This is a genomic window from Nocardia sp. NPDC127526, from assembly GCF_042672265.1.
Lineage (GTDB): Bacteria > Actinomycetota > Actinomycetes > Mycobacteriales > Mycobacteriaceae > Nocardia.
The window spans coordinates 1-42,814 of record NZ_JBHXVO010000044.1; the positions used below are offsets into that span (position 1 = coordinate 1).

At 68.3% G+C, this 42,814-nt stretch carries 48 protein-coding genes and 1 pseudogene; 24 read left to right on the top strand and 25 right to left on the bottom strand.

Annotated features, from left to right (window positions below; all coding sequences use genetic code 11):
• From ACFVIV_RS36740 to menE, 6 genes and pseudogenes are all read left to right on the top strand, one after another.
• A pseudogene (locus ACFVIV_RS36740) lies at positions 1–94 on the top strand (1,4-dihydroxy-2-naphthoyl-CoA synthase); the annotation flags it as partial.
• 61 nt (positions 95–155) lie between these two features.
• Positions 156–551, top strand: coding sequence for a VOC family protein (locus ACFVIV_RS36745; RefSeq protein WP_379204559.1), 396 nt, complete (start codon positions 156–158; stop codon positions 549–551).
• A 142-nt stretch (positions 552–693) separates the two neighbouring features.
• Positions 694–1,857, top strand: coding sequence for an anion permease (locus ACFVIV_RS36750; RefSeq protein ID WP_379204561.1), 1,164 nt, complete (start codon positions 694–696; stop codon positions 1,855–1,857).
• A 19-nt stretch (positions 1,858–1,876) separates the two neighbouring features.
• Complete coding sequence (locus tag ACFVIV_RS36755; RefSeq protein ID WP_379204563.1) at positions 1,877–2,146, top strand: hypothetical protein; 270 nt, start codon at positions 1,877–1,879, stop codon at positions 2,144–2,146.
• 25 nt (positions 2,147–2,171) lie between these two features.
• Positions 2,172–2,540 (top strand): DUF3349 domain-containing protein, encoded by a 369-nt coding sequence (locus ACFVIV_RS36760; protein ID WP_379204565.1) that lies wholly within the window; start codon positions 2,172–2,174, stop codon positions 2,538–2,540.
• Between the two features lie 100 nt (positions 2,541–2,640).
• Positions 2,641–3,777 carry an o-succinylbenzoate--CoA ligase gene (gene menE, locus ACFVIV_RS36765; protein WP_379204641.1) on the top strand — a complete coding sequence of 379 codons (1,137 nt, stop codon included), beginning with the start codon at positions 2,641–2,643 and terminating at the stop codon, positions 3,775–3,777.
• Between the two features lie 136 nt (positions 3,778–3,913).
• Here the strand turns inward: menE and ACFVIV_RS36770 are convergent, their stop codons facing one another.
• Entirely contained in the window at positions 3,914–5,485 is a 1,572-nt protein-coding gene (locus ACFVIV_RS36770; protein WP_379204567.1) for a hypothetical protein, read from the bottom strand.
• A 216-nt stretch (positions 5,486–5,701) separates the two neighbouring features.
• Here ACFVIV_RS36770 and ACFVIV_RS36775 point away from each other — a divergent pair, with 216 nt between their 5' ends.
• Together ACFVIV_RS36775 and ACFVIV_RS36780 are read left to right on the top strand one after the other, a co-directional pair.
• Positions 5,702–6,712, top strand: coding sequence for an ATP-binding cassette domain-containing protein (locus ACFVIV_RS36775; RefSeq protein ID WP_379204569.1), 1,011 nt, complete (start codon positions 5,702–5,704; stop codon positions 6,710–6,712).
• On the top strand, positions 6,709–7,548 hold the full coding sequence (locus tag ACFVIV_RS36780; RefSeq protein ID WP_379204571.1) for an ABC transporter permease: 840 nt from the start codon (positions 6,709–6,711) through the stop codon (positions 7,546–7,548). Before ACFVIV_RS36775 ends, ACFVIV_RS36780 begins: the two co-directional genes overlap by 4 nt.
• 78 nt (positions 7,549–7,626) lie before the next feature.
• Here ACFVIV_RS36780 and ACFVIV_RS36785 read toward each other — a convergent pair whose 3' ends face one another.
• The gene (locus tag ACFVIV_RS36785) at positions 7,627–11,211 is read right to left on the bottom strand and encodes a BTAD domain-containing putative transcriptional regulator (RefSeq protein ID WP_379204573.1); all 3,585 of its coding nucleotides are present in this window, start codon (positions 11,209–11,211) and stop codon (positions 7,627–7,629) included.
• Between ACFVIV_RS36785 and ACFVIV_RS36790 the strand changes: the two genes are divergently transcribed.
• Both ACFVIV_RS36790 and ACFVIV_RS36795 read left to right on the top strand, forming a co-directional pair.
• Positions 11,210–11,665 carry an SRPBCC family protein gene (locus ACFVIV_RS36790; RefSeq protein ID WP_379204575.1) on the top strand — a complete coding sequence of 152 codons (456 nt, stop codon included), beginning with the start codon at positions 11,210–11,212 and terminating at the stop codon, positions 11,663–11,665. The two genes, ACFVIV_RS36785 and ACFVIV_RS36790, sit on opposite strands and share 2 nt — an antisense overlap.
• A 75-nt stretch (positions 11,666–11,740) precedes the next feature.
• On the top strand, positions 11,741–12,610 hold the full coding sequence (locus ACFVIV_RS36795) for a 1,4-dihydroxy-2-naphthoate polyprenyltransferase (RefSeq protein WP_379204576.1): 870 nt from the start codon (positions 11,741–11,743) through the stop codon (positions 12,608–12,610).
• On the opposite strand, the gene ACFVIV_RS36800 is transcribed toward ACFVIV_RS36795, so the two are convergent.
• The 4 genes from ACFVIV_RS36800 to ACFVIV_RS36815 all read right to left on the bottom strand — a co-directional run bounded on the left by ACFVIV_RS36800 (position 12,607) and on the right by ACFVIV_RS36815 (position 14,231).
• Positions 12,607–12,993 carry a phage holin family protein gene (locus ACFVIV_RS36800; protein ID WP_379204578.1) on the bottom strand — a complete coding sequence of 129 codons (387 nt, stop codon included), beginning with the start codon at positions 12,991–12,993 and terminating at the stop codon, positions 12,607–12,609. The genes ACFVIV_RS36795 and ACFVIV_RS36800 overlap by 4 nt on opposite strands.
• 60 nt (positions 12,994–13,053) lie before the next feature.
• Positions 13,054–13,641 carry a Clp protease N-terminal domain-containing protein gene (locus ACFVIV_RS36805; protein ID WP_379204580.1) on the bottom strand — a complete coding sequence of 196 codons (588 nt, stop codon included), beginning with the start codon at positions 13,639–13,641 and terminating at the stop codon, positions 13,054–13,056.
• Positions 13,641–13,862 (bottom strand): helix-turn-helix domain-containing protein, encoded by a 222-nt coding sequence (locus ACFVIV_RS36810; RefSeq protein ID WP_379204582.1) that lies wholly within the window; start codon positions 13,860–13,862, stop codon positions 13,641–13,643. Before ACFVIV_RS36810 ends, ACFVIV_RS36805 begins: the two co-directional genes overlap by 1 nt.
• 81 nt (positions 13,863–13,943) lie before the next feature.
• Complete coding sequence (locus tag ACFVIV_RS36815) at positions 13,944–14,231, bottom strand: hypothetical protein (RefSeq protein ID WP_379204584.1); 288 nt, start codon at positions 14,229–14,231, stop codon at positions 13,944–13,946.
• 140 nt (positions 14,232–14,371) lie between these two features.
• Between ACFVIV_RS36815 and ACFVIV_RS36820 the strand changes: the two genes are divergently transcribed.
• On the top strand, positions 14,372–15,244 hold the full coding sequence (locus ACFVIV_RS36820; RefSeq protein WP_379204586.1) for a helix-turn-helix domain-containing protein: 873 nt from the start codon (positions 14,372–14,374) through the stop codon (positions 15,242–15,244).
• 37 nt (positions 15,245–15,281) lie between these two features.
• On the opposite strand, the gene ACFVIV_RS36825 is transcribed toward ACFVIV_RS36820, so the two are convergent.
• Both ACFVIV_RS36825 and ACFVIV_RS36830 read right to left on the bottom strand, forming a co-directional pair.
• Entirely contained in the window at positions 15,282–16,367 is a 1,086-nt protein-coding gene (locus ACFVIV_RS36825; RefSeq protein WP_379204588.1) for a PLP-dependent cysteine synthase family protein, read from the bottom strand.
• A complete protein-coding gene (locus ACFVIV_RS36830) occupies positions 16,364–16,672 on the bottom strand; it encodes a DUF4229 domain-containing protein (protein ID WP_379204590.1) in 309 nt (102 codons plus the stop codon). Before ACFVIV_RS36830 ends, ACFVIV_RS36825 begins: the two co-directional genes overlap by 4 nt.
• A gap of 225 nt (positions 16,673–16,897) precedes the next feature.
• Between ACFVIV_RS36830 and ACFVIV_RS36835 the strand changes: the two genes are divergently transcribed.
• From ACFVIV_RS36835 to ACFVIV_RS36845, 3 genes are all read left to right on the top strand, one after another.
• Positions 16,898–17,134, top strand: a complete 237-nt coding sequence (locus tag ACFVIV_RS36835; protein WP_379204592.1) for a BldC family transcriptional regulator — start codon at positions 16,898–16,900, stop codon at positions 17,132–17,134.
• A gap of 70 nt (positions 17,135–17,204) precedes the next feature.
• A complete protein-coding gene (locus ACFVIV_RS36840; RefSeq protein ID WP_379204594.1) occupies positions 17,205–17,399 on the top strand; it encodes a hypothetical protein in 195 nt (64 codons plus the stop codon).
• Positions 17,400–17,551: 152 nt separating this feature from the next.
• Positions 17,552–17,821 carry a hypothetical protein gene (locus ACFVIV_RS36845; protein ID WP_379204596.1) on the top strand — a complete coding sequence of 90 codons (270 nt, stop codon included), beginning with the start codon at positions 17,552–17,554 and terminating at the stop codon, positions 17,819–17,821.
• Positions 17,822–17,881: 60 nt separating this feature from the next.
• On the opposite strand, the gene ACFVIV_RS36850 is transcribed toward ACFVIV_RS36845, so the two are convergent.
• Both ACFVIV_RS36850 and ACFVIV_RS36855 read right to left on the bottom strand, forming a co-directional pair.
• Positions 17,882–18,292, bottom strand: coding sequence for a hypothetical protein (locus ACFVIV_RS36850; RefSeq protein ID WP_379204598.1), 411 nt, complete (start codon positions 18,290–18,292; stop codon positions 17,882–17,884).
• Between the two features lie 78 nt (positions 18,293–18,370).
• Positions 18,371–19,333 (bottom strand): RNA polymerase subunit sigma-70, encoded by a 963-nt coding sequence (locus ACFVIV_RS36855; RefSeq protein ID WP_379204600.1) that lies wholly within the window; start codon positions 19,331–19,333, stop codon positions 18,371–18,373.
• A gap of 85 nt (positions 19,334–19,418) precedes the next feature.
• Between ACFVIV_RS36855 and ACFVIV_RS36860 the strand changes: the two genes are divergently transcribed.
• The 3 genes from ACFVIV_RS36860 (at position 19,419) to thrS (ending at position 21,582) form a co-directional block, all read left to right on the top strand.
• Positions 19,419–19,520, top strand: a complete 102-nt coding sequence (locus tag ACFVIV_RS36860; RefSeq protein ID WP_379204643.1) for a hypothetical protein — start codon at positions 19,419–19,421, stop codon at positions 19,518–19,520.
• A 357-nt stretch (positions 19,521–19,877) separates the two neighbouring features.
• Positions 19,878–20,222: a hypothetical protein gene (locus tag ACFVIV_RS36865; protein ID WP_379204602.1), complete on the top strand. Its 345-nt coding sequence runs from the start codon at positions 19,878–19,880 to the stop codon at positions 20,220–20,222.
• A gap of 142 nt (positions 20,223–20,364) precedes the next feature.
• Positions 20,365–21,582: a threonine--tRNA ligase gene (thrS, locus tag ACFVIV_RS36870; protein WP_379204603.1), complete on the top strand. Its 1,218-nt coding sequence runs from the start codon at positions 20,365–20,367 to the stop codon at positions 21,580–21,582.
• A gap of 54 nt (positions 21,583–21,636) precedes the next feature.
• Here thrS and ACFVIV_RS36875 read toward each other — a convergent pair whose 3' ends face one another.
• Positions 21,637–22,092: a MarR family winged helix-turn-helix transcriptional regulator gene (locus ACFVIV_RS36875; protein ID WP_379204605.1), complete on the bottom strand. Its 456-nt coding sequence runs from the start codon at positions 22,090–22,092 to the stop codon at positions 21,637–21,639.
• A gap of 145 nt (positions 22,093–22,237) precedes the next feature.
• Between ACFVIV_RS36875 and ACFVIV_RS36880 the strand changes: the two genes are divergently transcribed.
• On the top strand, positions 22,238–23,335 hold the full coding sequence (locus ACFVIV_RS36880; protein ID WP_379204607.1) for an alkene reductase: 1,098 nt from the start codon (positions 22,238–22,240) through the stop codon (positions 23,333–23,335).
• Here ACFVIV_RS36880 and ACFVIV_RS36885 read toward each other — a convergent pair whose 3' ends face one another.
• Entirely contained in the window at positions 23,336–23,722 is a 387-nt protein-coding gene (locus ACFVIV_RS36885; RefSeq protein ID WP_379204609.1) for a RidA family protein, read from the bottom strand. It abuts the gene before it with no gap.
• A 127-nt stretch (positions 23,723–23,849) separates the two neighbouring features.
• On the bottom strand, positions 23,850–24,485 hold the full coding sequence (locus ACFVIV_RS36890) for a VOC family protein (protein WP_379204611.1): 636 nt from the start codon (positions 24,483–24,485) through the stop codon (positions 23,850–23,852).
• A 100-nt stretch (positions 24,486–24,585) separates the two neighbouring features.
• On the opposite strand from ACFVIV_RS36890, the gene ACFVIV_RS36895 reads away from it, so the two are divergent.
• The 4 genes from ACFVIV_RS36895 to ACFVIV_RS36910 all read left to right on the top strand — a co-directional run bounded on the left by ACFVIV_RS36895 (position 24,586) and on the right by ACFVIV_RS36910 (position 26,952).
• Positions 24,586–25,128 (top strand): hypothetical protein, encoded by a 543-nt coding sequence (locus tag ACFVIV_RS36895; protein ID WP_379204613.1) that lies wholly within the window; start codon positions 24,586–24,588, stop codon positions 25,126–25,128.
• A 96-nt stretch (positions 25,129–25,224) separates the two neighbouring features.
• On the top strand, positions 25,225–25,854 hold the full coding sequence (locus ACFVIV_RS36900; RefSeq protein WP_379204614.1) for a glyoxalase: 630 nt from the start codon (positions 25,225–25,227) through the stop codon (positions 25,852–25,854).
• Positions 25,855–25,887: 33 nt separating this feature from the next.
• On the top strand, positions 25,888–26,322 hold the full coding sequence (locus tag ACFVIV_RS36905) for a YdeI/OmpD-associated family protein (RefSeq protein ID WP_379204616.1): 435 nt from the start codon (positions 25,888–25,890) through the stop codon (positions 26,320–26,322).
• A gap of 192 nt (positions 26,323–26,514) precedes the next feature.
• Positions 26,515–26,952 (top strand): DoxX family protein, encoded by a 438-nt coding sequence (locus tag ACFVIV_RS36910; protein WP_379204618.1) that lies wholly within the window; start codon positions 26,515–26,517, stop codon positions 26,950–26,952.
• A 108-nt stretch (positions 26,953–27,060) separates the two neighbouring features.
• On the opposite strand, the gene ccsB is transcribed toward ACFVIV_RS36910, so the two are convergent.
• The 6 genes from ccsB to hemL all read right to left on the bottom strand — a co-directional run bounded on the left by ccsB (position 27,061) and on the right by hemL (position 33,862).
• Positions 27,061–28,029, bottom strand: coding sequence for a c-type cytochrome biogenesis protein CcsB (gene ccsB / locus ACFVIV_RS36915; RefSeq protein WP_379204620.1), 969 nt, complete (start codon positions 28,027–28,029; stop codon positions 27,061–27,063).
• A complete protein-coding gene (locus tag ACFVIV_RS36920; RefSeq protein WP_379204622.1) occupies positions 28,029–29,663 on the bottom strand; it encodes a cytochrome c biogenesis protein ResB in 1,635 nt (544 codons plus the stop codon). Before ACFVIV_RS36920 ends, ccsB begins: the two co-directional genes overlap by 1 nt.
• Positions 29,663–30,481, bottom strand: a complete 819-nt coding sequence (locus tag ACFVIV_RS36925; protein WP_379204645.1) for a cytochrome c biogenesis CcdA family protein — start codon at positions 30,479–30,481, stop codon at positions 29,663–29,665. The genes ACFVIV_RS36920 and ACFVIV_RS36925 overlap by 1 nt, the downstream gene beginning before the upstream one ends.
• Before the next feature lie 5 nt (positions 30,482–30,486).
• A complete protein-coding gene (locus tag ACFVIV_RS36930; RefSeq protein ID WP_379204624.1) occupies positions 30,487–31,140 on the bottom strand; it encodes a TlpA disulfide reductase family protein in 654 nt (217 codons plus the stop codon).
• Positions 31,137–31,742 (bottom strand): histidine phosphatase family protein, encoded by a 606-nt coding sequence (locus tag ACFVIV_RS36935; protein ID WP_379204647.1) that lies wholly within the window; start codon positions 31,740–31,742, stop codon positions 31,137–31,139. Before ACFVIV_RS36935 ends, ACFVIV_RS36930 begins: the two co-directional genes overlap by 4 nt.
• Before the next feature lie 764 nt (positions 31,743–32,506).
• Positions 32,507–33,862 (bottom strand): glutamate-1-semialdehyde 2,1-aminomutase, encoded by a 1,356-nt coding sequence (gene hemL / locus ACFVIV_RS36940; protein WP_379204626.1) that lies wholly within the window; start codon positions 33,860–33,862, stop codon positions 32,507–32,509.
• 331 nt (positions 33,863–34,193) lie between these two features.
• Between hemL and ACFVIV_RS36945 the strand changes: the two genes are divergently transcribed.
• Positions 34,194–34,580, top strand: coding sequence for a hypothetical protein (locus ACFVIV_RS36945; protein ID WP_379204628.1), 387 nt, complete (start codon positions 34,194–34,196; stop codon positions 34,578–34,580).
• 145 nt (positions 34,581–34,725) lie between these two features.
• Here the strand turns inward: ACFVIV_RS36945 and ACFVIV_RS36950 are convergent, their stop codons facing one another.
• The 5 genes from ACFVIV_RS36950 to ACFVIV_RS36970 all read right to left on the bottom strand — a co-directional run bounded on the left by ACFVIV_RS36950 (position 34,726) and on the right by ACFVIV_RS36970 (position 37,596).
• Positions 34,726–34,962, bottom strand: a complete 237-nt coding sequence (locus ACFVIV_RS36950; protein ID WP_379204629.1) for a hypothetical protein — start codon at positions 34,960–34,962, stop codon at positions 34,726–34,728.
• Complete coding sequence (locus ACFVIV_RS36955) at positions 34,962–35,483, bottom strand: hypothetical protein (RefSeq protein WP_379204631.1); 522 nt, start codon at positions 35,481–35,483, stop codon at positions 34,962–34,964. Before ACFVIV_RS36955 ends, ACFVIV_RS36950 begins: the two co-directional genes overlap by 1 nt.
• Positions 35,484–35,757: 274 nt before the next feature.
• Positions 35,758–36,261 carry a hypothetical protein gene (locus ACFVIV_RS36960; protein ID WP_379204633.1) on the bottom strand — a complete coding sequence of 168 codons (504 nt, stop codon included), beginning with the start codon at positions 36,259–36,261 and terminating at the stop codon, positions 35,758–35,760.
• 25 nt (positions 36,262–36,286) lie between these two features.
• Positions 36,287–37,264 carry a porphobilinogen synthase gene (hemB, locus tag ACFVIV_RS36965; RefSeq protein WP_379204635.1) on the bottom strand — a complete coding sequence of 326 codons (978 nt, stop codon included), beginning with the start codon at positions 37,262–37,264 and terminating at the stop codon, positions 36,287–36,289.
• A 65-nt stretch (positions 37,265–37,329) separates the two neighbouring features.
• On the bottom strand, positions 37,330–37,596 hold the full coding sequence (locus ACFVIV_RS36970) for a winged helix-turn-helix domain-containing protein (RefSeq protein WP_379204649.1): 267 nt from the start codon (positions 37,594–37,596) through the stop codon (positions 37,330–37,332).
• 227 nt (positions 37,597–37,823) lie between these two features.
• Here ACFVIV_RS36970 and ACFVIV_RS36975 point away from each other — a divergent pair, with 227 nt between their 5' ends.
• Positions 37,824–38,693 carry an RNA polymerase sigma factor gene (locus ACFVIV_RS36975; RefSeq protein ID WP_379204637.1) on the top strand — a complete coding sequence of 290 codons (870 nt, stop codon included), beginning with the start codon at positions 37,824–37,826 and terminating at the stop codon, positions 38,691–38,693.
• 4 nt (positions 38,694–38,697) lie between these two features.
• Here ACFVIV_RS36975 and ACFVIV_RS36980 read toward each other — a convergent pair whose 3' ends face one another.
• Positions 38,698–42,756 (bottom strand): trypsin-like peptidase domain-containing protein, encoded by a 4,059-nt coding sequence (locus ACFVIV_RS36980; protein ID WP_379204639.1) that lies wholly within the window; start codon positions 42,754–42,756, stop codon positions 38,698–38,700.
• Between the last annotated feature and the right edge of the window lie 58 nt (positions 42,757–42,814).

The following is a 42,814-nucleotide window of genomic DNA, read 5'->3' on the forward strand; positions in this document are numbered from 1 at the left end:
GCTGGCCTACATGACCGACGAAGCCGTCGAAGGCCGCGACGCCTTCCTGCAAAAACGCGACCCGGACTGGAAGCCCTACCCCTGGTACTTCTGATTCCCGGATCTTCCGAGCGTTCCTGCCCCGCCCCCGCGGCGGGGACTGGGAAGCTCACTACATGGAGATACTGAGCAGTCGGCTGATCCTGCGCCCCTCCGACTACCAGCGCACGCTCGCGTTCTACCGAGACACGCTGGGCCTGGCCATAGCCCGCGAATACCCGGGCGGCACGGTCTTCTTCGCCGGCCAGTCCCTCCTCGAGGTCGCCGGACACGGCCGCACCGACGACGCCCCACCCGGCTTCGCAGGCGCAATCTGGCTACAGGTCCGCGACTGCTCCGACGCCGCCGCCGAACTCACCGTCCGCGGCGTCCCCATCGACCGCGCCCCGAAACAAGAGCCGTGGGGCCTCATCGAAATGTGGGTCCGCGACCCCGACGGCGTCCCGATCGTGCTCGTCGAAGTCCCCGCCGACCATCCCTTGCGCCGCGACAGCCGCCCTCCGAAAGGCTGATCGAGAAGCGGGCAGCACCCGGGGGGTTCGGGGGCGAAGCCCCTGAGAGTCCCGAGAGTTGGCATTAGCACGCGAGTAACTGTGAACTGGATCGGGGGAGGTGGTTAACAGCTCGTAAAGGGCATATCGCACACTGAACGTCGTGTCTGCCGAACTGCTCGTTCTGCTGATCGTTGTTCTCACGGCCTTGGCGTTCGACTTCACCAACGGATTCCACGACACCGCGAACGCGATGGCCACCTCGATCGCGACCGGTGCGTTGCCACCGCGTACCGCCGTACTCCTCTCCGGCGCGCTGAATCTCATCGGCGCGTTCCTCAGCGTCGCCGTCGCCGCGACGGTCGCCGAGGGCATCGTGGACCTGTCGGAGGTGAGCGGCCGAGCCTTGCTCGACATCGTCTTCGCGGGCCTGGTCGGCGGCATCCTGTGGAATCTGTTCACCTGGCTGCTGGGTTTGCCGTCGAGTTCCTCGCACGCCCTGTTCGGCGGTCTCATCGGCGCCACCATCGCCGCGCTGGGCTGGAACGGCGTGGTGTGGGTGTCCGGCAACAAGGGCGTGCTCGGCAAGATCATCATCCCGGCGCTGCTGGCCCCGGTGGTGGCGGCGCTGGTCGCGTCCATCGCCTCCTGGCTGGTCTACCGGATCACGCGCGGCAGCAATGAGAAGACCGTGGACCGCGGCTTCCGGTGGGGGCAGATCGGTTCCGCCTCACTGGTCTCGCTGGCGCACGGCACCAATGACGCGCAGAAGACCATGGGCATCATCTTCCTGGCGCTCATCGCGCACGGTTCGGTGAACGCCAGCGATCCGCTGCCGCTGTGGGTGATCGTGTCCTGTGCGGTGGCCATTGCCGCGGGCACCTGCCTGGGCGGCTGGCGCATCATCCGCACGCTGGGCAAGGGCCTGGTGGACATTGCGCCGCCACAGGGTTTCGCGGCCGAATCCACCAGTGCGGCGATCATTCTCACCTCAGCGCATTTCGGCCTGCCGCTGTCCACCACGCAGACCGTCACCGGCTCCATCCTGGGTTCGGGCCTGGGCCGCCCGGGCGCGGAGGTGCGCTGGGGCGTGCTGGGCCGCATGGTGGTGGCCTGGGTGCTGACCCTGCCGCTGGCCGGCGTGGTCGGCGCGATCTGCTGGGCCATCCTGCACGGCATCGGCGATACCGCGGGCACGCTGGTGGTGTTCGCGCTGCTGATCGGCATGGCCGCGCTGATCTGGATGCGGTCCCGCCGCAAGCCCGTGAACTCCAGCAATGTCAACGACGACTGGCAGGGCGCCCCGCCGGTCGACGCCAGCCGGTGAACGGCGGAAGGCACAGGCCATGAACACGTTTCTGAACACGTTCTCCGATCTGTGGCAGGTCACCGTGGCCGCGCTGGTGTTCGGCGCGGGCCTGCCCATGGTGTTCGCGGTGGGCATCCGCTACCGCGCACAGGTCGACGACGGCGCGACCGGCACCGCCAGATATGTGGCGACCGCCGTGTCCGCGCTCTGCTTCGCCGTGGTGATGATCGCCGTAGTGGTCGGTGTGCTGTTCATCGCACGCGGTTTCCTGGCCTCCCGCCTCGGCATACATTTGCTCGGCGCGTGACGCCGCCGGACCGAAAGGCACGCTCGTGAGCAACCCCGAACAGCCCGAAACGCCGGTCGAACCCGATTCGCAGCCGCGCACCAATCTGCTGCAGAAGGTGCTGGCCTGGCTGAAAGCCGGATATCCGCAGGGTATTCCGCAGTCGGACTATGTGGCGCTGCTGGCCGTCCTGCACCGCCGGCTCACCGATTACGAGGTGCAGATCGTGGTCGAGGATCTCATCCACGACCATCGCGCCACCGCCGAGATCGCCCGCACCGATATCGCGCGCGAGGACATCGAGGCCGCCATAGCCCGAGTTGCCAAGGAGCAACCGGGCGAGGACGATATCGCACGGGTGGCCTCCCGGCTGGCAGCCGGCGGTTGGCCGCTGGCGACACCGACGTCCGACTGACCGACCGACCCATCGACCGGGCGTCGACCTTCCCAGGTGCGCCGCCACCCCACGACATGACACGATCGCGAACGTGAGCAATACCCTCCGCATACTCCCCATGCCCACCGGCGCATCGGTGGGCGAAGTATTGCCGCATCTCCGGGAAGCCTTGGAGGGCAACGGCCCCGCCTGGCTACCCGTCCCCACCGCCGACCGCCGCGAGGCGCAGCGACTCGGCTCCAGTCTGCGTCCCGGTGAGGAGATCGACGAGGACGTGGCCCTGGTGGTCACCACCTCCGGCACCACCGGAACGCCCAAGGGCGCCATGCTCACCGCGGCCAACCTGCGCGCCAGCGGCGACGCCACCCACGAACGGCTGGGCGGACCCGGCCAGTGGCTGCTGGCCCTGCCGACCCATCACATCGCGGGCATCCAGGTCCTGCTGCGCAGCATTCTGGCGGGCACCGAACCGGCCGTGGTGGATGTGTCGGACGGCTTCCTGCCGGAAGCGCTCGCGGGCGCCATCTCCGGTATGCGCGGCGAACGCCGGTACACCGCCATGGTGCCGACCCAGCTCATCAAGGCCCTCGACGAACCCGTCGCCACGGCGGCGCTGGCCTCGCTCGACGGGGTGCTCATCGGCGGCGCGGCCACCCCGGCGCCGGTGCTGGAACGCGCCCGCGCGGCGGGCATCACCGTCTTCCGCACCTACGGCATGAGCGAGACCTGCGGCGGCTGCGTCTACGAGGGCGCGCCGTTGACGGGTGCGCGGATTCGCATCGAGGACGGGCGCGTGGTGCTCGGCGGCGACATGATCGCCAAGGGTTACCGCAATATGCCCGATCATCCGGCCTTCGCCGAACCCGGCTGGTTCCGCACCGAGGACGCCGGTTTCGTGGAGAACGGCGTGCTCACCGTGACCGGACGCCTCGACGAGGCCATCATGACCGGCGGCCTGCTGGTCATTCCGCAGGTGGTGGAGGCCGTGCTCAGCACGCACCCGGCCATTGCCGAATGTGTGGTCCTCGGGCTGCCCGACGACCGCCTGGGCCAGCGCGTGGTCACCGCCATCGTGCCCGCGCCGGGAGCCACCCCGCCCACCCTGGACGAGCTGCGCGCACACGTGATCGCCGAACTCGACGCCATCGCCGCTCCGCGCGAACTGGCTGTCCTGGACGAGATCCCGCTGCGCGGTCCGGGCAAGCCGGACCGCAACAAGCTGCGGCAGGACCTGCTGGTCGACACCTCGCGCTGAGCGGCGGCGCCGGCCCCGCGCAGTCATGGCCGGATCCACGTCCGCCCCGGCGTGCCTGTGACCGGGATCCACGCTTGTGGCTTCGAGCCGTCGTGGTGGATTCCGGCCAACCCCATGCCGGAATGACGGGGTTCGTTTACGCCGCGGGGGCCGGTGGCGCGAGGATCGAGTGCAGCAGGCCGGTGACGGGTTCCGGCAGCGCGGCTGTCAGCCGCGGCGGCACCCATGGCGAAAGCTGTGGCGGCGCAACCGGCTCGGGCTGTGATGCGGCCGCGGGCTCGGGCCGGGCGGCCGCCACGGGCTCCGGCTGCGGCAGCGCCGGGGCGAGGGCTCCGGCCATCGACCGCAGGGATTCGCCCGCCTCGGCGATCAGCATGCCGACCTGGTGCGCGACGAGGGGTTGCACCGCGTCGGGAATCGGATTGCGGGCCACATCGCCCTGCAATCGCAGCGTGTTGTAGGCGTTCACGCCGGATGCGATGCCGACCGGGACGCCGATCGCGAGGCTGCCGACGGTGCCGCCGATACTGCCGAGAATCGCGGCGCCCGTGAGGCATCCGGCCACGCCGCCGCCCGCCGCGCCCGCCAGCGCGGCCGAGAGCTCGCCGCCCAGCGCGCCGCCGATGGCGCCCAGGATGCAGCCGACGGCGAGGCCGGAGATGCCGCCGAGCAGCGCTCCGACGCTGACCGCCAGGCCGAACTGGGTGGCCACGGCGCTGTAGGCGTCATTGATGTCCTTCTGCCGCTGCACCGGATCCTGTTGCACGCGCGGCTGTCCCGGCTGATCGGACGGCGGCGCGGGATCGTCGATATCGCGCACCGCGATCGGGACGCCGGCCGGGGCCTTGCAGACCGGATCCGGCAGATCCGCCGCCTGCTGGAACTTCTGCTCCTGCCAGTCCGGCGAGTTCTTCGGCGGCAGCTGGGAAATGGGCACGGTGCCCAGCGGGCAGGGCACGGCGGCATTGGGCCACAACGCCATCGGTGAGCCGAGGGTGAGGGTATTGCCCATCACGTATCGGCCCTGATTGTCGAGGACCTGGAAGTTGTTGAGCGGCACCACCCGTCGTTCGCCGCCCGGGCCGGGTTGCAGCGGGTCGGGCCCGGTGCCGGGCGCCTGCACGACCAGGCTGCCGATGGGCGTGGTCAGGTAGGCGGACATATCGGTGAGGTCGCCGGTGTAGACGACGCCCTGCATGACGCCGACGGTCACGCGCGACAGCCCTTCCCGCAGCGCCTGCTCGTGCGGTGTCAGGTCCTGCAGCTGTTCCGGATTCGGCGGCTGCACCTCGCGGCCGAAGGGCACGTGGTGCAGGGTGCGGCGATCCTCGCCGAGGATGAGCTCGCCGGTGCGGCGATCGCGCAGCTGATAGTGGTTGTTGCCGATCAGGCTCACCTCGACGTCCGGGCCGTAGATGGTGGACAGGTGGCGGTAGGCATTGCTGCGCAGGTAGATATTGGGGACCAGCTCCATATCGTCCTCACCGCACAGCGGGTCGCGCGGCGGAATCGGGCCGAGCGGGTCGTCGGCGTCCGGGAGCGGCGGGCAGCTGAGCAGCGCGGGTTCGGGCTCGTCGGAGCCCAGCACCACGGGCGGGCCGGAATCCGGGGTCTGGACATCCAGCGGTGTCGCGTAGGCGGTGACCGCGGTGGTGAGCGCGGTCGCGGCGGCGATGAGGACGGTCGCGGTGACAGAGGCGATTCTCAACGGAACCTCGCAATCCAAAACGCAACGGGCGGTAGCGGGCGGAGCGAACTGAGGGATTTCCGGAGCGCGATCTCGGGGTCAGGCTAACAATCCGGCGGCGGAATCGGCGGCAGGCCACCGCCGTGGCGCGTGGCATCGGCCCTGGTCACCGCGCTTGCGCGGGCGTGCAACAGCGGTGCAAGGGGCGTGCAAGATCAGGGGCGCACAGTTCTCGGCATGACTTCTTACCCACCTGCTGAGCCCCTGGCCATCGAGGCGGACGGGCTGGTCAAGGTCTTCGGGGAGCAGCGGGCTGTCGACGGCGTCAGCCTCGCGGTGCCGCGGGGGGCCGTGTACGGCGTGCTCGGGCCCAACGGCGCCGGCAAGACCACCACCATCCGCATGCTCGCCACGCTGCTGCGGCCCGACGGCGGCAGCGCCCGCATCTTCGGCCGCGACGTGGTCGCCGAGCCGACCGCGGTGCGCTCGCTGATCGGCGTGACCGGGCAGTACGCCTCGGTCGACGAAAAGCTCTCGGCCACCGAGAACCTCATTATCTTCTCGCGCCTGCTGGGCCTGTCCAAGGCCGACGCCCGGCGCAAGGCGGCCGAGCTGCTGGAGGAGTTCGGGCTGACCGAGGCCGCCGACAAGGCCCTGGAGAACTTCTCCGGCGGTATGCGGCGGCGGCTGGATCTGGCCGCCAGCCTCATCGCGCACCCGCCGCTGCTGTTCCTGGACGAGCCCACCACCGGTCTGGATCCGCGCACCCGCGCCCAGATGTGGGAGACCATCCGGCGACTGGTGCGGGAGGGTTCGACGGTCCTGCTCACCACGCAGTATCTGGACGAGGCCGATCAGCTGGCGGACCGGATCGCGGTCATCGATCGCGGCAAGGTCATCGCCGACGGCACCTCCGACGAACTGAAGGGTTCGGTCGGGCTGTCGGCCCTGCAGCTGACCCTCGCCGATCGGGCCCGCATCGAGGAGGCGCGAATCCTGGTGGGCGAGTACCTGTCCCGCGCCGAGGGCAAGGTCGTGGAGGCGAGCATCAGCCCCGAGGCCGGCCGCATCACCGCTCCCCTGCCCGATCCGACCATCACCACCGACATCCTGATCCGGTTGCGCGAGCACGACATCCGGGTCGACGAGATCAATGTCGCCAAGCCCAGCCTGGACGAGGTGTTCTTCGCCCTGACCGGCCACGGCGCGGACGACGAGAACGACAACACCGAGAGGAGCGCGGCATGACCACCACCGTCGCCGCACCCGCGGCGGGCCGGCATGCGGCCGCCGCACCGATTCCCCAGGTCTCCAATCACATTCCGCTGCGGCAGACCGTCGCCAACTCGCTGACGATGGCTTACCGCGGCCTGCTGAAGATCAAGCACAATCCGGAACAGCTGTTCGACGTCACCATCCAGCCGATTCTGTTCACGGCCTTGTTCGCCTACATCTTCGGCGGCGCCATCGGCGGCAGCGTGCAGAACTATCTGCCGGTGCTGATCCCGGGCATTCTGGTGCAGACCGTGGTGCTCACCTCGATCGTCACCGGCACCCAGCTGCGCGAGGATATGGACAAGGGCGTCTTCGACCGCTTCAAATCCCTGCCCATCGCCCGTATTTCGGCGCTGGCCGGAGCGCTCATCGCCGATATGGTGCGCTACGCCATCGCCACCGTGCTGACCGTGATCGTCGGTCTCGCCATCGGCTACCGCCCCGAGGGCGGCGCGCTCGGCGTGCTGGCCGCCGGCCTGGTGGTCGTGGTGTGCTCCTTCGCCGTCAGCTGGATCTGGGCGCTGGTCGGCGTGACCGGGAAGAGCGCCGCCGGCGTGCAGGGCATCTCCATGATGGTGATGTTCCCGCTCACCTTCATGTCCGGCGCCTTCGCACTGGTGTCCACCATGCCGGGCTGGATGCAGGCGATCAACCACGTGAACCCGGTGTACTACATGGTCAATGCCTGCCGGGCGCTCATGAACGGCGTCGGCGTCACCGTCGATCTGGGCTGGTCGCTGATCGGCTCGGTCGTGGTCATCGCCATCTTCGCGCCGCTCACGGTGCGGGCCTACATGCGCCGCGCCTGAGTGACATCGGCAACCCGCCGGAGGGAAGCCCGACCCCGGGAAACCGGGGGCGGGCTTCCTGTCGTCCGGATCGGCCGCTCAGTGGGTTTCGTGGAATTCGCGGAGCAGAGCCATGATTCGCTCCGCGGCCGGTTTGCGGCCCAGCCGTGCCACCGCCTTCCGAGCCGCGGCCATGCGCTCCGCGCCCACCACCGCACGATGCAGGTCGTAGTGGCGTTCCAGTCGCATGGACGGATAATCCTGGCGGGCAACCGTTCTCGGCGCGAGGGCCAGCAGCTCCAGTGCCGCGTCCCGATTTTCGCCGATAGCCAGCAGATAGGTGCCGAGCGCGCACGCCACCCCGCCGATCTGGGGCAGGTCCCAGTACTGGGCCAGGCGCGGGATCGCGACCTCCACCAACTGCCGGACCAGCTTGTGCACCTCGTCGGCGCGGTCGTACAGGATGTGCGCGTCGACCACCACGGCGCCGAACATGACATCGCCCGGGCCGGGCGCCAGCGTGCCGTGCGGCCAGCGGATCTGGGCCAGCGCCTGCCAGTAGCGGCGCAGGCCGGAATCGATATCGCCTTCCGCCAGTTCGATTTCCGCCAGTCCCGCCATGACCGCGGCCCGCCGGTGATTGGGCTCGATCCCCACGTAGTTCCCGGTGGGCGACAGGCCGACCACGCCCAGCGCAGGCTCGAGTTCGCGGCGGGCCTGCGCCGTGTCACCCATGCCGGTCAATGACAGCGCGAGCAGGCTGCGGATCTCGACCGACTCCTCGTAGGCCCGCAATTGGTGCAGCAGGTGGGCCGAACGCCGGTAGAAGCCAACCGATTCGGCGTAGCGCGCCGTCTGCCCGTACAGGCTGCCCAGGTGCTGCGACACCATGGCCGTGCCCCAGGTGTCCCCGTCCGCCCCGGATGCCAAGGCGCGCACCGCGTCCCGGATGGAACCGTGCACATCGCCGGCGTTCTCGCGCAGATTGGCGCGCAGCAGCAGCGCCGTCACCCGGGTGCGCTGATCGGCGGACCGCGTCCCGTCCCCGAGCCGGCGCGCCAGCACCGGCCCGCCCGCGCGCATGGGCAACGTCGCCAGTTCGCCCACATAGCGGAACACCGGCGTGAGCGGATCACCCGAACGCAGCATCCGCCGGATCCGCGCCCGGACGATGCCCACCGAGCGCACGCTGTCGTTCATGTACAGCAGATGCAGTGCCACCACCAGCTGACCGAACAGCTGCAGATCGGCCTGAATTTCGGTGAGCGGGCCGGAACGCAGCGGCAGGGCGAGGTAGCGGGGCGCCCAGTTGATCAATTCCATGTGCGCGCCGCGGATCACCCACAGCCCGGCCAGCACCGGGAACACCGTGTGCGCGGTCTCGATGTCCTTGTGGTCGACCGCATAGCGCAGGACGGCGACGAGATTGTCGAGTTCGGCCGCGGTGGACAGCACCGCAAGCACTTGATCATCGGTCGGATACCGGCACGCGGTCTCGAGGGCGAAGGTGGTGGCCCACACCGACATCCGTTCCATCACGCGATCGGCCTCGCCGGTGGACTCGAGTTGCTCCTCACCGTATTCGCGGACCGTCTCCAGCATTCGGTAGCGGGTGTCCTCGCCCGCGATGTCGGGCTCCAGCACGGTCAGCAGCGACTGGCCCACCAGTCCGTCGATAGCCGTTGCGGCATCGGTGATCTCGGGTCCGGCGATGACGGTCTCGGCGGCCCGCAGGGTGAATCCGGCCGGGAATCGGCACAACCGGCGCAGCGCAACCCGCTGCTCGGCATCGAGCAGATTCCAGCTCCATTCGATCACCGCGTGCAGGGTGCGATGCCGCTGCGGTGAACTGCGATCCCCGCTGCGCAGCAGGGCGAATCGATGTTCGAGCCGGGATTCGATCTCCTCCACGCTCATGGTCCGCACCCGCGCCGCCGCCAGTTCGATGGCCAGCGGCAGACCGTCGAGGGTGTGACACAGCCGCGCCACCACCTCCGGATCCAGCCGCACCGACGGCCGCACCGCCCGCGCCCGCGCCGCGAACAACTCGGTCGCGGGCGATCCATCGGGATCAATGGCCAACGGCGGCAATGGATACACCGCCTCGGCGGTGATCTCCAGCGGCGCCCGGCTGGTGGTGAGAATGGTCAGCTGATCGCTGACCCCCACCAGATCGGCCACCACCTCCGCCACCGCTTCGACGAGATGTTCACAGTTGTCCAGAATCAACAGCATGGGCCGCGACGACAAGGCATCCCGCAACCGCTGCCGCGAGACCTGCGTCCGCACCGGCCGCAGCACAGTGGTCTCCCGGCTCAGCTCACCCACCCCGAGCACGGCCGCGATCGCCGCCTCCACCTCGAGCCGAGTCCCCTCCAACCCGCCCGCATCCGGCCGCACCGACGCCAATTCCACCAGCGCCACCGACTTCTTGTGTGCGACCCGCGCCCCCAATTCATTGGCCACCCGCGTCTTCCCGGTCCCGCCGGGCCCGAGCACCGTCGTCACCCGCGAGTTCCGCAGCAACGCTTCCAGCGCATCGAGATCCTCTTCTCGCCCCAGCAGCGGATTCGGCGCCGCCCGCAACCCCACTGCCCACGGCCCCGACGAGCTCGCCGCCCCGGTCGGCGAATCGCTCTCACCGGCCTGGTGCTGCTCCACACCGCCCGCGCCCTGCGGATAGCCTGTTTCCGCTCGGGTACCCGCCCCGGCGGCGTGCTCGGCATTCGTCGCGGGGACCGGTCCCGCCGGGTGATCCGGGCCGACAGGATCCCGTGGTGTGATCCCGCGCCGGTTCGGCTGGGTACCCGGTAGCGGCTCGCCGCGCAGGATCGCGGTGTTCAGGGCGACCAGGGCGGGGCCCGGGTCCGCGCCGAGCTGTTCCAGCAGGCGGGTGCGGAGGGTGGCGAAGACGTCCAGGGCCTCGTTGGTGCGGCCGGAGGCGGCGAGCACTCGCATGAGAGTCGCGTGGGCGGGTTCGTCCAGGGGGTGCGCGGTCACGGCGCGGCGGGCCAGGTCGAGGGCTCCGGGGAGATCGCCACCGGCTTCGCGGGCGGCGAGGTCCAAGGTGTCGAGCGCTTGGAGGCGGGCGGTGGCGAGCTGCGTCAGTTCGTCCGCGACCGCTCCGGGCGGGAGATCGGCGGCGGGCTCGCCGCGCCACAGCGAGCGGGCGGCCGTGATCAGCGCCAGGCAGGTGTCATCGTCACCGGCGGTGTGGGCTTGGCGCGCTTGCTCTTCCAGCTGTTTGGCCAGGGTCAGGTCGACCTGGTCGGGGGCGAGCATGAGGCGGTAACCGGCGGGACCGATCTCCAGGACGCCGTCGGGGAGGGCGGCGCGCAGGCGGGAGACCTGGGTGTGCAGGGCGTTCATCGGGGCGCGGGGCGGGTCCTCGCCCCAGATGTCGTCGATGAGGGCCTGGGCGCTGCGGCTGCGGCCGGGGTGCAGGGCGAGGGCGGCGACCAGGAGGCGGGAGCGGGTTCCGGGTACGGGTGTGAGCGCGCCGTCGCGGCGCAGGGCGATCTCGCCGAGGAGGGCCACGAGGACCGGATCGCCTGCGGCGAGGCGGGCGCTACCGCTGCTGGAGCTGCCTGTTCGCGAATACATTCCTCGCCAATCGTAGGTGAGCGGTGCGGGCACTGCCGGATTCGCCGGTTCCGGCGGCGCGGTCGCATACGCTTTGTGCATGGCCGAATTCGACATCCACCGGGAAACGGTCATCAAGGCCGAACCGGAGCAGGTCCAAGCCCTCATCGACGACTTCCACCAGTGGCGGAAGTGGTCGCCGTGGGAGGACACGGACCCGAATATGGAGCGCGTCTACAGTGGGGCCGATCGAGGCATCGGCGCACGTTATTTTTGGAGCGGCAATCGCAAGGCCGGGCGCGGCGATATGGAGATCACCTCCGCCACGCACGACGCCATCGGGATCAAACTGCATTTCGAGAAGCCGTGGCGGGCCACCAATCAGGTCACCTTCGAATTCCGGCCGGAGGCCGGCGGGACCGAGGTCACCTGGCGCATGACCGGCCAGCAGACCGGCGCCCAAGCCTTGTTCGGCAAGCTCGTCCCCATGGACAAGCTGGTGGGCAAGGACTTCGAGAAGGGCCTGGCGCAGTTGAAGGCCGCCGCGGAATCCTGAGCCGGTGGTCGCGTCGGTGCCGGGGCGCGGCTCCTGAGCGTGCCCCCGCACCGAGCCGCGCATTAGGCTGCCGTCATGGCTACAGCTGCACAGTGGATCGAGGGCGCTCGGCCGCGCACACTTCCGAATGCGATCGCCCCGGTCCTGGTGGGGACGGGGGCGGCCGCATCGATCGATGGCGCGGTCTGGTGGAAAGCGGTGCTGTGCCTGCTGCTTTCGCTGTCCCTCATTATCGGCGTGAACTACGCCAACGACTACTCCGACGGTATTCGCGGCACCGATGACGAGCGGGTCGGCCCGCTGCGCCTGGTCGGTTCCAAGCTGGCCAGTCCGGCCGCGGTGCGCAATGCCGCCATCGGCTGCCTGGCGCTGGGCGCGGTGATCGGGCTGGTTCTGACCGCCACCTCCGCCTGGTGGCTGCTGCTGGTGGGCGCGGCCTGCCTGGCCGGGGCCTGGTTCTACACCGGCGGCCGGAACCCGTACGGGTACAGCGGTTTCGGTGAGATCGCGGTGTTCGTGTTCTTCGGTCTGGTGGCGGTGCTCGGCACCCAGTACGTGCAGGCCGGGAAGGTCGACTGGGCGGGCCTGGTGTGCGCCATTGCGGTCGGTTCGTTCTCCAGCGCGGTGCTGGTCACCAATAATCTGCGCGATATCCCGACCGACAGCGTGTCCGGCAAGACCACCCTGGCCGTGCGCCTCGGCGACAGCCGCACGCGCACACTGCATCTGGCGCTGATCATGATCCCGTACGCGGCCACGCTGACCCTGGCCGCCCGCACCCCGTGGGCGCTGGCCGGGCTGGTGGCGCTGCCGCTCGCCATCAAGGCGAACGAACCGGTGCGCACCGGCAAGAACGGGCCGGGTCTGATTCCCGCCCTCGCCGGTACGGGCCTGGCGCTGCTGGTGTGGTCGATCGCCACGGGTGCAGCGCTCGCAATCGGTTAGGCCTTCTCCGGAACGAGCACTCCCAGCACCCAGTTCACGATGGAGATGATGATGCCGCCGAACACGGCCGCCCAGAATCCGTCCACGTGCAACTGGTAGCTGGTGGTCTCGGTGATCACCGAGGTCAGCCACAGCATGAGCGCGTTGATGACCAGGAGGAACAGGCCCAGGGTCACGATCACCAGCGGCAGCGACAGCAGTTGCACGATGGGCTTCACCAGGGCGTTCACAATGGTGAAGATCACCGCCGCGACCGCGATGACAATGAGCTTGCCGGTGGTGGCGTCCTGATCCTCGGGGGCCTTGATGGTGATCCCGTCGACCCACTCGGACGCCAGCCAGATGGCGACACCGGTGATAAGCAGACGAAGTATGAGCGTCATGGCCTCGATCGTAGGGTGAGATCGAGTTCCCGGCCGGGCAGCACACACCCCGATCCGGGTTCAGGCCGCGCGATCGAGGTGCGCCGAGACCGCCGCCCGCAGGCCCTGCACCGCGGACTCGTCGCCGAGCAGCGTGCGGGTGGCCGGATTGGGCGCGCGCAGGATGGCGAGCACGATATGCCCGGCCCCGATGCCATTGTCCTTGCGGGCGAGGGCCTCGCGCAGGGACAGCTCCAGGATCTTCTTGGCGTCCCGGCTGAACGGAATGTGCCCGAAGCTCATGCCTTTGGCATTGCGGAAGAAGCCGCGCCGCGATTCCGGGGCGGGCACCGCGCGGTCGAGGGCGTCCTCGCCGAAGGTCGCCTCCAGGCTTTCCCGCACGGCGTCGAGGTCGATGCCGATGGAGCGCAGCGCCTCCGCGTCCTCCTGTCCGAGGGGTTCGCCGGTCCGCTTGCGCGCCAGCGTTTCCCGTACGCCGGCGGCCGTCAGCCCGTGTTCGCCGAGCAGGGCCGTCAAGCCCGTGTCGGGCGCGGCCAGCACGCCCAGCAGCACGTGTTCGACGTCGATGGACGGCGCACGCAGCTCGCGAGCCTCTTCCTGTGCGCCCACCACGGCGAATTTGGCTGCCTTGTCGAATCGTTCGAACATCAGCGGATACCGCCCTTCCGGTTGTACTTCTGGTGGACCGCCTGCCTGCTGACCTCGAGCGCGTCCGCGATGGCCTGCCAGGACCAGCCCTGATTCCGGGCATTGGTGACCTGAATGGCCTCGAGCCGCTCGAGCAGCCGGCGTAGCGCCAGGACCGCGCGCAGTCCGACCTGCGGGTCGGGGCTGCCCGCGGCGGCCGCCAGAGTCGTTGCTTCACTCATGAATGTCAATTTACGTTGACATGCGGGGTGCGTCAACGAAAATTGACACGATCGGAAGGGCGTTCGCCGTCGGCGGAAGAATCAGCCCAGGGGCACGAAGGGCGCGTAATCGCGAACGTGGCCATCGGCCCAGCCCCACAGCGTGTCGGGGTCGACCGGGACGCCGCCCTGCAACCGCAGCCGCCAGCCGCCCGCTTCCTTCTCCCAGATATCCCCGTCGCGATCCCGATACAGACCGAAGGCCGCCGGCTCCCACGGGTTCGCGAGCTCGCCCCGCTGCGTCCGCCGGGCCACGCCGCCGCCCGCGGGAATCACCCACGGCCCCACCGTGATATTGACACCGACGACCGATCGCGGATGCTGACCCAACTCGACTCCTGATTTGTTGTTGTTTCAAACTATTGGAGCAGAACCAGTTACCGCGCACCTCCTCGTCGCACGACCGTGCGTGGGTCGGTGGGCAACCGCGCTTGTACTTAACAGCTATACAGGTAAGGTCACCCTAAATAATGGATGGAGTTCCCACGTTCGGCGAGTACATTCGCCAGCGCCGCACGACCGCCAACCTCACCCGCCCGCAGCTCGCATGGCTCGCCAACCTCTCCGTCCCCTATCTGACGAAGATCGAAGGCGGCGCGACCCCCTCCCGGCGCGTCATCGAATCCCTGAGCGACGCACTGAAACTGCAGCCCGCCGAATTCGAGTACGCGCTCATCCTGGCCGAGGGCCCGGCGCCGCAGGTCGAACTCGATCACCCCACCGCCGCCGACCTCGAGTATCTGAACCTGCTGAACCCCAAGCCGGCGACCTACGTCTCGGCACTGCTGGACATCCTGGCCGTCAATTCCTCTTATACGGAGGTCTTCCCACAGCTGGATCCGGGAGTCAACGCCCTCGAGTGGATCTTCCTCAACCCGATCGCCCGCACGGTCCTGCTCGACTGGACCGGCGAGGCGAGCGTGGCCGTGAGCTGGTTCCGGCTCCAGATCGCGCGCACCGGCAATGAGGAGCGGGCGCGGGAGATCATCGACGCCTGCCTGGTGAGCCCGGAATTCCGGGCGGCCTGGCAGAGCGATTCCGTGGTCTCCAGCCGGGACAACCCGACCACGCTGGTGCGCGATCCGAAGACGCTGGCCATCCGGGAGCTGCGAGTGAACAACTGGCGCGCCTCGGGATTGCAGTCCTGGTCGCTGTATCTGGCCACGAGTGTCGATCAGTCGACGGCGATAACGCGCCCGGTGGTGCGGGAACGGCCCGCAGTGTCAAGCCCCGTAAACACATCGGGAGATGCGCGCCGGCGGCCGCGCGGCAACGCGGCGGCGGAGGATCCGACGCCGACGAAACCACTTCAGCAAATTAATAGCAAACAATTGGGTGGGTGATCATTAGTTCTCACCCCATCGCCACGCCGTGCGGAAACTAGCCCGACCAAGTACCGGTAGCGATGAATTCGGCAATGATCGACTCGGGTTCCGCCAGGCTCAGCCCCTGACCGGCAACCCATTCGTCATTGAAATAGGTTCCGGCATAACGGTCCCCGCCATCGCACAGCATGGTCACCACGCTGCCCGTGCGGCCCTCCGCAATCATGTCGGCAATCAGGGCAAATGCTCCCCACAGGTTGGTGCCGGTGGACCCGCCGACCCGGCGGCCCAGCACCCGCGAGGCATGCCGCGCGGCCGCGATCGAGGCGGCGTCGGGCACCTCGAGCATGCAGTCGACCACCTGGCCGACGAACGAGGGCTCCACCCGCGGGCGGCCGATTCCCTCGATCCGCGAAGGCATTCCGGTCTGATAGCCGGCGTCGGCCAGCTCGTAGCCGCCATAGAAGGCCGAATTCTCCGGATCCACCACGGCCAGCCGGGTGGCGTGCCGCTTGTAGCGGATGTACCGGCCGATGGTGGCGCTGGTACCGCCCGTACCAGCGCCGACGACGATCCACTCCGGCACCGGATGGGTTTCCAAAGCCAGCTGCTGGAAGATGGATTCGGCGATATTGTTGTTGCCCCGCCAGTCGGTGGCCCGCTCGGCGTGGGTGAACTGGTCCATATAGTGGCCGCCGCATTCGGCCGCCAAACGCGCTGCCTCCGTATAGATGTCCGGCGCCTTGTCGACCAGATGACAACGCCCGCCCTGCGCCTCGATGAGCGCGAGCTTCTCCGGGGAGGTCTTGGCCGGTACGACGGCCACGAAGTCCAGGCCCAGCAGTTTCGCGAAGTACGCCTCGCTGATGGCGGTGGAACCGGACGAAGCCTCCACCACGGTGGTGCCTTCCGTGACCCAGCCGTTACAGATCGCGTACAGGAACAGTGATCTCGCCAGGCGGTGCTTGAGACTGCCTGTGATGTGGGTGGATTCGTCCTTGAGATAGAGCTGGATACCCCACTCGTCGGGGAGCGGGTAGCGCAACAGGTGAGTATCCGCGCTGCGCTGGGTGTCGGCGTCGATCAGCCGGACGGCATTGTCGACCCAGTCGCGGGGAGTGGAGCGATCGCAGCGCTTCACGCGTCACCTCCTTGCAGACGTTTCCGCAGTTCCTCGCGGTCCGCGCGGCGCTTGGCGTCGACCACGGCAATGTCCTTGTTCACCTGCGTACGAAGCTTTTTGAACAGCACCAGCGACAGCGGCATGGCGATGAGCAGCGCGAACAACAGCGCCACAATGAGCGGAACGGCCACGTTCACCGCGGCGGCCACGCCCATGATGATGGCCGCGATGACGGCGACCAGGGCGAGCCGGGCGAGGGTGTAGAGGGCCATATCGCGGGCCAGGCGGCGGCCCGCACCATCGGGCCGGGGTGCGTCACTCACGCCGACAGCCTAGGTGACGGCGATTCGGGCATTCCCCGCACCCTCTCCAGAAAAGTCGCTGAATGTTCGCTACGGCGGCTGTTTTAGTGAGGGTAAACACAGTACGGATATCCGTTTTGTCTATTACTTCCTCTTTACCAAATCGAGACTGTTCGAACACCAGGGGGTAGCAGTGCAACGATGTCGCTACTGATGAGGGATCTGTCGAAACGGAAAGGTTTGCGAATGACTGCGTTCACCGCGGCGAGCCGCGTCGTAATGGGTTCCGTCAACGGCCAGGACACCCTGCTCACCCCCGGCCAGGTGGCAGCCCTGTTCCATGTTGATCCGAAGACCGTGACCCGCTGGGCACACGCAGGACGCCTCGGCTCCCTGCGTACTCCGGGCGGGCACCGCCGATTCCGCGAATCCGAAGTCATGCAGTTGCTCAAGTCCCTCACCACCGAGGCGACCCGCGTGTAACCCCCATTTCAAGTTCTACGGTGCCGCGGGTACGGACACGGATTACCCTCGTTGGCAGGAGGTGAGCGACGTGACGTACCTGTTGGCACTCATCGCGATCGTGGCAGTCGCGGTGCTGTGCTGGAAGGCTTTCGGACCTCAGCGACCGACCGGCAGCGGGTCAGCATCCCCCCGCCGGAATCGCGTTATCGGTCCCGAGGACGATCCGGATTTCCTGCGCAAGCTCTCTCGTGAGCATCGCGACGGCGAATCCAGCCAGAACTGAAACGCTCGCCTACCGGCGGCAGATGTGAGACGTCCCCCTTACCCGCTCGACCGCGGGTGCAGGGGGACGTTCTCGTTTAAGAAACCGACCGGACTGGTTTTTCCGGGCGCATACTGAGATCGCCCATACGCGCGACCGAAAGGTACAGCTCGATGGAAAAGCCGAATCTCTCCCAGGACGCCCGCCGCAAGCAGGGCCATCAGCACGCCGCCACCCGTCGCGACGACCGCCGCGAAACCGAAGCCGCCCGCCTCGCCTCCGGGACCGGCCCGCCACCGGATCCGGAAATCGAACCCATGCAGGCGCGGGTGGCCCAGGACCAGGACACCGCCAATCGGAAGTGGGATCGCTCGCGCGCGACCCTGGAGACCCGGGAGGCGATCAAACTGGCCAATGCCGACCTCGGCCTCGATCCGCTCTGAGCCCCTCCGACCCGAATCCCCGCGGACATGGGCCCGCGGGGATTTCCGTGTGCGGGGCCGTCAGCGGATCCGGGTCGAGACCGACTCGTACCCGCCGCCGCCCGGGTAGACCCAGGCGCCGGACAGGGTGTCGCCATCGGCGCTGAAGGTGCCCTTGTAGTAGGCGGGCGACCCCTTCTCCCCGCCCCAGATGGTCAGGGTGTCGCCGTCGATCTCGTAGACGTAGTCGAAGGTATTGCCCTGATTGTCGTAATACCGCGACTTGATGTCCGCCCCGGCCTGCTCCGCGCCGAACGGCTTCTCGTGGCCGATGACCTCGAGCCCCGTGACGGCCTGGCCGTACTGCTCGAGGTCGATGTCCTGAAGCAGGAATCGCTCCCCCTCCAGCCACCGGTAGGTCACGGTCCCCTCCGCTCCCCCGGCGACTTTCCAGGTGCCGACCAGGCGGTTCAACTCTTTGACGTCAGACATATTCTGTTCCTTTCGTGCTGCCGGACGTCTGTAAGACCCCGGCCCGCAGGAAAAGGAATCGCTGCCGCCCGAGTTTTTCTAGAGGCTCGGCTCCAGCCCGAACGCCGGCAGCAACTCCGGCCCGAACGTCGTGATCTCCACGATCAACCCGTCCGCCAGCCGCAGTACATCGATGTTCACCGCGCTGAACCGGTCCTCCCCCGGCCGCCGCACATAATTCGCGACGGCCGGCTGCCGATTCGCCCCGATCTCCACCGTCCGCCATTCCCCCCAGGCGTCCGCCCCCACCAGCGCCCGCTCCCACATGGCGATGATCGCCGCCCGCCCCGCGAACAGCAGATTCGCCGGCGGCATGGCCTGCCGCGCATCCTCCCGCAACAGCGCCGCCAGCTCCCCCACATCCGCCCGCTGCGATGCCTCCACATACCGCCGCAAAATCTCCCGATCCCCCTTGTCCGGCTCCCCCACCGGCCCCCACTCCCCCCGATCCGCCGGCAGATTCCCCCGCATCGTCTCCCGAGCCCGCTGCAACGCACTCTTCACCGCCGCCACCGACATCTCCAACGCCCCCGCCGTCTCCTCCGCCGGCCACCCCAGCACATCCCGCAATATCAGCACCGCCCGCTGCTTCACCGGAAGATGTTGAATAGCAGCCAAAAACGCCAGCTCAATAGTCTCCCGAGCAATAACGGCAGCCTCCGGCGACCCCTCCGCCGCATCCAGCACCCGATCCGGAATCGGCTCCAGCCAAGTAACTTCCGCAGTCGCCGCCCGCGCACCCCCACCCAGCACATCCTCGGTCACTGCCACCTCCCGCCCCCGAACCCGCAAAAGATCCAGGCACACATTGGTAGCAATCCGATACAACCAAGCCTTGAACGACGCCAGCCCGGCATAGCTCTCCCGACTCCGCCACGCCCGAAGCATCACTTCCTGAACAGCATCCTCCGCCTCGGTGAACGACCCCAGCATCCGATAGCAATGCACCAGAAGCTCATGCCGATGCCGCCCCGCCAACTCCGAAAACTCGGTCCGGTCCACGAACGCAGCTTAACTTTCCATCGAGCTGCCACCACCGACCTCCGGGCACCGTCCGAGATATGGCTGCACCAATCGACGGCAGCCCCTGCCCAGCACCTATTGGACAAAGGTCGGTGCATTCACCTTCGAAGATCCCGACAACTGGCGAATAGTCCTGGTGCCGACCCCGGGCAAATTGGATAGGTAGGACAGTATTTCGGCGGACTGCCAGCGGTGTGATTCACGCAAGCCCGCCGCCAGCATGGCTAGGTACCGGTATGACGGCTCTCTCAGTTCGACCGCCGCAGGAGGCCCCGGCGCCGTGCAGGTCAGGACTGGGAATCCATCCAGATCCCCTATGTACAGCAAAGTTTCGTAAGCGCCGGGACCGAGCTGCAAGGTACCTCTTGCGATCACCTCGGCCGGATCCAGATCGGGACGGTCATCCAGTTCATCAAGGACTGTGGGGGTTCGCGGTGGCCTTTCGGAGATTCGTGCTTACGACGGAGAGCCCGCCGACGATGACCTGGGTGTCGAGGCCGATGACCAGCCAGGAGGGGTTGCATTGCGCTACAAGCCAACGGCATTGGGGTATCTGAACGTTGACGTGTCCGGGATCGGGCGGCTCTGGGACGAGAGCCGGATTCGGGAGCTTGCGGAGGGGCTCGGGTATGACTTCGCCGGGATGGTCATCTTCGATCCGAGGGCGTTACGGCCACCGTTGGCAAAGCTAAAGGCATTAGCGACCAGGCTCGATGCGGAGGCGGTGATCGTGCCCGGAGTCGAGCACTTCGAGGGCGGGCGGGTGCCCGCGTCGCTGGTCGAGCAGGTCGACGTGATCACCGTGAGCCCGGAGCAGACGCATGCGCGGCGGGGAATGCCTTTGTCCGGCGACAGATTCCAGGTGTAGCGTGGTGGGCGTGCAGCGCGCTCATGTCACTACGACGCCGGACTACGTCCCGGCGCGCTGAACTGTGTTCTGATCGAAGCCCCGGGCGAGTGCCCGGGGCTTTTTCGCGTGGTCACTCGCCCTCGTTTGGGAGGAGAGACCTGTGTACGACCATCGGAAGCTGGGGCGGGAGCTCGGGTTGTTCGATACCGATCCGTTGATCGGTGCGGGATTGCCGTATTGGTTGCCGGATGGGGCCGTGGTGCGGCACAGCTTGGAGGAGTACATCCGGACCGCGGAGCGGCGGGCGGGGTATCGGCATGTGTATTCGCCGGTGCTGGGGAAGCGGGAGTTGTACGAGATCTCCGGGCATTGGGGGCATTACCGGGATGACATGTATCCGCCGATGGAGGTGGGGGCGGAGCAGGTGGTGTTGCGGCCCAGCCTGTGTCCGCATCATGCGGTGATGTATCGGTCTCGATCGCACAGCTATCGGGAGCTGCCGCTGCGCATGGCCGAGCTGGGGGCCATGTATCGGTCCGAATTGTCCGGGGCGCTGGGTGGTTTGACCCGGGTGCGGTGCATTCAGCTCAATGATGCGCACATCTTCTGCACCCCTGATCAGGTGGGTGACGAGGTGGCCGGGGCGCTGGCGATGATCGGTTCCGCGCACAGGGCGCTGGGTATCGAGGGAGCGCGGTACCGGCTTTCCTTGCCGGGACCCGATGGGAAATATGTTGCGGCGCCGGAGATGTGGCAGCGGGCCGGCAAGTTGCTGAGCGAGGCGCTCGATCGTGCCGGGATCGTCTACGAGGCGGTCGAAGGCGAGGCGGCCTTCTATGGGCCCAAGATCGATGTGCAGGTGCGCGATCATGCGGGCCGGGAATCCACCCTGTCCACCGTGCAGGTCGACTTCCATCAACCCGAGCAGTTCGACCTGCACTATGTCGGCGCCGACGGCGGGAAGCATCGTCCCGTCATGGTGCACCGCGCCATTATCGGCAGCGTCGAGCGGGCCGTCGCCCACCTGATCGAGCAGCACGGCGGGGCATTTCCCGCCTGGCTGGCGCCGGTTCAGGTGTCCGTGCTGCCGGTTTCCGAGGCCGAGGATGCTGCCGCCGCCGAGCTGCGGGACCGGTGCCTCGCCGCGGATCTCCGGGTGCAGGTGATCGGCGCGGAAGAGGGCAGCCTCGGTGCGCGGGTCCGGTCCGCGCGCCTGGTGCCGTACCAGTTCGTCGTCGGCCCGGCCGAGAGTGCGAATGGTGCTGTGGCGGTGCGGTTGCGGGACGGCCGGCGGTTGCCCGCTCAGCCCGCCGGGAACGCGATCGCGCGGATCCGGGCGCTGGTCGACGGCCACGAGACCCGGTTGTGGACCGACTGACTCCACGTACCGACGGCGGCGGGAGCGCCCGCCGCCTCCGGACTGGCTCGAATCTCATTCGGGTGAAAGAAGATTCGCTTCCACCCTGCGTAGCAGTCGCAGTAGTTCCGTGCGCTGTCGCTCGGAGAGTCCGCGAGTGGTGGCATCCTCCAACTCACCCCAGAGCTGCTCCACGCGAGGGCGCAACCGCGCGCCGTCCGCGGTCAGCGACACAATCATGGCCCGGCGGTCGTTCGGGTCCGGAGTGCGGGTGATCAAGCCGTCACGCTCCAGGGTCTTCACTTTGGCCGTGATGGTGGAGGGGTCGAGGCCGAGTGCCTTGCCGAGCTCGGCCTGCGATTGACCGTCCCGATCCCACAGCGCCATCAGCAGCAGCTCGGGTCCGGGCGTGAGTCCCTCCCCGCGCAACAGCCCGGCGGCGGTGGTCATGTGCGCTTTCGCGACGCGGGCGATCATATGGCTGATCGGCCCGTGCTCCGCCGAGGTCGACGGCAGATCGGACGCGGCCACCGGGCTCCTTCCCTGTCCACATACTTGGCGGGCCAAATATTACCGGCCCTGATCCTCGCCCCCGGGAATGCCGACGGGGGCGGCCCGGTTTGAATAGTTGGCATACCAAGTAATACTCTTGGCGCACCAACCAATCGGAGGAATCATGTCCCAGCCCGAGATCGAAGCCCTGTTCGGCCCGCTCACCGTGGGTGCGCTGGATCTGCCGAACCGCCTGGTCATGGCGCCCATGACCCGCAGCCGCGCCTATGGCGGGCTGGTCGGCGAGCTCACCGCGGAGTACTACGCCCAGCGCGCCGGCGCGGGTCTGATCGTCACCGAGGGCATCCAGCCGAGCGTGCTCGGCCAGGGATATATCCAGACCCCGGGTCTGCACGATGCCGAGCAGGTGGCGGCCTGGCGCAAGGTCACCGACGCCGTGCACGCGGCAGGCGGGCGGATCTTCGCTCAGCTCATGCACACCGGCCGGGTCGGCCATCCGGTTCTGTACCCGAATGGTGAACTGCCGCTGGGTCCTTCGCCGATCGCCTCGGGCGGGCGCCTGTTCACGCCGGAAGGCATGCTGGAGCACCCGGTTCCGCGTGAGATGACCCGCGACGATATCGCCGAGGTGATCCGCGAGCACGTCGATGCGGCGCGCAATGCGATCGACGCGGGCTTCGACGGCGTCGAATTGCACGGCGCCAACGGCTATCTCATCCACCAGTTCCTGGCCGACGGCAGCAATGTGCGCACCGACGAATACGGCGGCCCGATCGGCAACCGCATCCGGTTCGCCGTCGAGATCGTCTCCGCCGTCGCGGATGCCATCGGCGCGGAGCACACGGGCGTGCGCATCTCACCCGCGGTCACGCTCAATGGCGTCACCGAAAGCGATTCGGCGGAACTGTATCCCGCGCTGCTGCGCGCTCTCGCGCCGCTGCCGCTCGCCTATGTGCACGTCATGGAAATGGGCACCCGCGACCTGACCCGCCTCGTCCGCGCCACCTGGCCGGGCGTCCTGATCCTCAACCCGCACCCGGTCGACCCGAGCGCCCCGGCCACGCCCGAACTCGGCGCACAGGACCTCGATTCCGGTCTCGCCGACGCGATCTCACTCGGCTCCTACTGGCTGGCCAATCCGGACCTGCCGGCCCGCATCCGAGCCGGCGGCCCCTACAACGCCGCGGATCGCGCCACCTTCTACGGCGGCGACGAGCACGGCTACACCGATTACCCGACGCTGACCGAAGCGCCGGCCTGATCAGGCCGCGGCGATCGCCTCGATCTCGACCAGCCAATCGCTCACCAACGTTTGAGCGACGATCGTCGTGGTCGGAATGACACGGCCGTTCAACGCGGCCACCCGCGCCTTCATATTGGTTTCGGCATAGGCGGGATCACGCAGGTACGCGGTGGTCCGGACGATATTGTCGACGGTCATATCCGCCGCGGCGAGAATGCGGCGGATATTCGACCAGATCAGTTCGAGCTGTTCCTCCAGCGTCGCACCGGGCTTGCCCTGCTGGTCGAGCCCCATGGTGCCCGAGATGAACAGCAGCCGTCCGGCGCCGCGCACCTCGTGCGCATGGATGTAGTCATCGGTGGCGGGGTAGATCCCGTCGGCGGGGTTACGTGGCACGAGCTCCATCCCTCCGATCCTGCCACCCCGTGAAGAACCTTGGGCAGGAAAGCGTTTCGATGACTACGCCGAATCCGGCAGTCGCATCGCCGCGAGCCTGCCCGGATCCGCCACGATCTCGATGGCAGCGATCCGGTCATCGGCGACTCGGAAAGCCATGACGCCGCTCCCGCAACGAGATCCGATTCCCATCCGGATCCACCGCCTCGATCCGAATCCCGAATGGATATTCCTCCGGTTCGCCCTGCTCGAAAGTCACGCCACGCTCTCGGAATTCCTCGAAATCCTTCCGCAGGTTCTCCGACTCCAGAATGACCGGCCCCGGCGCCACTCCGGGCCCCGCACCGATCGGCTGCCCGGCCCCCGGCGCATGCGCCCAGAGAATGATCTCCACGGGCCCGCCCGCAACACCCACGGTCAGAAACCGCCCGTCCGGCCCCGGATAGTCGATCCGCTTCTCCAGTCCCAGCCCTTCGGTGTAGAACTTCAGCGCCCGGTCCTGATCGGTCACATAGATCGTCACGTACATAACGTCGGTCAGCATTGCCTTCTCCACTCCAAGCGTCGGTCCGACGACCCGCAACCCGGCCGTCATCCTTACGACGAGCAGCCGCCCGGGAAGGTAACGAATGCGACCTGTCCCGATCCACGCTGACCACTCGACATTCCCGCGCGTGCCGACGCCCTCGATTTGAAACATCATCGACCGGGAACTGGTGGCGGACCCTTCTCGGCGTTTGCCGCCATCAGTTCCCGGTCGATGTCGTTTCACATGCTGGCGGGGACTCTGGAACCCGACCAATCCGGGATCCGGGCAGGAGGTTTCGCGATTATCCGGTTACTCCGAGAGGTGGCGGCGTTACGCTGATCGGGTGGCCGAGGATCGCGGTAGGCGCGAGGATCCACCCTGTTCGGACCCGCTGACGGTGGCCGAATTCATCAGCCTACGAGCTGAGATCGTCAAGCTCATCGAGTTGCAGACGCAGTTGATCTCGCTGTCCGTGATCGCGGTGGGTGCGGTGCTCGGTGTCGCAGTGCAGACCAAGAGCGCGAGCCTGGCATTCGTCTTCCCGCTGCTGGCGATCATTCTGGGCATATCGTGGCTCAACCACGCGCACGCCATCCACCGGTACGCCGCCTACCTCGGCCGGCATTTGGAGACACGCTTCGGCGAAGAGGTGCTGGGCTGGGAGAAGTTCGTCCGGCAGCACCCGATCCGGTTCGGCGTCATCGGGTATTGGGGCCTGCGCGCAGTGTTCATGGCGAGCTCACTGGCGGCCAGCGTGATCGGCTGGACGCTGGTCGAGAACCGCCCGGCACCGCTGGTGCTCGGCGCGGTCTCCACCCTGATCACCGTCGGGACGTTCGTGTTGTTTCTGGTGTGGCAGGAAGATTCGCCGGAGAACCGCCGCTAGGTGAGGCCGGCCCGTACCCCCACGGGCTCGACTCAGTGGTGAGTTCCGTGGTCGGCACGGATGTGGTCGAGGCGGCCCCTGCCTAGCGTTATGAGCATGGAAATCAACGCGAACATCAGCACCGGCATCAACATTCAGCTCGAGGTGGCCGATCCCCAGGCCGCCGCCGCGATCTATGAGGCCGCGTTCGGACTGGGTGACCGGCTCGGGTTCCGGGCCTCGCAGGCGCCGACGACCGGATTCCGTGGATATATCCTGTCGCTGGTGGTATCGCAGCCTTCGACCGTCGACAGCCTCGTCGGTACCGCGGTCGACGCGGGCTTCACCGTCCTGAAGCCCGCGAAGAAGAGCTTGTGGGGTTACAGCGCGGTGGTGCAGGCGCCGGAGGGGACGATCTGGAAGATCGCCACTTCGAAGAAGAAGGATGCGGGCCCGTTCACCCGGGAGATCGACGACCTGGTGTTGCTGATGGGCGTGGCGGATGTGAAGGCCAGCAAGCAGTTCTATGCCGATCGCGGCTTGACCGCGTCGAAGAGCTTCGGCGGCAAGTACGCCGAGTTCGCGAACCCGGGCTCGCCGGTCACCTTGGCGCTGTACCCCCGCAAGGCTGCCGCCAAGGAGGCGGGGGTCGCTCAGGAAGGCAGCGGATCGCACCGCATAGTCATGGACGGCGGCATCGGTTCGTTCACCGATCCGGACGGATTCGTTTGGCAGGCAACGGCCTGAGCTTTCAGCCGGCAGACCAACAGGAGGCAGGTCATGAAGTTCCGAACCCACGTCGAGCCACCCGAGCCCATGCGGGGCCTGGAAGTCCCGCCCGAGGTGGTGGCAGCACTCGGCGAGGGCGCGCGGCCGCCAGTGACGATCACGATCAACGGTCATTCCTGGAAGAGCCGGGTCGCCCTCATGCGCGGCCGCTACCTGCTCGGCCTCAGCAACGCCAACCGGCAGGCCGCAGGCGTCGCGATCGGCGACGAGGTAGAAGTCGAGCTCGAGCTCGACACCCAGCCCCGCGTCATCGTCGAACCCCCGGACTTCACCCGAGCCCTGGACGCCGACCCCGCCGCCCGCGCCGCCTACGACAACCTTTCCTACAGCCGCAAACGCGAACACGTGCACGCCATCGAAAGCGCGAAGAAGCCCGACACCCGCCAACGGCGCATCGAGAAGGCCATCGCCACCCTGCGCAACTGAAACGACATCGACCGGGAACTGGTGGCGGCAAAGCCCGAGAAGGCCCCGCCACCAGTTCCCGGTCGACGATGTTTCACATCAAGATCGACCCGCGCGAAAGTTGTCGCGGGCAGCGATGAATCTCGAGACCGCGCTCCGTCCTAGCTCGTGAACGCGCTACCAACCCGGCGCGACCGACCAGAAGGACCTGAAATGACCACCGCGAACCCCACCGCCAGCTTCTCCACCGACGTCACCTACCGGCCCGGCAAGATTCGCAACCGCGTGCTGTGGACCCTGCAGATCGTGCTCGGGCTGTTCTTCATCATCGCGTCCGGCGGGCCGAAGCTCGTTATTCCGAATATGTTGATGGACAACGCTCCTGAGAATCTGACCATCCCGATCGGGCTGCTCATCTTCATCGGCGTGGTGGAGGTCGCGGGTGGGATCGGGCTGATGGTGCCGCGGGTCAGCGCACTGGCCGCAGCGGGGTTGTCGGTGCTGACCGTGCTGGCTGCGGGGACGCAGGCGTTCATCGCCGACAAGCCCTCGATGGCGATCTTCCCGCTGGTGCTGGCGGCGATCTTCGGCTGGATCGCTTACGAGCGGCGCGCCACCGTCACCGATCTGCGGAGCTCGCTCTCGCGGTGACGAATTCATATCCACGATCGGCGGTCGGTGGTCCACCCACCGGTCGCCGATCACGCGTGTCTCGATCGCCCGTCGGGTTGGCGGGCGATCGGGGCCGGGTGGGAGGCGTTAGTTGAGGCCCGCGTAGCTGTGCAAACCGCTCACCACGATGTTGATGATGAAGAGGTTGAAGAGCATTGCCACGAAGCCGGCGATGTTGATCCAGGCGGCTTTGGTGTCGCGCCAGCCGGAGGTGGCGCGGGCGTGCAGGTAGGCGGCGTAGAGGACCCAGGCGATGAAGGAGACGGTTTCCTTGGGGTCCCAGCCCCAGAAGCGGCCCCACGCCGCCTCGGCCCAGATGGCGCCGAGGATTACGCCGGCGCCGAACAGCGGGAAGCCGATGATGGTGGTGCGGTAGGCGAGGCGGTCGAGGGTTTGGGCGTCGGGGAGGCGGCGGGCCAGGTTGCCCAGGAAGTTGGCGGATTCCGAGCCGGCGGGCTGGCGGAGGCGGTAGAGGAACAGCATGCTGGCCACGCCGGAGACGAGGAAGACGCCGCTGCCCACCGAGACGATGGTGACGTGGACGGGGAGCCAGAAGGACTTCAGAGCCGGGACTACCGGGGCGGCATCCGCGTACAGGACCGTTCCGGCCAGGAACATGAGGATCAGGACGGGGACGAGCAGGAAGGCCCACATGCCGCGGTAACGCTGGTCGCGGAGGAGGACCAGGCCCAGGACCACCGCGGCCGCGCAGGCCATGGAGACGAACTCGTACATATTGCCGAGCGGGAAGCGGTGGGTCGCGAAGCCGCGCAGCACGATCGAGACCAGGTGCAGGCCCGCGGCGACGAAGAGGGTCGAGAAGGCCATATTGCCGAGGCGCTCGGGGAACGGGCGCTGGGGGCGGGCGGCGACCTTGCCGGGGGCGGCGGCATCGGTCGCAGGAGCCGGACCGCCGCCGGCCGTGACCAGCTCGCGCTCGTTCACGGTGCGGGTGGCGAATTGCCAGATCAGCATGATGGTGACCAGTGCGTACACCACCATGGCCGACTTGAAGGCGAGATCGCTGTAGGCGGCGATGGTCTCGTCGATCGGCATTACTTCTCTCCCGGGTTCTCGGTCAGCAGCCGCTCACGCAATCGGTCGAACTCGCCGCCCCAACCCGCCTGGTCGGTGCGGGCCAGTCCGCCCATTTCTACTACGGTACGTCGTTTTCCTTCGGCGGCAACGTCGGGGTCCGGATAGGCGCGCAGCCAGATGCGGCGGCGCTTCACCAGCAGGGACACCAGCAGGCCGGCCATCATGGTGAGGGCGCTGATCAGGACCCACTGCTGCGCCGGGTCGTGGGAGACCTGGAGGTTCACGAATTCCTCGGCGCCGTCGAAGGTGACCTTGGTGCCGTCGGAGAGGGTCGCGGATTCGCCGGGCTTCAGATTGACGCGCTGCTCCTTCAGCAGGCGGCCCTGCTTGATCATCTCCTGATCGAGGGAGAACAGCGACTGCGCGCGGCCGGTGTCGAGACCGGTGTCGCCGACATAGATGTCCACGGCCACCGCGGGATCGGTCATGGACGGGAATGCCGAGGTGAGCAGCGATCCGTGCAGCAGCGCGGTCGGCGCGAACAGGCCCTGGATGGCGATCTGATGCTTGCGGCGCTCATCCTCGTTCGGATACATGCCGCCCGGCGGATCGATGCGCAGCACACCCGAGGACAGGAAGGTGGTGGCGTCGTCGGGCCGCCACTGGATGGACTCGGTGCGGGTCTGACCGTCGGGGAAGGTCACCGTGAACTTCGGCGCGAAACCGTGGCCCTGCAGGTAGATCCGGTCACCGGCGACGCGCAGCGGATGATTCACCTTGATGGTGGTGTCCCGCCAGGTGCCGGACGCCAGATCCGCGCCCGACTGATACGAGATGTCGGAGGTGAACATCTCGGCCTGGCCATTGGGCAGATAGTCGGCCTTGAAGTTCTTGACCCGCACACACAATGGCGTCAGCCCGGTGCCGTCGTTCACATTGCCGGCGCGGAAGGAGTCGAAGACGGCGGGCGAGGTGGTGCAGAATCCGGGACCGTCATTGGCGATCACGACCACATTGCCCTCATAGCCGAACAGCTTGCCCGCGGCCACGGCGGCCAGCAGGCCGACCAGCGCCAGGTGGAAGACCAGATTGCCGGCCTCGCGGGTGTAGCCCTTCTCGGCGGAGAGCGTCACCTCGCCGTCGCGGGTTCCCTGCTGCACCACCGTCCGCCAGCCGCGCAGTTCCTTGCGGGCCCGCTCGATGACCTCGTCCGCGCTCTCCGCGTCCGCGCCCGCATAGTGGTGCGGCAGCCGGGAGAGATTGCGCGGCGCCTTCACCGGCGGCGTGCGCAGCGCCTTGTAGTGGTCGTAGCAGCGCGGCAGGATGCAGCCCACCAGCGACACGAACAACAGCACGTAGACGGCGGTGAACCAGAAGCTGGAGAACACGTCGAACAACTCGAAGCGATCCATCCACGGGCCCAGAGTCGGCCGGTTGCGGATGTATTCGTCGACCTTCGACTGGTTCAGGCTGCGCTGCGGCAGCAGCGCGCCCGGAATGGCCGCCAGCGCCAGCAGGAACAGCAGCATGAGCGCGGTGCGCATGCTGGTGAGCCCGCGCCAGGTATTGCGCAGTACGGCGAAGACCTTGCGCGGCAGCGACTGACGCGGCGGGCGGGCGGGGGCGGCGGGGGTTTCGGTGGTCACGGTCATCAGATCGGGAGGGTCACATTCGAGACGAAGGCGTCGCGGACCCAGGAGACGAACTGGTCCCACGCTCCGGTCACCAGGGCGAAGCCGACGGCCACCAGCAGGATGCCGCCGACCACCTGAATGATGCGGGAATTGCGGCGCAGCCAGCCGACGCCGCGCAGCGCGGTCGCCGAGCCGAAGGCCAGGATGACGAACGGCAGGCCCAGCCCGAGGCAGTAGGCCACGATGAGGGCGACGCCGCGCGCGGCGGTGGTGCCCTCGGTGCCCGCGGACACGGCCATCACGCCGGACAGGGTCGGGCCGAGACAGGGCGTCCAGCCGAGCGCGAACACCGCGCCCAGCAGCGGTGCGCCGATGAGGCCGCTCAGCCGCTTGGGCTCCATGCGGGTGTCCCGCTGCAACGCCGGGATCAAGCCGATGAACGCCAGGCCCATGATGATGGTGACGATGCCGCCGACCCGTTGCAGCAGTTCACGATTGACGTTCAGCACCTGGATGGCGCCGAACACGGTCGCGGACGCGAGGGTGAACACGACGGTGAACCCGGCGACGAACAATCCGGCCGCGCCCGCGACACGCATACGGCCGCGGTTCTTCTCGATAACCGTGGTGCGCTGCGCCTCGGCCACCGTCACCGGCGGCGCCTCCGCGCCCACGACGCCCGCGAGATACGACAGGTATCCCGGCACCAGCGGCACCACGCACGGCGAGGCGAACGACACCAGCCCGGCCAGCACGCACGCGCCGAGCGCGAGCAGCAGCGGCCCGGTGGCGGCGGTCTGCTGGAACGACTCCCCTACGCCCGCAAGCACTGTCACGTCGTTCACGGCTGCTCCAGGACCAGCTTGTCGAGGGTCGGCTTCAGGTCCTCGGCGAGCAGTGCGCGCAGGAAGACCGCCGCCACCCGATGCTGCTTGTCGAGCACGATGGTGGTGGGAATGACGCTGGTGGGGAACTTCCCGCCGAGCGCGAGCAGGGTGCGCATGGACGGGTCGTAGATGGAGGGGTAGCCGACCTTGTTGTCGGTGACGAAATCCTGCGCCTTGTCCTGCTGGTTGTCCCGGACGTTGATGCCCAGGAAGGCCACGCCCTTGTCCCGGTACGCCTCGTAAACCTCTTCCAGCGCAGGCGCTTCCGCCCGGCACGGCCCGCACCACTGGCCCCACAGATTGAGGACGACGATCTTGCCGGGGAAGTCCTCGACCGAGGTGGTCTTGCCGTCGGTCATGAGATCCGGGCCGGACAGCTTGCCGATGGTCCCGCGCGATTCCGGCGGATCGTAGGAGATGTCGGTCTTGCCGCCCGGCGATACGAAATCGAAGGTCCCGCCTTGCGCCACCGCGTCCTTGCCCGCGGTCGTGCACCCGGCGAGCGCCGCCACCAGGCAGACGCTCGCCAGCAGTGCCGAAACCGTGCGCCGGATCCGCGATTCACGCGATACGGGGGCACCGGGCCGGGACGCGATGGCCGGTCTCATGCTCCCGTCACCTTGGGATCCGAAGCCCCCGCCGGTTCCGAGTACACGATGTCGATCAACGTATCGCCTTGGTATACAAGGGAAGTCAATGACGCGAGCGAGCACTGCCGCGCCCGCGGGTCGTGCCACAGCCGCTGGCCCTGCAGGAAGCGCCGCAGCGTCCACACCGGCAGCTGATGCGAGACCAGCACGGCCTCGCGCCCCGCGGCCTCCACCCGGGCCTTGTTGACCGCGGCCAGCATGCGATGCGCGATCTGCAGGTACGGCTCACCCCAGGACGGCGTGAACGGATCGCGCAGCTTCCACCAGTGCCGGGGCTTGCGCAGCGCGCCGTCGCCCACCGAAACCCGCAGCCCCTCGAAGGTATTGCCGGCCTCGATGAGATTGTCATCGGTCCGGATCAGCACACCGTGCTGCAGCGCAATGGGTTCCGCGGTCTCCTGCGCCCGCTGCAAGGGCGAGGCCACCACCAGCGCGATGTCATGATCGGCCAGCGACCGCGAAACCGCCTGCGCCTGCGCCCGGCCCGTCACCGACAGCTGGAATCCGGACAGCCGCCCGTACAGAATCCCCTTGGGATTGTGCACCTCACCGTGCCGCATGACGTGCACGATGGTCTCGACATCATCGGCCACGGTCCCGGGCAGCAGCACACCGCTCGCGGTGAGCGCCGAGTCGGCCGCATCCTCGGCGGCTTCGGCAGCAGTCTCGTCCGCCGACCCGCCCTGCTCCGAAATCTCCAGCGCCGCAGCAGAATCGGCTTCCGCCGGTTCTTCCTGCGCGGAATCAGCGTCGACCGTCACGGATCGCTCGATCTCGACCGCCACAGTCCGCCAGACGTCCACCACAGCTTCCTCGGCGTCGACGACCGCAGACTCCTCAGCCTCGACGGCCGCAGACTGCTCCACGTCGACGGCCGCAGACTGCTCAGCCTCGACAACCACAGACAGCTCAGCCTCGACCGCCGCGCGCTGCCCAGCCTCAACTGCTGCGGTCTGCTCGGCCGCATGCACCGCAGGCTGCTCGGCCTCGTCCACCGCAGGCTGCCCGGCCGCAGGCTGCTCGGCGACGGCCACCGAGTCTTGCGCCGCAGCGGCAGCCTCGGCCGTTTCCGGCCGACGGTCGTCCACCGAATCCGTGGCAGCGGAACCGCTTTCGCTGGGCGCAACGGTGGCTGATTCCACCTTCGTAGCCGATTCGTCTGCGGCAGAGCCGGTTTCGGCTGCATCCGAGACAGCGATCAGCTCACCGGTTTCGGCGAGCTCCTCTTCGGCCTGGCGGATCGATTCCAGGAGACGGACGGCGTCGGCGGGCGAGATGGCGGCCGGGTTCGGTGCGGGCTGACCGTGGTCGGGCTGAGTGGAGCTCACGCGGCGGATCCTTCGGGGGTGGCGGCCGCCGCGGCGCGCGCGGCGGCGGGGAGGGCGGCGGCGATGCGATCGAAAGCGTCCTCGTCGAGTGCCGCGGAGACGAACCATGCCTCGAAGGCGCTGGGCGGGGCATAGACGCCGTGCTCCAGCAGCGCGTGGAAGAAGGCCGGGAAACGCCAGGTTTCACTGGCCTTGGCGGCGGCATAGTCGGTGACGGGGTTCTCGGCGAAGAACACGCTCACCATATTGCCTGCGAATTGCACCTGGTGCGCCACGCCTTCGGCGGTCAGCGCCGCGGTGAACAGCGCGCCGAGGCGTTCGGCATTGCGATCCAGGGCCGCGTACACCGAGGCGTCGGCGGCGCGCAGCGTGGCCAGGCCCGCGGCGACGGCCACCGGATTCCCGGAGAGGGTGCCCGCCTGATACACCGGTCCGATGGGCGCCAGGTGGTTCATGATGTCGGCGCGCCCGCCGAACGCCGCGGCGGGCAGGCCGCCGCTCATGACCTTGCCGAAGGTGTAGAGGTCCCCGGCCACGCCGTCGAGGCCGTACCAGCCCGCGGCGCTGACCCGGAATCCGGTCATGACCTCGTCCATGATGAGCAGCGCGCCATTGTCGCGGGTGAGCTGCCGCAGCCCCTGGTTGAACCCGGGCAGCGTGCCCTCCGGCGGCAGCGGCGCGACCGCGCCCATATTGCCCGCGGCGGCCTCGGTGATGACGCACGCGATCTGCCCCGGATTGGCGGCGAAGGCGGCCGCCACGGCCTCGAGGTCGTTGTACGGCAGCACGATGGTGTCGCCCGCCTGCGCGCCGGTCACGCCGGGCGAGGTCGGCAGTCCGAGGGTCGCCACGCCGGAGCCGGCGTCGGCGAGCAGCGCGTCCACGTGCCCGTGGTAGCAGCCGCTGAACTTGATGATCTTGGAGCGCCCGGTGAAGCCGCGCGCCAGCCGGACCGCGCTCATGGTGGCCTCGGTGCCCGAGTTCACCAGGCGCACCCGCTCCACGGGTTCGACCCGCGCCGCGATGGCCTCGGCGAGCTCGATCTCCGCCTCGGTCGGCGCGCCGAAGGACAGCCCGCCGGTGGCGGCCCGCTGCACGGCCTCGACCACGGCCGGGTGCGCGTGCCCGAGAATCATCGGGCCCCACGAGCACACCAGGTCCACGTAGTCGTTGCCATCGGCATCGGTGAGCGTGTACCCCTGCGCGGACGCGATGAACCGCGGCGTGCCGCCCACGGAATTGAAGGCCCGCACGGGTGAATTCACGCCACCCGGAATGACCGCCGCGGCACGTTCGAAGAGTTGGGCTGAGACCGGCACCGACGCCTGGGTCACACGCGGAGAAGAAGCCACGGACCCCAGTCTCTCAGCCGCCCGAACCCCCGTCGACGACAGGGTGTAGTCGAGGTGGGGCATCCCACAGCGAAAGCGGTCCCCCCTCCCCGAATATTCAGCGCCCGGCTAAGAGCCGCTGACCGCTGGCAACGCGTGCCTGCGGTTGGGAGCCGAACTCATTTTGGCCGTACCCGACGAGTTACCCGGCCCGCGCGAAATCAATTGTCACCTTCGCCGCCACAAAGCGGCAACACGCCGTGACCGGATTCCACCGAGATTGACCGCTAGCAGGTTGCCAGTGCGTAATCTCTCGGCGCAGAGGCGGCATCGAAGAGAGGGAGGGACGGGTATGCGCAGGTTCGGCGCGGGGCTGTTGGCGATGGCGGGTGCGGCGTTCGCCGTAACTGCGGGGGCGGGGGACGCGGCGGCGGGCGTGCCGATTCCGCAGTTCGATCAGGGGCGGGTCGGGGTGCATCTGTCGCACGAGGAGACCGCGGCCATTGCGAGTGGGCCGATTCCGGCGCTGGTGAGCATGGTTGTGCCATTGAGTCGGATGGGGGCGGGGCTGCATCCGGAGACGCAGATCTACAGGGACGAGAACGGCGGGGTGCACGCCTCGCTGCGGCAGGTGGTCATGGAGGCGGCGACCCATCCGGATGGCAGCGTCGTCGTCTTCTTCAATTTCCCGGGCACCCGCGGTGGGCGAGTGCTGGATGTTTACCAGAACTGGCGCTGACCGCTCAGGACAGCGGTAGTCCCAGGCAGAAAACGGCCCACCCGGTCGAGAGCAGGCAATTCAACTGCGGCGGGAGCAGATCCAGCCAGGAGAGTGCGTGCTTCATGCACCCATTGTCCCGCGCCCGCAGTAACGGACGCGCGAATCAGCGGTCCCGGTGCAGCGCGCGGGCGATCAGGTCGATGAACACCAGCCCGGCCGCCGTCACCAGGATGGCGGCCCCGGCCAGCCAGGGCCCGGAATAGCGGGTGGCGGTGAATCCGGGCGACTCCCCCACGGGCGCGAACCATCCGCTGTGCACCCCATTGCGCCAGCACCACACCGCGGCGCCCGCGAGCAGTGCAGCGAGCACGAATTCGGCGAGCACGGCGAGCCATCGCATCACCGCGCCTCCTTCTCCTCGTCACCGCTGAGCTTTTCCAGGGCCGCGGTCAGTTCGGCCCGCAGCGTCCGGTGGTCGCGCGCCCAGGCCTGGACGAGACCGCCGTCGCGCAGTTTCAGCCCGATGCCCTTGCGCCGCCGCGGGACTCCACTGAGTTCGCCGAGCGCGCGCGCCGATTCCCAGTCCTCATCATCCCAGGACTCCGCGTCGACTTCCGGGAGCACCTCGGCGATGTTGCGCAATGGCAGCAGTTCGGTGCCCTCGCGCAGCGTGTCGGCGGTGAGTTCGACGCTGATGTGCCGCTTTCCGGCGATCACTTGCAGCCAGACGAAGCCGGCCAGCAGGGCGGCGCAGAAGACGAGCCCGAACCAGTGCACATCGCCGCCGCGAATCAGCTCCAGCACCAGGATGAACCCACACAGCGCGGGACCGTAGGCGATGGTCCGCCAGCGGGCTCCGGGCTCGGAGAACAGCACGGCCGGAGCGGTTCCGCTCGCATCGGCGGCAGCGGCCTCACTCATAGGCCGGACGCAAAGCTCATGGGGCTCAGCCGACGAGACCCGGAATCAACAGCACGGCGAGAGTGAGCAGTCCGAACAGAATGAGCAGACCGAGCACCAGCACATCGCGCCGCAGGCTGTGCGGCTGCTGGATCACCACTCGCATCGTTGCCTCCGCTCCACCGGAGCCGAACCGACCATGACACAACGCATGGGGTACGGCTTCCGGTTCCCGAAATCCCTGTGACAGCCCTCACCTTACCCGGTAGTACGCCCGTAACAAACTCAGGAGTACTCATTGCGTTCCGGGGCGGAAGAACGGCTCGGATTCCTTTCGGTAGCACAGGAATACGGCCCCGCCGGCCAGCACCGCCTGCACGATACCCGCACCGCCCGCGATCAAGGCCGCCGGTCCCGCGGTGGCGCCGGAGCCGAACAGCGTGCCGATCGCGCCCAGCCCCAGAAAGATGGCCAGACCGGTGAGCAGCGTTCGCGCCCACTGCTTTCCGCGCCCCAGCTGATAGACGATGGCGACCCCGGCCCCGATCAGCACCAGCCAGAACAGGGCGACCAGACCGAACACCACCAGCACCCACAACTGCACCTGCTCGAGGGTGATCTCCGGCTGCTTGGCGTGCAGATCCTCGAACTGCCGCTGCGCCAGCTCCTTCCGCTGCCCGAGCTGCGCCAGCATGGACGAGATCACCTGCACCACACCGACGGCCAGCGCCGCGTACCAGAGCTGCGCGGCGGTGCGCACGTCCTGCGGGACCGGCCGCGCGCCCGCCGGTGGGACCATCGAATTCACGATCGGCGTTGCTCGCTCACGCCAGCCAGTGCGCGGCTTCGGTGGCCCAGTAGGTGAGCACGAAATCCGCGCCCGCCCGCCGGATACCCAGCAGCGACTCCAGCACGGCGGCACGGCGATCGATCCACCCGTTCTGCGCCGCGGCGGTGATCATCGCGTACTCGCCGGAGATCTGATAGGCGGCCACCGGCACCGGCGACCGATCCGCCACCTCGCGCAGAATATCCAGATACGCCATGGCCGGTTTCACCATGACGATGTCCGCGCCCTCGGCCAGATCCAGTTCCAGCTCGCGCAGGGCCTCCCGGCGATTGGCCGCATCCTGCTGATAGGTGCGCCGATCGCCCTGCAGCGACGAGCCCACCGCCTCGCGGAACGGGCCGTAGAACGCCGAGGCGTACTTGGCGGCATAGGCGAGGATCCCGGTGTCGGAGTATCCGGCGGCGTCCAGGCCCGCGCGAATGGCGCCCACCTGGCCGTCCATCATGCCGCTGGTGCCGAGCAGATCGGCCCCGGTCGCGGCCTGCGCCAGCGCCATATCCACATACCGCTGCAGGGTCGCGTCATTGTCGACGGCGCCCTCGGCGTTCAGCACGCCGCAGTGCCCGTGCGAGGTGAACTCGTCCAGGCAGGTGTCGGCCATGACCACCGTCGATCCGCCGACCTCGCTCACCAGCGCCCGCAGACCGCGATTGAGAATCCCCTCCGGATCCGCGGCCTGGCTCCCCTCGGGGTCCTTGTCCTCCGGCCGCGGCACGCCGAACAGCATGAGCCCGCCGACCCCGGCCGTCACGGCCTCCACGGCCGCCTTGCGCAGCGAATCCATCGAATGCTGGAAAACGCCGGGCATCGAAGAGATCTCACGCGGTTCGTCGAGCCCGTCGGCGACGAACATGGGAAGTACCAAGTGCCGCGGCTCCAGCGAGGTCTCGGCAACCAGCCGACGCATGGCAGGAGTGCGGCGCAACCGCCGTGGGCGGTCCATTCCGGTCATGTTCGCATGATATGCCCGTGCCGAACGGCCGGTGCGTGGGGTTCGCCACCCGCGCGCGACGCCGCTCATGCATGACTGAGCTCCAGCCCGCGGCCCGGACGCAAACCCAGCAGAGCCGCGCCGAGCGGGGTGAGATTGTGATGCACGCTGTTTCGCACCCGGATACTGGCCACCAAGCCGGCTTCACGCAGGACAGCGGCATGTTCGCTGGCGGTAGCGGGCGAGACGCCGAGTCGCTGGGCCACCAGGCTGGTGCTGCCGCCGTCGGCGATCGCCTCCAGGACTGCGGCGCGGGTGCGGCCCAATAGCGCGGACAGATCACGGCTGAGCATGGTCGGCACGGGCATTCCTCTCTTTCCGGGACCGGCCGCGTCGCACACCCCTCCGGTACGACGACGCCGGTCGCATTGATGAACCGGCCAGGGCCGCGAAAGGTTGGGTGCGAATTTCCTTGCTCCATGCGAAGAAGCGGATTCGCCCGACGCCGAAAAGGGTGGACGCGGCGGGCGCGATCGGTGAGGCTGCGACCATCAGCCGGGCGAGACGGGGAGGTACGGCCATGACCAGCGACGGGGCGGCCTTGCGGGACGCCGCATTCGAGGCACTACTGGGCGAAGTGCTGCGCGAGTGCGCGCAGGAGCCGTTGCTGCTGGTCGCGGCCACCGAATCCGATAACGCCCTGCTCCGCATCGCGCGGGCACCGGAGCCGGCCGCACCCGTGCCCGCCAAACGCCGCTGGCTGAGGCCGGGGCCGCGACAACCTTCCTGCCCACCGGTGGAGTCCTACCCACCGCAGCAGCCCTATCTCCCGCCACCGCAGCCCGGCCGAGGGTGGCAGCCCTCCCCGCCGCCATCGCAGCAACCGCGGTGGCCGGTGCCGGCACCGGAAAGGCCGACGCCGCGTCGAGCCCCGGCGCAGACCACGTTCGACGAAATCCTCGTGATCGCTTATGAATCCATCAGCGAGATACTCGTCGGCTGGGCCGCGAAACAGGTCGGCGATCGCGGCGATGCGGAAGATATCGTCCAGACCGCCCTCATGCGGGTCTATGCCCGGCAACCGGATATCACGCGGGTCGACGAGATGTGCAGCTATCTGTGGGCAACGGTCAAGAATCTGGTGCGCGACTCCTGGCGGCGCGCGGCCGCCGAGCGGGAGCGCCTGGATCCCGACGGCGAGGAGCGCATCGCCGCGCTGGCGGAGCGGGCGGAGCTCCCGTTCGACGACCTGATCACGCTGCGGCACTTACTGATCGCCGCACTCGACCAGTTGCCGCGACGGGAGCGGGAAGCGGTCGTGCTGCGCACCTACGAAGGCAATACCTATGCGGAGACGGCCGCGATCATGGGGCTGTCCTCGGGCACGGTGAAGGCGTATGTGCACAGTGCGCTGGCGAAGGTGCGGGCCGGGCTGCACGAGGTCGCCTGATCACTCAGCGACACGGCGGGTCCGAGGTGGCGCCCAGTGGGAGCAATTCCCGTTCCGCATCGGTGAATTCGCGATCGCTGATGGCGCAGAGGCGGGCGAGGATGTGCTGACGATCCAGGTTCAGGGTGAACAGGCCGCTACTGGTGATGATCAGGCCATTGGCGCCGGGCCGGGCCACCCAGGGGCGAAGGTCCGCGCCGGGCAGCATGCCGTCCACCAGCACGCCCTGCGCGACGTCCATGATCTTGATTTCGCCGGTGTCCCAGCCGACGATCACCAGACCGGTCGATGTTCGTTCCACCACCGGCGCCCACGGGATGTGGACGGGGGAGGGTGTGATCTCGCCGGTGGCGGTGTCCCAGATCTCTACTCGGCGTTTTTCGTTCCAGATATAGACGGCGGGAATGTCGAGGGTCTTGTTGACGCCGTCGATCAAGCCGGTATCGGCTCCGGAGATCCGGCGGACGGGGCGGGCGGCCGCGCTGTCCCACACCGTCACCTCGCGGGGCGTGAAGATCAGCAGTTCATCGGGGGCCGTACCGTTCTCCCAGGCCCAGGCCTGTTCCACGACGACGGCGAATTCGTCGCGATTGCGCCAGATCTGCTGCGGCGCACCGTCCGCGAGACCGGTAGCGGCGTGCCAGCGGGTGATATACCCGCCGTGCATGGCGGCGATCACATCGTCGCGCATGGTGATCACGGATATTTTCGGCAGCTTGACCGCCGAGTTCTGATATTCGACCGGCAGCGGCAAGGTGATGCGGTTGACCAAGCGCAGCTCCGGAATCGAATACACCAGCAGCTCATGGGAATCCACGGCGGCGAGCACCAGGAATCGGTTGTCCGCCGTAATGGTCAGCTCGGCGACCTTGCCGTCCGCAGGCAGTCGCACCGTCACCGCTGTCGGCGGCCGCACCTTCGGATACACCTCGCGGACTTCCAAACGCCCGGTGTCGGAGTGGTATTCGGCCTCGAAGCGGCTGTCGCGGCCCCAGGTCATTACCTTGGGCGCCGCCCCGAACCCCGCGGACGCCTCGTAGTCGGCGGCGGGCGCGTGCCGGGTGACATCGTCGGCGCCGATCACGAACAGCTCCGGACCCGAGGGACCGGGCCGGACGATCCAGCCCGGTTTGCCGATGGACTGGTAGCGCGCCTGCACGCGATACTGCTGCCGCGTCACCAGATCCACCAGGTGGACCAGCTGAAACAGCGTGTTCTCCGGGGCGAAGGAGAGGATCACGTACCGGCCCGTCTCGTCACGGTTCACGGTCGCGCCCTCGGGCACGGCGAGGCATGCCGTGCCCTTCCCGATCGACGTGGTTCCGGCCGGGCGGCGGAGCACGACATCACCGAGCCGACCGTCGGCACAGGGCACGATGACGCCCCGCGCATCGTCACCGGGCGCGAGATCGACGCGCCGGCCGTCGGCGGTGCGCAACTGGTAGAGCTGTTCCCCGCTCGCGCTCACCACGTGGAACCAGGTGTCGCCGGTGCTCGAATCGATGTGCAGCGGAAACACATCCGATCGCGTCTCCGTCGTGTACCCGGTCAGCCGGGCGGGCGGATCGGCGGTGGTGTCGAAGGTGTCCACGGTATCCGGGTCACCCTGATCGGTCGGTGGCCGGAAGCGATGCCCGACCGGCCGCACCGAACGGTGCGTGTCGTACGAAACAACCAGGCGCGCACCGTCCTCGGAGAGTCGCACCGAAATCGCCGTCGGCGGCTCGACCGCCGCCGCGGGACGAATGGTGAACGGCCCCGCCCGCCGCGCCACATCCCACACCTGCACACCGCCGAGGTCGTCCACGGTCGCCAGTTTGCGGCCGTCACCGCTCAGCTCCAGCGCCACCACATCCCGCACCGGCAACCGCCACGGCTCGGCGCCGCCGTCGAGCAGGCCCGGCCAGACCGTCACCGACCCGTCGATATCGCCGGTCGCGACCACCGCGGCGGTATCGTCCGCGGCCACCAGCCGCACATCCCGGCCCAGCCCGGTGCGGACGGACACCGCCGAGGCCATCCGGATCTGCTGGGTGAGCAAGGCAGCTTCCACCGTGTGATCACCGGGCGGAGCGAGCCGGGCCGCGGCCTGCGCGTATTGCAAGGCCAGATTCGGCTGTGAGCCCGCCAGTTTCAGCGACTGTTCCGCGAGCACGATCCCGGCCAGCTCGCGCAGTGCCTGGGCGCGCTGCGCGCCGGTGCGATACGCCAGCACCGCGGTGCCGGCGGCGACCAGGGTCACCACCGCGAGGACGGCGGTGATGACGCGCCAGCGCCGCACCTCCCGCCGGCGCACCCGCAGTCCCGCGGAAACGTAGTCGCGCACCGGAACCGGGATATCGTGCGGCCGCCGGGCCAGCCATTCCTCCGCGTCCGAGAGCTCGCCACCGCGCAGCAGCCCGCCGTCGTCATTGTCCTGCGACACCCATTTGCGGCGTGCCCGTTCGGTGCGCCGCTGCCAGTCCAGGAAGTCGCGGTCGGTCTCCAGCCATTCGCGCAGCCGCGGCCAGTTGTCGATGAGCGACTGATGCGCGAGCTCGACCATATCGGCGTCGTCGGCGCCGCGGCCGGTGGCGACGAGCCGCTCCCGCGCCAGACGTCCGGCGACAGCCCGCAATTCGGGGACATCGCGCATGGAGACCGGTATCCGCACGAATCCGTCACCGCGCGGCGCGGCCAGTTCGGTCAGCAGCCGGCGCGCGGCCCGCGCATCGGCGGCATCGGTGAACTGCCCGTAGACCCGCTCCGCCCGGCGCGCGATGGATCCGGCCGCGCGGCCCACCCGCTCGTAGTCGGCGACGGTCAGCCGCCCGCCGTCGCGCTGTTCCCACAGTTCGGTGAGCACCGACTCCAGCAGCGGCAGCCCGCCCGGCTCGCCGGCCGTATCGTCGATGAGGCGTTCCACCAGGTCGTCGTCGATATCCACACCCGGCGCGTGGGTGGCGGGGCCGCGGATCGCCCGCCGCAGTTGCTCGCGGCCCATGGGCGACAGGGAGATGGTGGCGCGGTCGAGGGCCTGCCCGAGATCATCGCCGGACAACGCCTCCATCACATCCCAGCGCAGGGTGAGCAGCACCCGCACCGCCGGATCCTCGGCGCGTTCCAGCAAGTCCCGCAACCGTATTCGCGCTCGCTCCGGGTCGGTAGCCACCAGCTCCTCGAACTGGTCGGCCACCAGCAGCGCCTTCTCCCCCGGTCGCAAATCCGGTGCGACCCAGCCGGTATCGGCGGTCAGGTTCTCGATGCGCACGCCGTCCGCGCGCAGCCGCGGCACCACACCCGCCATGACGAGCGAGGACTTCCCGATGCCCGAACGCCCGACGATGGTTACCACCGACAGATCCCGCAACGCCTCCAGCACCCGCTCGGCTTCCGCAGCGCGGCCGTAGAACAGGTGCGAGTCGTTCTCCCCGAACGGTTCCAGCCCGCGATACGGATTCGGCAGCAGGGCCGGATCCAGGCCGAGCACCTCGTTCACCGGAATCATGAAGGCCGTGCGGGTCAGCCGCCGCCGGTCCACGGCGACGGCCATTCCGACCACCGCCTCACTGCCCACATCCCACACCGGCGACCCGCTGAAGCCGCCGGTGATCGGCTGACTCCCGCTCGCCCCGTGCAATTGCAGCCAGCCGGAGCCCTGCGGCGCCCGGAATTCGCCCCACACCCAGACCCCGTCGGCCAGTTCACTGGGAAACCCGACGGAACGAAATTCCCTGCCCCACGGCCGATCCGCCCGCCACAGCGGCGGCGGGGCGATCTCGCCCAGCACCTCCCCGTCCATTTCCAGCACCGCGATATCACCGCGCCCGTCCGGGCGGACCGGCTCCCAGCGCCGCACCCGGGCCGCGATGCGCGGCGCCCCCGGCAGCAGCGGAAAGTCCAGCGCCACCTGGGCCGTCATCACGTCCGCGCCCGGATCCACCGCCGCGGTCACCACGTGCGCGCAGGTCGCGATATGCCCGGGCCCGATGACGAACCCGGTGCCGACGGTCTCCCCCGCCCGATCCAATACCCGGGCCACCGCGGCGCTCAACCGCCCAGCGCCGGGAAACACCGAAGACATACCGGACAGAATGTCAACTGATGGGCTCGCGCACGACGCGCTTGGGGAAGTCGAGGAC

Excerpts from the sequence above, each read along its gene's own strand:
- ACFVIV_RS36745 (WP_379204559.1), top strand. The coding sequence starts at position 156 with ATGGAGATACTGAGCAGTCGGCTGATCCTGCGCCCCTCCGACTACCAG.
- ACFVIV_RS36755 (WP_379204563.1), top strand. The coding sequence starts at position 1,877 with ATGAACACGTTTCTGAACACGTTCTCCGATCTGTGGCAGGTCACCGTG.
- menE (WP_379204641.1), top strand. The coding sequence starts at position 2,641 with ATGCCCACCGGCGCATCGGTGGGCGAAGTATTGCCGCATCTCCGGGAA.
- ACFVIV_RS36775 (WP_379204569.1), top strand. The coding sequence starts at position 5,702 with ATGACTTCTTACCCACCTGCTGAGCCCCTGGCCATCGAGGCGGACGGG.
- ACFVIV_RS36780 (WP_379204571.1), top strand. The coding sequence starts at position 6,709 with ATGACCACCACCGTCGCCGCACCCGCGGCGGGCCGGCATGCGGCCGCC.
- ACFVIV_RS36790 (WP_379204575.1), top strand. The coding sequence starts at position 11,210 with ATGGCCGAATTCGACATCCACCGGGAAACGGTCATCAAGGCCGAACCG.
- ACFVIV_RS36785 (WP_379204573.1), bottom strand. The coding sequence starts at position 11,211 with ATGCACAAAGCGTATGCGACCGCGCCGCCGGAACCGGCGAATCCGGCA.
- ACFVIV_RS36795 (WP_379204576.1), top strand. The coding sequence starts at position 11,741 with ATGGCTACAGCTGCACAGTGGATCGAGGGCGCTCGGCCGCGCACACTT.
- ACFVIV_RS36800 (WP_379204578.1), bottom strand. The coding sequence starts at position 12,993 with ATGACGCTCATACTTCGTCTGCTTATCACCGGTGTCGCCATCTGGCTG.
- ACFVIV_RS36805 (WP_379204580.1), bottom strand. The coding sequence starts at position 13,641 with ATGTTCGAACGATTCGACAAGGCAGCCAAATTCGCCGTGGTGGGCGCA.
- ACFVIV_RS36810 (WP_379204582.1), bottom strand. The coding sequence starts at position 13,862 with ATGAGTGAAGCAACGACTCTGGCGGCCGCCGCGGGCAGCCCCGACCCG.
- ACFVIV_RS36820 (WP_379204586.1), top strand. The coding sequence starts at position 14,372 with ATGGATGGAGTTCCCACGTTCGGCGAGTACATTCGCCAGCGCCGCACG.
- ACFVIV_RS36835 (WP_379204592.1), top strand. The coding sequence starts at position 16,898 with ATGACTGCGTTCACCGCGGCGAGCCGCGTCGTAATGGGTTCCGTCAAC.
- ACFVIV_RS36845 (WP_379204596.1), top strand. The coding sequence starts at position 17,552 with ATGGAAAAGCCGAATCTCTCCCAGGACGCCCGCCGCAAGCAGGGCCAT.
- ACFVIV_RS36850 (WP_379204598.1), bottom strand. The coding sequence starts at position 18,292 with ATGTCTGACGTCAAAGAGTTGAACCGCCTGGTCGGCACCTGGAAAGTC.
- ACFVIV_RS36880 (WP_379204607.1), top strand. The coding sequence starts at position 22,238 with ATGTCCCAGCCCGAGATCGAAGCCCTGTTCGGCCCGCTCACCGTGGGT.
- ACFVIV_RS36885 (WP_379204609.1), bottom strand. The coding sequence starts at position 23,722 with ATGGAGCTCGTGCCACGTAACCCCGCCGACGGGATCTACCCCGCCACC.
- ACFVIV_RS36900 (WP_379204614.1), top strand. The coding sequence starts at position 25,225 with ATGGAAATCAACGCGAACATCAGCACCGGCATCAACATTCAGCTCGAG.
- ACFVIV_RS36905 (WP_379204616.1), top strand. The coding sequence starts at position 25,888 with ATGAAGTTCCGAACCCACGTCGAGCCACCCGAGCCCATGCGGGGCCTG.
- ACFVIV_RS36910 (WP_379204618.1), top strand. The coding sequence starts at position 26,515 with ATGACCACCGCGAACCCCACCGCCAGCTTCTCCACCGACGTCACCTAC.
- ccsB (WP_379204620.1), bottom strand. The coding sequence starts at position 28,029 with ATGCCGATCGACGAGACCATCGCCGCCTACAGCGATCTCGCCTTCAAG.
- ACFVIV_RS36920 (WP_379204622.1), bottom strand. The coding sequence starts at position 29,663 with ATGACCGTGACCACCGAAACCCCCGCCGCCCCCGCCCGCCCGCCGCGT.
- ACFVIV_RS36930 (WP_379204624.1), bottom strand. The coding sequence starts at position 31,140 with ATGAGACCGGCCATCGCGTCCCGGCCCGGTGCCCCCGTATCGCGTGAA.
- ACFVIV_RS36935 (WP_379204647.1), bottom strand. The coding sequence starts at position 31,742 with ATGCGGCACGGTGAGGTGCACAATCCCAAGGGGATTCTGTACGGGCGG.
- ACFVIV_RS36945 (WP_379204628.1), top strand. The coding sequence starts at position 34,194 with ATGCGCAGGTTCGGCGCGGGGCTGTTGGCGATGGCGGGTGCGGCGTTC.
- ACFVIV_RS36950 (WP_379204629.1), bottom strand. The coding sequence starts at position 34,962 with ATGCGATGGCTCGCCGTGCTCGCCGAATTCGTGCTCGCTGCACTGCTC.
- ACFVIV_RS36955 (WP_379204631.1), bottom strand. The coding sequence starts at position 35,483 with ATGAGTGAGGCCGCTGCCGCCGATGCGAGCGGAACCGCTCCGGCCGTG.
- ACFVIV_RS36960 (WP_379204633.1), bottom strand. The coding sequence starts at position 36,261 with ATGGTCCCACCGGCGGGCGCGCGGCCGGTCCCGCAGGACGTGCGCACC.
- hemB (WP_379204635.1), bottom strand. The coding sequence starts at position 37,264 with ATGACCGGAATGGACCGCCCACGGCGGTTGCGCCGCACTCCTGCCATG.
- ACFVIV_RS36970 (WP_379204649.1), bottom strand. The coding sequence starts at position 37,596 with ATGCTCAGCCGTGATCTGTCCGCGCTATTGGGCCGCACCCGCGCCGCA.
- ACFVIV_RS36975 (WP_379204637.1), top strand. The coding sequence starts at position 37,824 with ATGACCAGCGACGGGGCGGCCTTGCGGGACGCCGCATTCGAGGCACTA.
- ACFVIV_RS36980 (WP_379204639.1), bottom strand. The coding sequence starts at position 42,756 with ATGTCTTCGGTGTTTCCCGGCGCTGGGCGGTTGAGCGCCGCGGTGGCC.